Origin of the sequence: Parabacteroides sp. AF19-14, from assembly GCF_003635485.1 — a bacterium.
GTDB lineage: Bacteria > Bacteroidota > Bacteroidia > Bacteroidales > Tannerellaceae > Parabacteroides > Parabacteroides distasonis.
Genome location: NZ_QTMJ01000002.1, coordinates 1 through 57671 on the forward strand (window position 1 = coordinate 1; position 57671 = coordinate 57671).

The window sequence follows — 57671 nt, forward strand, 5'->3', positions numbered from 1 at the left end:
TTGCGAACGTGGCTGCAAAGATAAGGACTTTTATTTTAAACCTCCAAATTATTTCGGAACTTTTTTTTCTAAAAGTTTGTTTCATCATTTTGTACCGGCGTTCTCTCTCGAATGCGGGTGCAAAAGTAGTGCTATAAAACATAACCTCCAAACTTTTTCGTAACTTTTTTGTGATATTTTTTTCATGTCTTAACAAGTTATATAATGTACGTGCAATAAGGCACAAGACATCGTATCCCTTATTTCATAATCCACTCATGTTACCTCCTATTTAAAGTAGCAAACGGTATTAAATAAAAAACTACTAACTAAAAACATTAGAATTAAATCAAAACAGTTTCTAATTCAAAAACATTTTTTTACAAGAACCACAAATTAAATGCGCCCTTTTTAGTTTACTGTATATCACATAATTATAAAGACGCACGTGTTTTCAAAAAAACATGTACGTCTTTTACCAGAAACACGTACGAGAATTTGGAAAAACATGTACGTGTTTTTTGACAAATGCATCAAAAACGGAAGTATTAAGAGAGAAAAATACAATAAGTATGGACTTTATTAATAATTAAAATGTTGGATGCCGATTCCGGTCTTAATATAATCGACGATAGTCACAATCATAGATTCCCCTCCTGCGGCATACAACTCCTCATAGTTCTTGGACGTACTAAGGAACTTTTGGAAATAAAAAACAAGAATAGTATAGAACACATAAATTTATTCCATATCTTTAGCAGAAACAAAATTAGAAACCATGATACACTTATTAATAAACACACTTGCCGAGAAAATGAATGATTTCCTTTCAAGCTATTATGAGCGAGCCGAAATTATAGTAGAAGCAGGAAGCATTGAAGCAACCCCTGCCGAAGATCAATCCGATAAAATCATACTTTCTATCGTAAACATCGAGCGGGAAACAGCCATGGGAATCTCTAGTCCTTACAGAAAGGCACAAGGCAATACATTCCAACGCACATCCCCACCATGGCATTTGAATATATATATTATGGTAGCCGCTATTTTCACCCCCAAAAGATATCTGGAATCCATACAAATACTGTCTGACACCATCTCATTTTTACAGCAAAACCCCAGTCTAAATATACCGGGGCAAGACATAGTAACACTTGAGCCTATTACTACCAGTATACAAGAACTCAGTAATATATGGAGTATTTTAGGTGGACACTATTATCCCTCAGTACTGTGTAAAGCACGAATGATCTCATTCGACGGAAAAGAAATAAAGGATATAAAACAAAGAATATCGAGTCAAGAAATAAATTAGGAAAAATGTTATCAAACATATGACAATGAATGCTTGATGTGTATTTTTTGTCTACTTTTGAAAATATTATTAATTATAAAATGAACCCATAATGAAAATAGAACCTTTAATCAATGTTGCATTTACTCATGAATATAATGACAAAAGCAATTCTTCAAGACTTTTCAACATAGAATCCAAAATAAAATCAAGGGCCGTATTAGGTGGGTCTCTATTTCCCTTCATTCATACAGAAGCAAACCGATACTCAATAGTTGGAGATAAAGAAGAGCTTCTTGATCATCTATCAACAACTCCGGAAGGCCTTAATTTTGAGTTTCGAGCACATTTGGCTGATCCTAATTTCTTATATTATACACGATCCCTTTTGCCTGATGAACAGAATGATCCGGATATACAAATAAGAATTATTGATAACCGGCTCAATCTGATGAGCGTAATCATTCATGTCACCAAGGAATTATTCAAAGCGGGGTGTCCTATAGAGAAAAACATACATTATCAAACAAAAGAAGCTTATTGGGACTTTATTTTGATCCCCCGTAACCCTGATTATATACCCACTGAGATTTTTATGGAGGATAATGGACCGGAAAATATTAGCTTCAAGAATCCCGAGCAAATCCGTTTCATGAATAAGGACATTTTTCGTATCAGCACAGAATATCCGATAAAGATTAAGGAAGAGTCTTATTACCAAAGAAGATCTGATATCACGATTTACGAGAAAAGAGAATATGCTAAAAGAATGCTATTAAGGCATGTTCCTGTTCCCTCTTTGGGACGTTTCCTTATAAAGGAATTACAATCTACCGAGAATTCTATTATACAAATTCTTTATATCTAAATCCTTAAAAAAATAACGTATGGCACAAATGAAAACCCCTGGCGTTTATATCATAGAGAAAAACGCTTTTCCTAATTCAGTCGTAGAAGTCGCTACCGCCATCCCTGCCTTTATCGGGCATACCCAATTCGCACGGGACGGTAACAAGGATTTGACCGATATCCCTTTCCGTATATCTTCTATGGCTGAGTTCCATTCGTTCTTCGGTTTCGCTCCCACCTTGCGATTCGGAATTCGTCCGGAAGATTCCGAGAGTGAGGACACCACCAATGACATAAACGTATTATTCCCCGACGGAAGTTGCCAGCTTACTTTGCCAAAAACGTTCTATGCTTTATATTATAATATGTTGTTGTTCTACGCTAACGGTGGAGGACCGTGCTATATCGTCTCCGTAGGAGATTATGAGCATGACTTTAAAAGCATAGACTTTACAAATGCGCTCTTAGCCTTAAAAAAAGAACAGGAGCCCACGTTGGTCGTCGTTCCGGAAGCCGTATATATGGAGGAAGGCGATTGTTACAAAGTTCAAACTGCCGCTTTGATGCACTGTGGTAACGATATGAAAAATCGCTTTGCCATATTAGATGTTTTCAACGGATACAAAGATGAAAACGGTGCGGTTATCAAAAGTTTCCGGGAAAATATAGGTAGCAATTTCCTTGCGTACTGTGCCTCCTATTATCCATGGATAAATACATCTATCGTCACCGAGAAAGATATCACTTTTTATAATATAGAAAAGGATAGTTTAGAGAAATTGGAGGAACTGATCTTGAACGAATTCTCAAAGAAGTCCGGTGTAACGAATGAGGCTGTCAATGAACTTATGGACAAGTTCAAGCTTTTGCTTACCATGAAAGAGGACGAGGCGGAACGTTTCCATACCTTATTATACCAAGTCAGTTCCGTATACCGCTCCATTTTGAGAGAGATTCGCTTGAGGATCAATTTACTTCCGCCTTCAGCTTCGATGGCCGGTCTTTATACTATGGTAGATAACACCCGGGGAGTATGGAAAGCCCCTGCGAATATTTCCATCAATAACGTAGTCACACCCGCACTCTCGATCACAAATGCCGAGCAAGAAGATCTGAACGTACCGATGAACGGAAAAGCCGTAAACGCAATCCGTAGCTTCCCCGGTGAAGGAATCAAGGTTTGGGGTGCCCGCACGATGGATGGTAACTCGTTAGACTGGCGTTATATTAACGTAAGACGTACGATGATCTTCCTTGAGGAATCAATCAAGAACGCCGCCCGTGCCTATGTATTCGAACCGAATGTGGCAAATACATGGGTAAATATGCGTAGTATGATAGACGGATTCTTACGGGGCGTATGGAAACGAGGTGGATTAGCAGGAACTTCCCCCGAAGACGCATATAGCATTCATATCGGATTGGGAGACACGATGACTCCCGAGGATATTCTGGAAGGTATCCTCAGGATATCTGTATTCGTGGCTATTACCAGACCTGCGGAATTTATCGAGATCACATTCCAACAACAAATGCAAAAAAGCTGATAATTTAAGAATTAAAACCTATTAAAAAAATACGAATATGGCAGGAGAAGCACAAGATAATGTATGGCCGTTACCCAGCTTTTATTTTAAGGTAGAATTAGGTAGCCTCGGGGAAATCGCTTTTAAAGAGGTATCTGGTCTGGATATGGAAGCCCAAGTAATTGAGTACCGACATGGTAATAGCCCGGTTTTCTCAAATATCAAGATGCCGGGACTGAAGAAGACGAGCAATGTCAGTCTAAAGAAAGGGGTTTTCAAAGCGGATAACAAATTATTCGATTGGTTTAACAAGATAAAAATGAACACAATACAGCGAGAAGATGTAACAATCAGCTTACTGGATGAAGCAGGAAGCCCTACGATGGTTTGGAAATTATCGAACGCATGGCCGACTAAGGTTACCGGTGTCAGCTTAAAATCCGATGGAAACGAGGCTGCCATCGAAACCTTAGATTTAGCGCATGAAGGATTGACCATAGAAAACGCTTAATGCTAAGGTTTGATCATATTGTCCCTCCTCCGGTAGCGTTTTATTTCAACGTGACTTTCGAAGGATTGATCGAGACCTCTTTCCAAGAGGTCTCGGGACTACAACTTGAAATGGAGACGGAAACGATTAAAGAAGGGGGAGAAAACAGTTTCAGCTATCAGGTGCCTACCCGACGAAAGCACGGTAACCTTGTGTTGAAACGTTCTTTAATGCCTTTGCCTCATGTGCTAGAGACATATGTGGTTAAAGTATTGGAAAATAATGGAAGTGCCCAGATCGTTCCCGTCAATTTAACTATATCATTGCTGGATGCCGGGCATTTTCCCCTAAATAATTGGTCTGTGCTCAATGCTTACCCTGTAAAATGGGACATTAGCGCATTGAATTCCCAAAAGAATGAGTTGGTGATTGAAACATTGGAGATGGCTTATACTAATTTGATCCGTATGTCGATAAGAGATACAGAAGATACGAAAAAAGAACAATTTAAGCAATGGCTATAACTATAAAAGAAATCCAAGTGTCCGCAAAAGTGACACAACAGAAAAAGGAACCCAACCTCCCTCTCTCCCGTGATTTGATACAACAAATCAAAGAGGAGGTAATTCGTGAGGCCAAGAAAGATTTGTCTAACCTTTTTTCTTGTAGAAAGGAGCGGTAAAACATGAACCAAAAGTTGATCATCGAGGCATATAAATCAATTGAATACAAAGGTGGCGAGAAATTGGGTAATATCACCGTCCAAATCAATCCGGATAGCTATAAGTTAAGCAGATCTACCTCCTATAAGAAAGACAAAAGCATAAAAGAGGATAAGCAACTACCGGAGTATAAACACACCAACCCCTCTACTCTCTCTTTTGATATACACTTCGATGGTACCGGTATTATCCCGACGGGGAAAAAAACCGTGACAGAAAGGATCAAGGATTTGGAGAATATCATTTTTCTACCTAGCGCGGAGATCGATCCACCCAGCCCTTGCTTCCTTAAAGTAATTTGGGGGAGTCTCATTTTCAAGGGGAGATTAACCAGCCTAAATTGGGATTACACCTTATTCTCGCCCAATGGCAATCCTTTACGAGCTAAAGGCTCCTTGTCACTAACAGAGGCGATTAGTAGTAGAGAGACACAAGCAAAAAAGAAAAATCAAAAAGCTGAGGGTAAATTCGTTACTTTTAAACAAGGAGACAGTCTAATCGGGTTATGCGCAAAAGAATATAAAAATTCTGGTTACGCTCCAATGATTGCCTCCATTAATAACCTAATCAGCTTTAGAGATATAAAACCCGGAACTCAATTATGGTTCCCTAAAATATAATGAATATGGATAATTCATTTATAATCAAACTATTCCTAAATGGTAAAGATGTAACGGAGCAATACTCCGTAATCAATGCAAAAATATACAGAGCATGTAATAAGATCGATAAAGCAACGATCTCCATCAGCGCTGATATTATCGACAACAGCCAATTTGAAATACCAGACAACAAAATATTCAATCCGGGTACGGAGCTTAAGTTTCAAGCGGGTCCAACAGATAAGGTCAGCACCTTATTTGAGGGATGCGTTACAACCCATCAGTTAAAAATCAATAGCGAACAACAAACTCTATTTGTTTTAGAATGTAGGGGGTTCGCATATCCTGCAACCTTTGGACGTAAAAATAATGTATATGAAAATAGTAAAGATGATGCCGTTATCAAGAAGATTCTGGGACAATACGGGCTTTCTGCCAAAGTAGATAGCACCGGTATAGAAATTCCACAACTGGTACAATATTATTGTACAGATTGGGATTTTGTACTCACACGAGCACAAAATAACGGATTAGTCGTTATCACTGACGGTAAACAAGTCAAGGTATGTAAACCGAATGTATCTGCCTCCCCGGTCTTAACCATCACCTATGGAGATAATTTAATCGCTTTCGATGGTTCTATATCCGCTTCCGAGCAATACACAGATACAAAAGCCTGCGCTTGGGACGTGAGCCGTCAACAAATTATCAAAGCCACCGCCAGCAAACCTTCTCTCAATGCCCAAGGCGATATCGCCGCAAAGGATCTATCCGGTCTGGCAAATGAAGTGATGCTTTATCAAACCAACGCTCCCATCGGCGACGCTTCTTTACATGCTTGGGCCGATGCGCAAGCTTTATGGAGCGGTCTGGCACGTTTTCAAGGCTCCATCACAATTTACGGGAATGCGTCTATTATTCCGGGCTGTATTATCAAATTAGAAGGATTAAGCAAACATTATAGTGGAAACGCATTTGTTCAATCAGTAGAACATACACTACAAGGAGGCGAATGGAAGACACAAGTCTATATGGGTTTCAGTCCAGTAGTCATTACCGAAGAGCCCGATGTAGTGGCTCCCGCAGCTAGTGGTTTTTTGCCCGGCATACGAGGATTACAAATAGGGATCGTTAAAAAGATCGGAGATAATAAAGATTTCGAGAATTTCATATTAGTCGATATACCCTTGTTACAATGTGAGAAGACGGAGATATGGGCTCGGCCGGTCAGTCCGTACGCAAGCAATGGGGTCGGCATGTTATTTCTACCGGAAGTCGATGATGAGGTAGTCCTGCAATTCATCAATGAGGACCCCTGCCACCCTGTGATTATCGGAAGTTTGTACAGTCGCAAACGAAAAACGCCGGTTTCTTTAGATCCAAAAAATAATTTAAAGACAATTGTTACAAAAAACCAGTTGAAAATTACTTTGGACGATGATAAAAAGATTATCACAATAGGGACTCCCGGAGAGAACACGCTCATATTGGATGATGACAAAAAGCAAATTCTGTTATCCGATGCTAATAAGAACAAGGTCTGTATGGATAAAAACGGAATTATGGTAGAATCCGGCAAAGATCTCATATTTAAGGCAAGAGGGAATGTCAAGACAGAAGGAATGGGTATCGAATCCAAGTCTAAGCAAGATACCAAGATAAATGGCTTGAATATCGAGGTTTCCGCACAAATGGGAGTTAAAGTAAAAGGGTCTGCCACCGCCGAAATATCCGCATCCGGCCAAACCGTTGTAAAAGGAGGCGTTGTAATGATTAATTAAATCGAATGATTTATGCAGAACAAAAATAGTTTTTTAGGTAAAGGATGGGCATTCCCCCCAGAATTCAGCCATAATGATAATCCCACCCGCATGTCTAATTATGAAGAAGACATCCGGCAAAGCTTGATCATCCTTCTCTCCACTCGCACAGGGGAACGAATACATCGTCCGGATTACGGTACGGAACTATATCGTTATCAGTTTGAACAATTAGATCTTACCATGGAGACCATGATTAAAAGCGCTATTGAGAAAGCTGTTCTCTTATACGAGCCTAGAGTCTCGCTTGATCGCATAGAAATTAATAAGGCTTCGATTCAAGATGGCATTCTGATTATCGAACTTTATTATACGATACGTATGAATAATGTCCAACAAGAATTGACCTATCCTATCTATTTTGATTCTAACCGATGAATAAACAATGGAATAAAGATGGATTGACAAGAAAAAAATTGGAGAATGATTTCCGGATACATGAGCCTTTTCAAGTACTCGAGAAAAATCTCTCCAATTTATTGGCTCGTGCCTTTTCGAAATCATCCTTTTTATATCATTACCAATCCTTAGCCATACTCAATGAGATCAAGCAAACAGACACAATCGGGATCGAACAGAGTTTCATTTTGTGGCAAAATGAGAACTCACCGGAAAGTAACAGAGAAATCACCTATCTAAGAAACTCTCTATACCATAAGTTCTCTGATTGGTATCAAAGATTGAATCATCGGATCTTTAGAGATTCCATGTCCGATTTATTTCTGGATATGGAGAAATATAACCAGAGACTTCAGCTAATAACCCTATCCAATCCTAAAACGGTTCGTAGAAGTCTCTACCTATTATTACGTATCCTCCGTAATTTACAAAACAAACGGGAGATTTACATCCAAGAAATCGCTAAAAGCGGAGAGACCGATCCCTCATTAGCTGTTTTAATCGCTTTCTTGAAAAACTATCAATATCTGGTAGATCAGTTCAATAAACGCTGGGAAGCTTATCCGTTATTTTATGTCAACCAAATATTGAAGGAATCTCCCCAAAAAGCGATTATTCCTTCCGCTTGGTTTATCGCCGTGAAGAATAATACCGCACAGCAAGCCCAGTTACCCAAAGGTACAGGTATTATAACACAGGTACCATTTCCTGCGCAAGATATCCAATTTTGTTATCGTACGGACGAAGATTATTCGGTCAATGACATGAAAATAACGAGTATACATTCGTTACTATTGGAAAAAGATCCGAAAAAATATCCAGCGAGCCGATTAGGCTTCGTTACGTCCATCTGGCAAAAACAGTTGAATGACAGGATCGGAAACGTTCCTTCTAAGAAGCCCAATCTGGACTCAGAGCTAATCTTTGAGAACCAATCCTCTATACAAGCTGGACTGATGATCGAATCTCCCATGTTATTACTTCGGGAAGGACATCGGGATATACATATCACATTCGGATTAGAAGAAGACTCCATATCATATTTCAAAGAATTAATCGCTACCACGGAACAATCTTCCCACGAAACCGGGCGTGTATTAAACGACGCTTTCCTATTGGAGTTAAGCACAGAGAAAGGTTGGGCCCCGATATACGCCTACACCTTGACATTCATCAACGAAAACTCCTTTTATCTGAAATTCGTCCTTAATGAGAAATTCGACCCTACAACACCTTGCTCTGAAGCTCATGGTTGCCAAACACGGAACCCAGCGCTCCGTATATTGATGAACACGGATGCTTGGTTATTCCCCTACTCTTGGGTACACCGTATTTTTATTACTAGCTTAAAGATAAAGGTACATGTATCCGGCATGTCATCCTTGAAAATCTATAATCCTCTGGGAGAAGTAGACGCAAGCGTACATTTCCCTTTATTCGGGTTAGAAGCTCAAAAAGGCTCATGGTTCGCATTCGGTAATTATGAGATAGCGATCAAGCCTATCCAATCCATGGGTATTACTTTGCAATGGGCGGATCTACCTTATTCGGAAGGAGGTTTCTATGATTTGTATCAAGCATATAAGACACCTATCGATAATACCACCTTCAAAATTGAATGGGAAAAACTAACAGACCAGAAATGGGTAAAATTACCGGGAAGTACATCTTGTCTTTTCAATACGAAAAACAAGCATACTTCCCCTAGGGGAAAGCTCTCGGAGTACAGCGAGATCGTTTACGACAAACCGTTCAAAAACATTACGGTCTCCACGGAAGAAGAGCAATATCAATATACGAAAACCCAGCAAGGCTTCTTCAGGATTAGACTCACAGATCCGAACGGCGGATTTGGGCAGACGGAGTACCGGATGCTCTTTGCGGATATCATGATAAGAAACAGCCATACCCGTAAACAGACCCCGGTGCCCAAACCTCCTTACAACCCTATGATTGAAAGTATAGGTATCGGTTATAGCGCCGAGGAAGAATACTTTTTCAATGGCGATACCCCAAGAGATAGATGCCGTATCTATCATATCCATCCATTGAGGCAAAAGGAATTACATGAAATCGATCTACGTCATCCGTTCCCAATGGTGGAAGTTCCCACAGAAGATGGGATTATTCTATTCGGTATTGGTAACTCGATCGGTAACGACCAGATCCGTTTATTCTTCGAGATGGCTGCCTTGAAACGGGAAATCGGAAAAGAATATCTTCCTTGCGTACAATGGTCTTTCTTCAACGGCAAGCAATGGGAGTTTATCAAACCGGGTAATTTACTTTCCGATACAACCGGGAATCTGTTGAATACAGGTTTGGTAGACGTCCTGCTTCCCTCACCTATTAGCGAGGAAATGCTAGACATAAATGGAGATTTCTGGCTTTCGGCAAAAGTATCTTGCCACACGCAAAATTGTTCATCCATACGAAATGTCTATCTAAACCCAGTGAAAGCCCGGTTAGAAATCCCCGAAGAAATGGAAGCCCTGATCAGTGAGGAACTCGAAAGCTTCACGGGACTCGTTTCTTTCGAGAAAAGTATGCCGGGACTTACGGATATTTACCAGATCATACCCGCTAAAGGAGGACGTTCGCCGGAAACGCCAGAGGATATGCGGCTCCGGATCACCCAAGAGATGTCCCATCGGAACCGGGCTGTATTGCCTAGGGATTACGAGCAAATAACATTGGCTCAGTTCCCCGAAGTTGAAAAAGTACTTTGCTTGCCCGGAATAGACAGTAAAGCTCAAAACAGGAGCCCGATCGTAACATTGGTCGTGATGCAAAAGGAGAAAGATAAAAAGATCTTGCCTTTATGCGAACATAGGCTACTCATGCGAATCGAAGATTATATAGGTGACAAGACAAGTCCGTTCATTACCGTTGACGCTATCACTCCGGTCTACGAGGAAGTAACCGTTTGCTGTAACCTCCGGATAAAGCCCGGATATCCCGTAGGAGATATACTCCGCCAGACAGAGGCACGCATTAATAATTGTATCGCGCCTTGGCGAGATAAGGAAGAGATCCCGGTATTTGGGCTTTCGTTCTCATCGACAGATCTTTATAACTCCATACGAGAGTGTGAAGCCATCGTGGACATTGATATATTAAGCGTAGCGCATGTCGTATATACGGCAAAAGACCAACAAAAGAGCTATTATCTAAACCGCTACCCGGAAGAGGCAAGGCAAAATTTCAACGTTAGCCCTTCCCAACCTTGGTGCATATTAGTTCCTTCTGATAGGCATTTGCTATATATTGACCAAAAAGACGAACTACTGGAACAACTCGGACTCGGATATTTAGGAGTTGGAAGTAATTTTATTATTAACAAATAAAACAAACCGGATATGCCTCGTACAAACAGAAATACACTAAAAGAATACTTTAAGCGCGGAAGTATGCCCAACCAAAAGCATTTCTACGAATTAATCGATTCCATGGTCAATATTTCCGACGACGGGATCGATAAAAATCCGGATGATGGCTTACGGTTAGCTCCTTCCAAGGAAAACAGTCCCGTCATCAGCTTATTCACGAACATACAAGACAATATTCCAGAGTGGAAAATATACCTAGGTAACAATAGCCAACTCCATATCATACGTCAAGGGCAAGATGAACCGATACTATCGCTTCATCCAAACGGTCGCATCGAGATGAACCAACCCGGTATGGATATACGTATCAACGGCAGTCTTTCCGCAACCCGCTTCGACGGTGCGATACGGGGTAAATTTCCCGCAGATGGCGAATGGCATACCCTGCAAATACCAACGGAAGGATGTCGTGCCTACCGCATCATGGCTGGATGCGGTAAGTTAAAAAGCGGACAATACGCATTAGTGGAAGCCACGGCTATCCATTGTTACGGAAAACATCGAAAAATCCGTACGAATCAATCCTGGTTCGGTTCCTTTTTTAACAAGATCAAATTCCGTTGGTACGGCCCCGGACAAAAATGCAAGTTGCAAATACGTAGCGGACGGGATTATGGAGACAACATCTTTGTTTGTTTCCAGATAACCGATTTATGGAAAGATTACCGGATGGACGCCTCCGACCGGAGAAACACCTTTAATCAAGAATAGCCATGGATGATCTGCCCAACCTGCAAGAGCTAAAAAAGGAGGAATCCATATTCGATAGCCTCCAAAAGAATGCCTTGGAAACAATCCGGGAGCTTTCAGGGCAACTGTGGACAGACCATGCCCCGCACGACCCGGGAATCACGACTCTGGACATCTTAAATTACGCCTTAAGCGAATTGGATTACCAAATGAGTTTCCCATTAGAACAATATCTCACCGGATCGGATAATCGTTTCAATCCGGAGGATTACGGCTTGTTCAGGCCTGAACGGGTTTCCGGGATGGCCCCTGTGACACCCAAAGATTACCGAGACCATTTTTTAGATCAATTAGATAACACTGACTTCTTAGTTAACTTATCGGACATACAAATCCATCCCTATAGATCCAATGATCAGATCTGTCACGGATGGTTCGACATATTTATAGAACTCTCGTCCTTTATCTCAGAAGATCAACACAAACAGGAAGAAAAGAAAATCAAGGAAAAGATTAAGAAACTATATCACGCAAACCGGAATTTAGGTGAACACCTACACGCTATCCATTTCGTAAGAAGGAAACCTTTATTACTCATTGGAAATATCGATATAGACGGTAGCATCTCTCCGGAAAAAACCTTGATCGCCATTTATACGGAGGCGATTCAATTATTCGCACCGGGAAGTCATTATACAGGTAGCGCACTTCCCATATACAAGCTTTTCAAAGGGATCAAGCAGATACAAGGGGTTTTATCGATACACTCTTTGGAATTTCAAGGTTTTGAAGAGGGTGAATACGCCTATACATTGGCATTATCTTCCCCTGAGCAAATCAAGATACGACTTTACCAAAACCAACAAGCGGTAGAGATTAATGCCACAAAAGTATTGAATCGTTTGCATTCGCGGAATAATATCAACCATGCAATACGAGAACAGAAAAAACAAGCCAAATCGATCCTCATGGACAGTCGCCATATCCATCTGAATGATTATAGCGTCACAAATGATTTCCCGATTTGCTACAAGGACTCGTTTACCGATTCATTCAAGGCATATCTTTCTATATTCGACCATCTCTTTTCGGAGGGACATGAAGAAATGAATCATCTAAAAGATTGGATGGCCTTAAATATGGAAACACCCGGTTCCGCTTCTATGGAACAAAACAAAGATCTGCTATTGGATACGTTGGATAAAATCTACGGAGAAAATAGCAACCTGCCTTTTCTCCGCTACTCCCATAAAGAGATAAACCGTCAACGAAGAGTCCGGTTCCTGCGACAACTACCGGAACTTATCCGGGACCGGTATCTGGGCTGTAATCTATTCGACGCAGACTCCCTTTCCGGATTGGAAAGATATCTCTATTCCATACTCGGATGGGAAGATGCGGAAGAGCAAATTTTCATTCTGGAAAACATACTCCTGCATTCACCGGAGGCGACTGATCATCCAGTCCCCTCCCGGGAATTTACCTTAACGGCAATCCTCTCGCAAACAGAACGTACGCGGCAACGGCCGGATTTTCAGCTTCGTCTTGAAGAATTCTTGAGAGAGAAGATACCGGCACATCTACGATTCACGGTTCATTGGCTTCCTCCGAAAGAGCTAGCCCTATTTGTCAAGGACTATAAGGCATGGAGAAAAGCTTGGGCCGATAATGACGACAAAGAGATTGGCCGCACTGGAGAAGTCTTAAAGAATAATCTGATACGAATAAATATCGAACTTTAAATTTACCCTTATGTCAACCAGATATCGAACTACCTACCACGGCATTTTATTGGGCTTATTGCTTCATGTAATCATGGCACAAGCCGTTAACGCCCAAAGAAGTCTCTCGGAGCGATTGGATTATTTCCGGAGTTTAGGAGAGCGGAACGAGTTAGAACTGGAAGAGATTCGTACCCCGATCGTCTCTTACCAGACTCTTATGGACTCGATCACCCAGCGTATCTTAACGGAACAATGCGGTTATATCGTTTATCCCGCTGAATTGGGGAATGCTTTCACTTTCGTAACAAACCCGGACGCAACCCAAGCGATCTCACGTTTGGGTTATTTACAGTCCCCAAGTTCCTTATTACCCGATCATGTAGAGCAATGCGCATATACACCTTGGCTGTTCGGAAACGAGTTATTAACCGCATCCAAGAATAAAGCCAATGCGGATCCTCTCTGCCGCTTCTTCGATGAAAAGCTTGGCCCAGTCAAAGTAACGCAAGCTTTGTGGTATTATTTCAATAAAAGAGAACCGGAAAAGATCTTGCCTCCCCCTACCGTCGAGAATATGTATTTCTTCAAAGGTAAAACCGGAGATCTGGATAATATGCAATCGTTGCTCAACTCCGATAAACAAGGCTATATCATTTGTCCCGTATGGACAGAAGATGTTACAGGTGTTCTGGACAACCCGGACGAGAATCCTTCTATCAGAGGAAGCGGAACGATTGAGTTTTTCATCAAGGAAGCCCCTCTTTCCATCGCTCTCAACATTACGCCCTGGGAAGAAGACACCATCGGATACAGGGAAACCGGCTTCATCCCATTCGTCTACGACACCACTTACACGCAGGCCGTAAAGAACTGGTTGCTATCCGTGCGTGAACTGCGCCCCTACACGGTTCGTACGTTCTTCTGTTATTTCGATAAACGTAGCAAAGAAGAGATCGCCGCACAAAAGAAAAAGGGAAATTGCAGTATTCCCGTATTCAAGGTAGATGGCGCATCATCGGAAACCGAACGCCTATCCGAACGTCTAAGCCAATACAACCAACGAGCTTTTCCCATCGTGCCGTATTGGTTGCAATCCGTATACGAGCAATTACCGGCAGACCTTATCCGGAAATTCAGCCGAATGGAATATCTAGGGTATGTAGTGGATACAGAAAGCGGGCAACCTAGCCAAGTAAGCGACTGGCAACAACAGGAGTGCTTGATAGATATGCCCGTTTATTCGGATACACCCGTCGATTTACTAGTCCTATTCCGAAACTCAAAAGCGACGAATGATTTCTTAAGATCGAAAGAATCCCAGATGGCTCTTTTAAATAACTTATTCACAAAGGGTACCGGTACGATCAACCGAAACCCGTCTCTCCGGAAACTCAACGGATTGACTCTTTACTTCCCTGATTTCGATTTTAAACTGGAGAACCGGAGAGAACTTGTACAATTCGTGAAGTCCACTAGTTTCGTAATCGATTCTTTTTGCGTGGATGGTAATAAAATATATAAAAACTACGATCTAAATGTCATATTCCCTATCAAGGAGAAAAAGCATATCGGTTATCTATCCATTCTATTGAAATACCAATTGGTAGACCGCCTTTGTTTCGTCGATTACGATGAAATGGGCGTTCCCGTAACTACTTGCGAAAATCGAGAGAATAAGCAAGAACCAGTACTCAAGATGGTCATGTATGAGGAAGAATGCGAGGTATCCTTACTAGATAATCTTTTCAACTCTTTATTCTATTTGCTAAATCCTTTTCCGCAAGGCGAGCAACTCACCAGTTGCTCCGATGATCTGGCGCAACTGGCAAATACGGAATTCTCCAACCCGATGCTTATTTATTTCGTATTGGGTGATATATTCCTATTTCTCATACTATTAATCCTAATCACCCTGTATATGACATCCAGTAAGTTCTACATGTTGGCACAACATTATAAGCGATATGTCTTGCCTCTATTACTGGTATTCATATCCGAGATCGTATTGGTATTATACCTAATCACCAATATCGTATCCTCACGGGAAACTTTCGACATATGGACTCAAATGATACTGTTGGCGCTCCCACTCTTCTTTTTTCTCTTAATCATCGTACCGATCGGGCACCGGGAAAGAGAGCCGTTGCCTTAAATCACCACCGGCCCTCTTTATTCAATTCCCGGCGGATCGCCATAGATAAGATATCGGAATCTAGCCGGGGAGTGTCTTGCTTTAGCAACCGAAGGGCACAACGCCTGATCACATTCGAGATGGAGCCACCCGATAACTCATAAGTAGCTGCCATACGGATCATCTTGTCCGCATCCGCAGGTAGCCAAGAAGAGGGAAGCATTCTACGCCATAATTCCTCACGTAAGTCTTGATCCGGCATCGGGAAATAGATAATAGACTGGAAACGACGGGAGAAAGCTTCATCAATATTACTCTTTAAGTTTGTGGCTAAAACAACGGTTCCCGGGAAATCCTCGATCCGTTGCAGCAAATAAGCGATCTCTTGATTCGAATGGCGATCATTAGAAGTGTTCGTCGAGGTTCGTTTACCGAATAAGGCATCCGCCTCATCGAAAAAGAGAATCCAATTTCGGTTTTCCGCTTGGTCGAATACATTCGCAAGGTTCTTTTCAGTCTCGCCGATATATTTGGAGACAATCATGGAAAGATCGATACGATATACATCCATCCCGTTCTTCTTGCCGATCAAGGTTGCGCAAAGCGTCTTACCCGTTCCCGGCGGGCCATAAAACAAAGTGCGGTAACCGGCCTTCAAAAAACGACTCAATCCCCAGTCCGAAAGGATGACCCGATGCCCCGTAATCCAATTATTTATCTCCTCCAACTCCTCACGCACATAATAAGGCAATACGGCATCTTCCCAATTCAAAGCCGTACTAATCCGTTTGGCCGGAAAACCCATATTATAGTCCGGCTTATATTCTCCCTCAAAAGATAAACGGTACAAGAAATCCTCCGATATACGCAGTTGTCCGCTCAAGAACGGTTCACCATTCCCGGCTCCTTCCAAGCCAACGACGTGATACATATGGAACCAATGCTCCTCACGAAATAGACGAACCACTTCCAGACGGCGTTCCACACGATCGCCCGCCAACAGGAAAACGGCCGTCTCGCCCGTTGGCAAGAATCCTCCGTGCGATAGTCCTTTCCAACCGCCAAATTCCGTATAAGGACGGTCAAAATTCTTATTATGCACAAAGAAAATATCCAACATCTGCGGAGAAAGATGAGGCATTAAGGCCAACATCAACACCATCCACTCGTCGAAAGTAGGATCGACCTGTTCCGGCAACAACGCCTTCCAAAGCGGTCCTGCCTTCGGGAGTGGGATATCATAGACGGAAGATAAATCGCACTCCTGCCGGAAATACAAACGAATGGAGACATCCAATACCCGCTGGAACCAATCGATCCACTCGTTCATAAGACAGAAGCAGCTTTAGCGCCCATCACATCCGCCTCGTGTTCCAAGGATAAATCATCGTTAACGGCCATTCCACCTACCTCGGTAGTAGGCTGTACACGTCCCTCGGCTTGCTGGATGACGTGTGTCAACTCATGTCCCAATAGCTGCTGTCCGGCAGACGTATCCGGTTTGAATTGTCCCGGGGCGAAATGGATATCCGTACCTTGCGTATATGCCAAAGCCCCAACCTCCGGCGCTTTCGATGAATCCGGGTGTACACGTACCGAGGAGAAATCCGTCCCGAAGGAAGACTCCATGCCTTGGATTACATGATCCGGAATCCCTGTCTGGTTCTTAGTTTGCCGTTGGGCCACAAATTTTCCTTGAAGAAGCTCATCCTCATCTTCCACATCCCGCTGAACGGCGAACTTACCTTGCAGCAAATCATCCTCATCCATTGCGTCACGTTGCATAGTTTCCACCATTTTAGCCTGCAAGGCAGATTGTACCCGGTTATCTTCCATCAATTGTGTTGATTCACCTTTACGGTTTTGAAAGACCCGCGAAGGTCCTTCTTGAATCTGTATCCGATCCGCATTCATAATGTTATCTTTTAATGTTATTTACCGCCACTTTACTCTAAGTATTTTTTCCATCCATGGAGTTTTAATGAACCTGAAGTTCCAAGCAATCGAATCTAATAAGACGTCAAAAGCTCTCTCCTCGACCGTTAGCGTCCAATTATTCTTCTCCATCTTTAACACTCCCTTTCTCCGGATAAAAGTACTTTGAAGACCTTCCCAGCTCGTATTCCTCATCTTATCCCAATTCATAAGTACCGCTTTCTTCAATTGCTCTATCATCTCTAATTCATTCTCAGTTAAATCACACGAGCGAGGAAGCGGTTCCGGACTATCATAGCCCGTCAAGACTTTGTTTAAGAATAATTCTGGCTCCGGGATTTCCTTCTCATCCGTTACAAAACGTTGAGACGCAAAAATGGCCTTCACTTGGCATTCTCTCGATTTAAAGCCACGTCTGTCATCACTCAAGTAGCCTAACCTATGAAAAAGTATTGGCAGATAGACGGCTATGATCGTCAAGCCCGCATTGTTAATAGACACGCCATGATCTTCTAACTGGCCATTCAAAACATCCATATCCATATTATTTTTAAGTTGATATATAAAAACTGACAATTCAGATAAATTAGTTGTATGTCGACATATAAAAGTCTCTATCTTATGTAATTCCTCCTCTGACACAGACTCCCTCAAATGCTGCCAAAAGAGGAACAACAATCCATCTTTGGAGTAATTCCGGTAAACGTTGCCGGAAAGAGCCTGTAACCACCCCAACCAAACGTTCTCTTCCAACCCGAAGTTATTGAGACGAAACAAGCGGATTACCTCCTCGACAAGCAAACGCAAAGCGGGAGTCGCCCCTGTATATAATTCCTCCAATAATTCCATCTTTTGAGAATTGAACGGATAGATAGCGGGAGAAATCGTACGGATGGGAAGCTCGGGCACTTTCCCCTGTTTCATACCCAGTAAAGCTTCCATAGTACGTGCGAACGCATCCATATCCTCCAACATACACTCATGTAATAATAAGCGCAACCGAGCGGCATCCCCAAAAGTACGGTTCTCTTTTACATTCGTAAGATATTGGATCAAGGATACTTGATTCGGAAAAGCCAGACCGTATTCACGGATGACAAACAGTAATAAGGAAGCGAAGATACGAGCGGCCTCTATCGGCTCTTCCACCCTTATTCCAGATGAAGGAATATCCTTCAATTGCCGTAATTGGTCCAGTAATATTTTCGGGTTCGTCTTCTCCAAACCACTCACGTACTCGAATAGATCGCCCAGCGGTTCATCGGAACGGCCCGTGATTATAAATTGTCCCAACCGATACGCTTTCCTCTCCTCATTCAACCAAACAGAGAATAAAAGCTCGGGAGATTCCTTATCCATATCCTCGTACAGCAGGTCTATTATCTCACGTAACTCTTCCGGAACCCACGGATATTCCCCATGTGTTCCCTCATGAAAATAGGAGATCAACTCCCGCACCGTGATATTATAATGAGCAGAGAACTGTCCCAACACCGAACGTACGAATTGTTTCCGGCTAAAAGCGGTTAATGGCCCGCTAAACAGTACCAGAAAAATAAACTCCCATTTCAACAGCCGGAACTCGCCGCCCACCCTTCCTTCCAAACGCCCTTGCTCTTTCCCCTTATCCAGCGTCTGCGCATACCGGATAATGAAATGGCTTTCCACCGGAACGATTTGCCTAACCACCGAATAGATTTGCTCCTCGCGCAAGGAACGGATAAAGCGACGGCACAAACCGGAATTAGACAACCGATCTTTCAAATCTTCCGGGTAATAAACGGATATATCGGCGGGAGAATCATCGAGAGCATTCAAGTACAAAGCAATGATCAATTCCCGAACGGCTGGATAAGCCGTTAGCAGCCCACTTGCCAAGGTACGGTAAAAATATCCCAATAACTCCATTACCGTCAGATTGTAATGCGCCGCCAATTCCTTTAACACGGAGAAGGCGAACTGATGGCGGGAAAATACGCTTCCCCCCCTACCGAGAATAACCTCGAAGATAAACACCCATTTCAGTATCCTGAAATCATTCCCGGCTTTCCCTTCGAGCATACCCAATTCCTTCTCCTTATCCAACGCTCTCGCATAGTCGATGACAAACGGACTCTCCGCAGGGATCACCTGTTCCACGATCTGGTAAATCTGTTCCTCATTATACCCGGATAAAAAAGTCAAGCTCTTCTCCCGCCGCACGAGCAAAGCCTTCAATTCTTCCAGAGAATAAAGAGAGAGATTTTTAGTGAATTCCTTTTCCGATAATGTCTCTAGCCGGATATCCTTCAAGAGCGACAATAACTCGGGCATGAACAAGCGGGTAGAGGCGAACTTATCTAAATCATACGTCAGCATCCCCAGTAAATCCACAAAAGAAATGGAATAATAGCCGGATAATTCCCGCAGCGTGTACGTCACCATTTGTTTCCGGTTGAAATAGCCTTGATCCTGAGATAATAAATATCCCCATAGGATTATCCAGATGGCGTTTCTGTAATCATTCTTCCCTATCTCCGGACGCTTTATCTCGGGATAAGAGTCTTGCAAGAAACGGGCATAAGCGTTTATAAACGAGCTTTCCGAGGGTGCCACCACATGTACCAAACGTTCTTGATAGATATCATCCAATTGAAAGACCAGACGTTTACGAATGGTAAGCGCCTTTCCCTTCTCACGCAGGAAATGACTTAATTCTATCGGGGATATTCGTACTAATTTATCTAAAAGTTCCGGTAAGGTGAGCCGCTCCTCTTCCAGCCAAGGCCAATATCCGTGCGACATATAATAGGTAAATACTTCCAGCCAAGATTGCCTGATGGGAACAACAGCGATTCGGTCGGGATGCTCTTCCTTACTTCGCAAATAAGAAGCGAAAGTCTCGTCCAGTCTCTCCGCCAGTCTACGGGGGAATTGCTCATAGAATTCATCTTCTTCTAGCTCACCTAGATCCAAGTCTAAACTCTCGATCCGGATCAACTCATCTTCCGTATCATAACGGCTTAAAATCTCATCCACGATCCCTTCTAAAGAGGTTCGGTTAAAGGTATCCCAACGACCATATAAATCATGAACGAAAGGTTCCCGATCCGCAACTAAATCTAGTTTTAAGGTGCCTATTGTTATCATATGGTTTGCAGGGTATTTCAGTCTTTATTAGATGCATGCAATATCTATATTATTCTTCGATTAAACAAGTATTATCCAGATTCTTTTCCACAAAAACATATAAAAGTTGATTGTGCCAGAATAAAACTTATGCGTACCTATAGGTAAGCCTGATCGGTACCTATTCTATTCTTAAATTATCGCCACTGATTTTACAATCAGCGGCGGCATTTGTATATTCAGCGGCTGTGAATATAAATTCAGCGCCGCCAAATTAAGAAATAGAGCTTATTCGACAAAGAATATATAGGCTCTTGGAGAAGTATTTCCTAGGGAGAGAAGCGTTTTTCCTCCAACAGAGAGAGATATCAAAGATATTTACGTAAATTTGCCATTCAGTTACAATTTATCAACCTAAATTCTTTATTTACATGGAATCTGTAATGAAAAAAACAGCCGCCACAAGCTTGTTAGCCTCTTGTGCGGTATCGCTGGCCTTGTTTTCCTCTTGTGCCAGTCAAGAACAAAACACACTTACTCCCGAGGAAATCGCCGACGGATGGGTTCTGCTTTTTGATGGAAAGACATTGGATGGTTGGAAAGATTACAACGGGACTACATTGACACAGCCTTGGCATGTAGTGGATGGTTGTATACAAGCCAAAGGAGATGGCAGCGACGCTAGTGGCTACATCGTAACCGATAAAGAGTATGAGAACTTCGAGCTTTCTTGGGACTGGAAATTGTCCAAGGGTGGCAATAGCGGTATGTTGTACCATGTGGTAGAGCGTCCCCAATTCGCTGTTCCTTACGTAACGGGGCCGGAGTATCAATTGATCGACGAGCCGAACTTCCCGGACCCATTGGAAGAGTGGCAGAAATTAGGTGTGGATTACGCGATGCATTTGCCGGATAAATCCAAGATGAAGGTGAATCCGCAAGGCGAATGGAACAACTCCAAGATCGTATTCGATAATGGACATGTGGAACATTGGTTGAACGGACAAAAGATCCTAGAGTTCGAGGCATGGACAGACGATTGGCACGCTAAGAAAAATAGCGGCAAATGGGCCAACGCACCGGAATACGGATTGGCGAAAAAAGGTGTGCTTTGCTTGCAAGATCATGGTTATCCCGCATCTTTCCGTAACTTGAAGATCAAGGAACTTCCTCGTAAGGCCGGTAAGGAAGTGAACTTGTTCAACGGCGTGGATTTGACGGGATGGGAACCATACGGTACGGAGAAATGGTACGTAAAAGACGGTTTATTGGTTTGCGAAAGTGGTCCCGATAAGCAATACGGTTATCTCGCTACCCGTGATTATTATGATGATTTTGATCTGACCGTAGAGTTTAAGCAAGAGGCTGACGGAAACTCCGGCGTATTCATCCGCTCTTTCGTTGAGGAAGGCGTGAAAGTAAACGGCTGGCAGGTAGAAGTAGCTCCGAAGGGTCACGATACAGGTGGTATCTATGAGTCGTACGGACGTGGCTGGTTGGTTCAGATTCCGGATGAGAAAGAGAATATCTTGAAAGAAAGCGATTGGAACACGATGCGTATCAAAGTACAAGGCGATAACGTACAGACTTGGCTGAACGGACAGGAAATGGTAAACTTGAATGATGAGAAGATCGGAGCGGGTAAAGGCCGCATCGCCCTTCAGATTCACGACGGTGGAGGCATCAAGGTTCTTTGGCGAAATTTAAAACTTACGACATTATAATAGAACGAAGCTAGATTATAAACCAAATAAGGTGTTTCAAAAGAAGTCTTTTTGAAGCACCTTATTTTTATCATTGATAACACCCTCTTTTATCACTGGATTTTATGAATAAACTTATCTTTACAGCTATCCTTTCGGGATTTGCCGGCCTCTACGCCATGGGCCAGAACGAGATCCGGCTTATGGACATGGACCTAAATAAATCCTACCAAACTTACGGTGGCGCCGTCAAAGGGAAATCAGTTACCAACGAGCCCGCCTCTATACAAGGAAAAACGTATGATGACGTGATCGGGGTACAAGCCAAAAGTCATATCAAGATCGATTTACACAAGAATGCGTCACGCTTTCAAGCGCAGGTCGGGATCGCCGACTCACATATCGATTATACGGATAAAAGCCTCACGGTTATCCCTTTTGTTGACGGAACGAAAATGTATTTCGATACCCGAAAAAACGCCAAGACATTTGTTGGTCTAGAAGGTAAAGACGGAAAAGTACATCCGGGCTCGGCCTTATTTATCTTGAAAGGAGATGACAAGGAGCTTTATAACAGCGGTATCGTCAAACTTGGCGATGCCCCGAAAACAATCGATATCCCCCTAAATGGCATAAAGATATTGGATCTTATTGTAGAGCCTACCGACGATGGACCTAGCGGAGATCATGCCTTATGGATCACGCCCCAAATAGAGTATATGGAGATCATCCCCTCGATCGTCTCCACGAGCTATCAAGGGAAAGGACCGGAAGTATCATCCGGTACGGAGAAGAAATTACTTGATAAAATCAAGCAATTACCCCAACAAGGGCTTCCTTTGGAAAACACCTCTTTCGACTGGCTTTTACAACCCTCACGATCAAAAGCCGGCATATATGCGACTCCAGATGGCAAAAGCATCTTATTGTCAAACGGAATGGTAGCACGTATGTTCCGTGTCTTGCCCAATCTTTCCACTCTCGATATCTTTAACCGGATGACCGGAGAAAGTATGCTTCGTGCCGTAAGTAGCGAAGGTAGTTTGACGATTGACGGGAAACGTTGGGAACTTGGCGGGCTGACCGGCCAGCCCGAGCGCGGATACTTCCAGATGGAATGGGTCGAGCAGATGACTACCCGCCCCGGTTCTTTTCTCATTGAGGATTTCCGCATAGAGGAGCTGCAGGAAGATATCAAATGGGCCAGAAGCCGCTGGGCACTGAATAAGGAGGTGCCCACAGGGAAAAGACTGACTTTCGTATTAAAAGGAGAGAAAGAAACAGAAGGTGTCACCGTAGAACTCCATTACGACTTATACGATCATATCCCGGTTATCCGGAAAAGTATGGAGGTTACCAACAATACCCCGCAGTCCATAAATATCGATGCCTTTCAATTGGAATATCTGGCATTCGCCGAACCGGAGTCGCCCGGCGGTGGAGATCCCTCCAAATTCAGGCTCCCGAACATACATATAGAAAGCGATTATGCTTGTGGCGGAGAGTTTACCGAGCGGGAAACCGATATCACGGAGAAATGGGTAGCCGATCCGGAATATACCTCCCAACGCAATTATCCTTTGCTCACGCCTTGCATATTAGACGTATCGCCTAAGCTAGGTCCCGATTATACCCTAGCGGCGGGCCAGGAGTTCAAGTCCTTCAGCGTATACGAGATGCCGTTCGACAGCGATGACCGGGAACGGAAGGGCTTGTTCAAACGACGCTTACATTATACGGTAGCTCCATGGGCTACGGAGAATCCGATCTTCATGCACCTTACCTCTTCCGATCCGGATGTTATTCGTACCGCTATCGATCAATGCGCTACCGTTGGATACGAGATGGTTATCATCAGCTTTGGATCCGGATTGAACGCCGAGGATATCTCAGAAGAAAATATCGCCAAATATAAATCTTTGGTGGATTACGCCCGCAACAAAGGTGTAGAGTTAGGGTGTTACTCCCTCTTATCAAGCCGTTGGATCAGCGACGAGGTAGATGTTATCAATCCCAAGACAGGTAAACGAGGGGGGATGCGCTTCGGTAGCGCTCCCTGCCTTTGCAGCGATTGGGGATATGAGTATTTCCATCATATACGAACCTTCTTCGAGCGTACGGGCATGCGTTGCTTCGAGCACGACGGCTCCTATCCCGGCGACGTATGTGCATCTACCCACCATACCTATCATAAAGGGCTGGAAGATTCCCAATGGAATCAGTTCCATAAGATAACCGATCTCTATCGTTGGATGTGCGAGAATGGCATTTATATCAATGTTCCCGATTTCTATTTCTTGAACGGGTCTACCAAGACAGGCATTGGTTACCGTGAAGCCAACTGGTCGCTTCCCCGGGATCGGCAGATCATCCATGCCCGCCAATTGAATTATGATGGTACATGGGATCGGATGGCTTCGGCATGCTGGAGCTTTGTTCCTCTCGTGGAGTATCAAGGAGGAGGAGAGGCCGCTACCTTGGAGCCCCTCCACGAACACTTGTTCGAATACAAAACACATATGATGCAAAATTACGGAGCTGGTGTCCAAGCTTGCTATCGAGGCCCACGTCTGTATGATACCCCAGAGACCCAAGCGGCCGTAACCGAGGTCATTCAATGGTATAAGAAATACCGCAATATACTCAACAGCGATATGATCCATTTACGCCGACCGGACGCACGAGACTGGGACGGGTTCATACACGTCAATCCCCACAAGAAGGAGAAAGGTCTAGCCATGTTCTTCAATCCGACCCATCAAGAGATCACCCGTACGATCCATATCCCACTCTATTATACCGGCCTGACACAAACAGCCCGCATCCGGGAAAAAGAGCAAAAGCCTGTCACCTACAAACTGAACCGGGACTATACGGTGGAGCTTACGGTTAAAATCCCTGCCAACGGATATACTTGGTATGTGGTTGAAGCAGCCGATTAGAACTAAAATGGCCGGGATAATCGCTACCCCGGCCATTTTATCTATCTATAGACTTCTTTATCTACGTCCGTTACCTAGATGTTTTCTGCCATGTTTATTCCCTTTAGGCTGCTGTTTCTCCAGATATTGTTTGTATTGTTCCTCTGTCAATATCTTTTTCATCTGGGCGTTCTTATCCTCACGCATGGCCAACATCTTTTCCCGTTGCTTCTCACGCTCAGCCTTCATCGCCTCACGTTCTTTCTGAGCCTTTTCCATATACTCTTTTTGAAGTTTACGGAACTCCACCGCTTGTTTCTCATCTAACTTCAAGTCGGCGATCATCTTCTCGCAACGTGCGGACGGATCCATCTTACGCTTGTCCATACGCCTGTTCTCACGAGCGAACACAGAAGTAGAACTCAACAATACAACCAAACACAATCCTATTACCTTTTTCATAAACTACTACTTATTACTTTTATTATAAATTACCTGTTTATGAAGCGCTTCGAAAGAATAGACATCGATAAAAAGGAAAGGTTTAATCGGAAATAACATTTAACATTTTACCACAGGCCATTTACCATCTCGGAATCTCCAAATCATCCTTACTGGGCAATGCCGGGAATTTAGCGTGTGGTTCCACCTGATACCAGAAAGTAGTCGATGAGATATCCGACTTTTGATTATTATACCTACCGTCGTGCCGCCAACCCAAATCTTGAATCGTAACCTTCAGATCCTTTTCAAAACGAACCGGGTCCAAGATATGCCAGCGATACAAGCCGAACGCCGTAACAGCCCGATATAGGCCATCCGGACGGATCACTTGGTGCATTCCCGCATAAGGAGTGGTGAATTCTTGGTATTGATGTGTTTTCTGATTCTCGAAGTTATACGAACCGCAGAAATAATCCTCCGTACCTGTTCCACAGATTGTCGGGTATTCCTTGTCGCCATCCATATAGAACTTGATCTCTCCTTCACCCCACCAACAGTTATCATTGACACGCCAAGCTAAATAAGTTCCGACATATTGTCCCTTTCCCTTGATTCCATCCACCAACGTATGGATAGAGCCTTGTGTCGGGTTGGAACGACGGAACTGCGCATGGAAATATCCCTCATCCTCCGGCACTTCCGTCAAGGTATAATTAATCTGGTAATACAAACGCATCTCTTCCGCATTATTAATATTCTCCAACGTTATACGTGCTTTCTTACGGAACGGCATCTTCCAGTAGCAATTGAAAGCGCTCCCGGGATTTACACAGACCGCCAACGAGGAAAGTTGGGCATACTCATTAAAAGCACTGGCGAAGAAATCCCCGACCGGACATTCAACCGAAGGCTCTTTCTCGTCGTCCCAATACATACGGAGTATCGAGAATCGCCAGTTGCCAGTGGGAGTCATCCATATCTGCTGGATAGCCCCCGGGCCATCAATCTCCGCGATAGTAACTGTCTCCCCCGGTTTCACGATAATAAAAGGATTTACTTTCCAGCCTTTCCCCAAATCTTTCGCTGGGCCAGCCGCATTCGCCTTATTCCGGACATCCTTATCTCTCACGGGATCAGCCATCGCTCCTTTCCCTTTCTCCCCCGTAAAATTCTCCGGACTGATCGAACGACTCTGCGCATTCGACAAACGAGAAAGGTTTCCCATATTCATATCCAACCCGTTAAAAGGATACCGCTGGGCATTCGCCCAAAAACTTAACAGCAAAAAGGCTAACAGCAAAACATTGATCTTCTTCATAATGACTTTTATTATTTAAAATTTATACATCGTCTACCTATCATCTGCCTCCAAAATTAAGATCCAATCATTTCCCCTCTCCCCCGCTTCTCCGGGCGCATTGAATGTACGAATTCCCTTATTCTCGACCGCTCCGATCAAAGTTCTCGCCCCATTCCTCGGATTGAACCAATAAGCTTTACCAAAAGATCGCAATTTACTCATTTGTATTCTTACATCCTGCCCTTGACTCAAATAAACTAAAATAAACACATAGCGAAAAAGTAAATTTGGGTAAAACGTAGCGAATTAGCTGATACAGCGTTCGTTACGCTTTGTTTTTCTATGGGACAGAGCCAACGAAATACCACCTCGAAGCCAAACAGCGCAGAAGTTCAGTTACCACCTCATTACCCCCGTAACGGGTGTGAATTTCTTGCTAAATGGTTCTGTTTCTGCGATTTGCGTAATTTTGCATAGCAGTCGGTAACTCACTAATAACTAATTTTGTAACCAAAAAAAGGAGTGAGTTATGCGTAGTACATTCAAGGTATTATTTTACGTGAAGAAAGGCAGCGAGAAGCCGAACGGCAACCTGCCTTTAATGTGCCGTATCACGGTGGACGGCGAGATTAAACAGTTCAGTTGCAAGATGGACGTTCCCCCACGGCTGTGGGACGTGAAGAACAACCGTGCTTCGGGCAAGAGCGTCGAAGCGCAGAGAATCAACCTTGCGGTAGATAAAATCCGTGTGGAAGTAAACCGCCGCTATCAAGAGTTAATGCAGACGGACGGTTATGTTACCGCCGCCAAACTCAAAGACGCCTATCTCGGTATCGGCGTCAAGCAGGAAACTTTGCTGAAGCTGTTCGAGCAGCACAACGCCGAGTTCGAGAAGAAAGTCGGGCACAGCAGGGCGCAGGGTACATTTACCCGTTATCGGACGGTCTGCAACCATATTCGGGAGTTCCTGCCCCATACCTACAAGCGTGAGGATATTCCATTAAAGGAACTCAACCTCACGTTCATCAACGACTTCGAGTATTTTCTGCGCACGGAGAAGAAATGCCGCACCAATACCGTGTGGGGCTACATGATTGTGTTGAAACACATCGTTTCCATAGCGAGGAACGACGGGCGTTTGCCCTTTAATCCCTTTGCGGGATATATCAACTCTCCCGAAAGCGTGGACAGGGGCTACCTCACCCAAACGGAGATACAGACGCTCATGAACGCACCGATGAAGAACGCCACCCACGAGCTTGTACGGGACTTGTTCGTCTTTTCTGTTTTCACGGGTTTGGCGTATTCGGACGTGAAGAACCTCACCGCCGACCGCCTGCAAACATTCTTCGACGGCAACCTGTGGATAATCACCCGAAGAAAGAAGACCAACACCGAATCGAACATCCGCCTTTTGGACGTTCCCAAGCGTATCATCGAGAAGTACAAGGGGCTGGCAAGGGACGGTCATGTTTTCCCCGTTCCGAACAACGGCAGTTGTAACAAGATACTCAAAGATATAGGCAGACAATGCGGCTTCAAGGTACGCTTGACCTACCATGTCGCACGCCACACGAACGCCACGACCGTACTTCTGTCGCACGGCGTACCCATCGAAACGGTGAGCCGCCTTTTGGGGCACACGAACATAAAGACCACCCAAATTTACGCCAAAATCACCGCCCAGAAGATAAGCCAAGACATGGAAACCTTGTCGCACAAGTTGGAAGATATGGAGAAGAATATCTGCCGAGCCATCTAATTAAGAACAGAATACCGATGAAAGAAGAAAGGAACATTATCACGATGGACGGGCAGGGCAATATCTCCCTGCCGAGCGATATAGGCGCAACCGCCATGACCGAGCGGGAAATCTGCGAACTGTTCGGGGTTATCGCCCCGACGGTTAGGGCAGGGATAAAGGCACTCTGCAAAAGCGGAGTTTTATCTATATATGACATAAAGCACATTATCCGCCTATCGGACAAATACAGCGCGGAGGTTTACAACCTCGAAACGATAGCCGCCCTCGCTTTCCGTGTCGAATCGTTCGGGGCGGCGAAAGTCCGCAGGGCATTATTAGAGAGGATTATACACGGGCGAAAAGAGAAAACGACGGTATTCGTGTCGGTTGTTTCGGACGGCAAGCCCAACAGCCGTTGGAAAGCATGATGATATACCAACATACCAACATGCAAACGTACCAGCATACCAGCATGCAAACATGCAAACCTATCACTATGGTGATATATATTGCAGGGTCTATTTCTCTTTTCAGAGGAAAGCGGAGCAATCGTTTTCGTTTACAAAGGCAAAGCAAGCACGGGGCTTTACGTCGGCTAAAAGGTCAGGCGGCTGCGCCGTTTCCCAATAAATCTTCCTCTCGCTTCGCTGCGAGCGTATTTATCGGGAAAACCTTGTATCCGACCGCCCCGTGCAAAAGAGCCTTTGAAAACGGAAACGACCGCCCCGCCACCCACCGACCGAAAGGAAAAAAATAAGGTGGGGTTACGGGCAAGCAGGCGGCAGGGACAGCCATAGCCGAAAGGCAGACGGGCAGGCAGACGGCACGCCGCAGGGTATTTACGGAGAAAATACCGTAGCTTATTAGGGAATTTTCCGAGCCGCAATACTACGTATCGCTGAAAATTCCCCAATAAGGCAAGGGGTAAGCCCCTCTGCACACCCCATCGGGGACGGCATTTGCCGCCCCGAAGATACGAAAAATCATTGTTTCACAAGTCAAGGAAGAAAGGAAAAATATATGGGTTTCGTAGTTTTACACATGGAAAAGGCGCACGGCAGCGACAGCGGAACGACCGCACATATCGAGCGTTTCATCATACCGAAGAACGCCGACCCCACACGCACGCACCTAAACCGCAGGCTTATCGAATACCCCGACGGGATAAAAGACCGTTCGGCGGCTATACAGCAGAGATTAGAAGAAGCGGGGCTGACACGCAAAATCGGAAGCAACCAAGTACGGGCAATCCGCATCAACGTATCGGGAACGCACGAGGACATGAAGCGGATAGAGGAAGAGGGGCGTTTGGACGAGTGGTGCGCCGACAATCTGAAATACTTCGCCGACACGTTCGGAAAGGAGAACATCGTGGCGGCTCACCTGCACAGGGACGAGGAAACGCCGCACATACACGTTACACTCGTCCCCATCGTCAAGGGAGAGCGCAAGCGCAGGAAAAGGGAGGAACAGACGAAGAAGCGATACCGCAAGAAGCCGACCGACACCGTGAGGCTGTGCGCAGACGATATTATGACACGGCTGAAATTGAAGTCCTACCAAGATACCTATGCCGTGGCGATGGCGAAATACGGGCTGCAAAGGGGCATAGACGGCTCGAAAGCTCGCCACAAGTCCACGCAGCAGTATTATCGGGATATACAGAAACTCTCCGACGACCTCAAAGCGGAAGTGGTGGATTTGCAGCAGCAGAAAGAAACGGCACAGGAGGAACTAAGACGGGCGAAAAAAGAAATACAGACCGAGAAGCTGAAAGGGGCGGCAACCACCGCAGCCGCCAACATCGCCGAGAGCGTCGGTTCTCTTTTCGGCAGTAACAAGGTCAAGACGCTGGAAAGGGAGAACACCGCCCTGCATAAGGAGGTAGCCGACCACGAGGAAACCATCGAAGCCCTGCAAGATAGGATACAGACCATGCAGGCAGACCACAGCAGGGAGATACGGGAAATGCAGCAAAAGCACGGCAGGGAGATAGCCGACAAGGACACAAGGCACAAGCAGGAAATATCGTTTCTGAAAACGGTAATCGCAAGGGCGGCAGCATGGTTTCCCTATTTCCGTGAAATGCTCCGTATCGAAAACCTCTGCCGCCTTGTCGGGTTCGATGAAAGGCAGACCGCAACGCTCGTCAAGGGAAAGCCGTTGGAGTATGCAGGGGAACTCTACTCGGAGGAACACGGACGGAAATTCACGACCGAAAGGGCAGGTTTCCAAGTGCTGAAAGACCCCACGGACGGGACTAAATTGGTTCTTGCCATCGACCGAAAGCCCATTGCCGAGTGGTTCAAGGAACAGTTCGAGAAGTTAAGGCAGAACATACGCCGACCTATACAACCGCAAAGGAAAGGCAAGGGATTCAAGCTATAAATGTTAAATCCTGCCCGATTTGCCGAAAAAAGTGCGGTACGCTGTTCGTGGTGTACTGCACTTTTTTTATATTTGTTCGCAAGGTGATATACTTGAAGAAAATAACAGCCGATTTCGCTGTTAGCACAATGTTATGCGGCAGCTTAAAAGACGACACCAAACCAGAAAAATCATCTTGACAACCACCCGACTTTGAACTACGAAGGATGAAATTTTTCAGGGACAACTTCCAGCATTTCCAAAAAACAGTTTACCCATTGACTTGGAGACAAACAAACAATTTGAGCATTAAGGTTTAAACCGAATTTTTCCGAAATTGACCTGACCTGACTTTTCCTGAAAATCGACTTTAAAGCTGTTTTTACAGATAAATCAGGTTTCTCTAACAGACAGGAAATAAATGCTAAGTATTTGGCTTTAAACTTAAAATCAAAAAATAACTGTTTTCTTTTAATGTTTAACAGGGCTGATTTGACAGTTGGCGGTGGAAAGAAACTTTCAGGACCTACCTCATAGACAAGTTTCAAATCAAAAAAAGTATGATAGAAAACGGTATATGGATTGTAAAGCTTCCTCGAAAATAACTTTTGTGTAGGTTCTAACTGAAGGACAATGGAACCTCCCAGAAAATTTCCAAGACTCTCAAACATCAGGATTTTGAAAATATCGGAAGTAATGCCATAAGGAATATTTGACACCACTTTGAAAGGAAATTTCGGAACTGCAAAATTCCTAAAATCACAACCGACAACTTGAACATTTCGGGCATCAGAAAATAATTTTCGTAAATGTTCAACCAAAGCTGTGTCGTTTTCAATAGCAACAACATTGTTGGCGATTTTTAATAAATGAACAGTAAGAAACCCCTTGCCTGCCCCAATATCTAAAACCGTATCCTGATTACTTATATTTGCTTGTCTTATTGCATCTTTTATTAGCACTTTATCAATAGTAAAGTGCTGACCCGTAAAACGAACGGGCAATTTCTTTTTTGTCATTAGTAACTTCTTACAGGTGAATACTTGACTGCAAATTTAGTAACTTTGCAGCAGAAATTAACGAGAAAGAAGAGAAAATGAAAACCGACCGCATAACATCACCTATACGCAAGCAGGGGTTTCGTGCTTCGTAGGACAGTTAAGTGGTAAATTTAAAGTTCAGTTCTTCGTAGGAAGTTCAGTGGTTAAAATCCCTGCCTGCGTATAGCTGAGAACCGTTATCAACCTCGAAAAGCAAAAATACAATGAATAGAATATTAACACTATACCTCTTTTTGCTATTGTGTGGCACGGCTTCCGCACAACAAATAGTAAAATGGGACGATTTACAGACTATAACGGATAACGCACGGCGCACGGTCTATTATGAAAAAGGCAGTAAACAGCCGTTGCAGGGAGAATATCGCATTATACGAGGGCTTGACGAGGAGCGTGTTAAACTTTCCGACGGCATAATAAACGGTGATTATCTCCGCTATCGTGATGGGGTACTGCGTGAATCGGGCATATATGCCAAAGGAAAGCGCAACGGCATATTCACGGAGTATTACCAAGATGGCGTTACTCCCCGAAAAGAAACACCCATGCAGCAAGGCAAGATAGACGGAACTGTAAAGACCTATTTTCGTAACGGCAAAATAGAAATCGAAAAGGAGTATAGGCAGAGTGTGGAGAGCGGACGGGAACGCCGCTTTGACAGCAAGACGGGTGAGCAGATTTTTGAATCTCATTATATAGACGGCAAAAAAGAGGGTGAGGAATGGGAAATATTCGAGGATGGGCGCACGCTTCGCAGCAGGACTACACGACACTACCGTAACGGAAAACTTGACGGCTTTTATCGTGTGGAATCGACACGGGACGGAAAACCCTATATAACCATCGAGGGGCAATACACCGACGGCGAGAAATCGGGACGTTGGAAACAGTACAACGCCACCGATGACACAACCCATGAATGGGATGAATGATTTTCTTTTTTCGCAAGTTGATTTTATAAAATTGCCACCGAAAGTTCGTACTTTCGGAAAAAGATGTTATATTTGCAAATGAAAGAGTTATTTGACAGCATAGCAACGCAAAACGCTGAAATTCGCACAGTTGCTAAATCGTTACTTCTATTTCTCAAATAATTCGCTAAAAGTTTATTTCTCAATCGGTTAAGTCAAACCGAGAAAAATCTAAAATAAAAAAATAAGAAGAGGTTATTTCCTCTTGAAAAGCAGGGTAACCGCATCATTTTTTACAGGAGACCGTTTGACTTTTACTACCTACTTCCCTATAAGATATATACTGATGAAGTAAATTAAGTAATACTTCATCGGTAAAGGAGATCTAGTACGTGGATCGGAATCAGAAGGTAATCAACGAAATTCCAAACTAACCGAATAAAGTCCTGTGTCAGACAAACAGAACAAATCGGAAACTTTTTCAAGCTGCCGATTCATTTTTTCAGGCTATAGCTTATTCCCAACTCGCATTAATAAGCTTGATATTTCCCATTAACAAACACATCCTTCACCGCATTCAAATAGCCGAAACCATACTTCACATCCGGTAAGAGGTAAGCTCCTTCCACCCATTCATTCCAAGCATAAACCGTGATTAGTTTAGGCTGTTCCGGATGCCTGTCACAATACTCTTTCGCCTTTTGCAAGAAAGCGGTGAAAGCCTCTGGGGATTGATTAAAATGCACCACGTCCTTCTGTGTTTTACGCGGGAAACGTGGCGTATCGTCCCAACCTATAGATGCGTTGGGGAAATAAGGGATAGAAACGGCTTCGCTCCATTTCTCCAAACGCTCGAAAGCCTCTTTTCCCCATTGAATGTAATCTTCCGGATGTGGGCCTCCCCAATTATACAAAGTTAAGCTATTAATACCTAACATCTCTATTTGCTTCAAGAAATCAGCATTCAGTACACCACCCGTCATTAATTGAACATGCAATCCGGGGGAACCAGCTTTCTTAACTTCCTCCCTGAAATAGTCCAAACCTTTGCGAGTTTCCTCCAATGAACCGAATGTTTTGATCAAATTGTCCGTACTAAAAACAGAGAAGACAGGTTCCCCATTTATCTTATAATAATTGGGGCGTTTGAAATATTGATCAATAATGCGCTTCACGATGATCTTGAAATTGGGCCAATCAATCGCCCCATTCCACAGACGAGAGTTATCCTCCTTATAACGATGTACATTCCAGTAATTACGAGCCACATCGTGATCGGCCCACATAATATAGAAATTCATCTTTTGGTTGTTCTTGGCTTTCAGGAAACCATCATTCTAACATCCCTCCAAGAACGGTCCATTGTTGAACCAATACCAATCAAAAATAAACGTATTCACCCCATGATCCGTGGCGGCCTCGATCCAACGCTCCATCACCTTGGGATCGTTATCCAACTCATAACCCCATAAGGGAATCTTAGGCTGGTAATGCCCCGGAAACCGGGGATTACCTTTCTTGATGATCTCCCACTCACCCGTCTTCTCTGGCCATAATACTTCCCGTCCCATCGGGTCATCATGACAGGAAGGCCAAATATAAGCCGCAACTGTATATTCGGATGTCTTTCCCGAATGTCTCACGTTTTCATTTCCATTGTTATCAGCCTTTACACCAAGGCTCACCAATACTAACGCTAACAAAGTACCATAAAATACACTACATTTTCTCATAATGATTTTTAAGGAAAATCCTATTCAAGAATAGTATTTAATTAAGAATAATCCACTTATGATATGTTTTACAAATATGAGGTAATGACTTGGCAATGGTCATAACTTCTGCGATATGCAGTGCTTTTCTGTCAAATAACTCTGTATGTGTGCAAAGATACTATTTTCTGTTGAACATATGGTCTGTTATCAAGTAAAATTTGGAGGTTTTGCACTCGTTAAGTGATGTGCGTGATTCTGATGAAAGAAAAACAGAATGTCCGAGTAATAAAAACATCGGCAGACCTACAAAGAGGTTGCCGATGTTGCTAATGGAGCGTGTGATTGGTAGATTGAGTAGAACAAGAAAATGTATGCTGAGGTAACTTCTTCTTTATTGGTCATCAGCAATGACCCTTAATGTGAAGATAAAAATCATAGAATTTCATCTTGATATTATCTCGTACTCTACGGAACTCGTTTTTAATAAAATCGGGTGTTCCTGTTACATCGGAAGGGTCGTCAAAGCCGATGTGCAAGCGATGTTTGACATGTCCTGCAAATACCGGGCAGGTTTCATTGGCATTTCCGCATACCGTTATTACATAATCCCATTCTTGGGTAAGGTATTGCCTTACATCTGTGGGAGTATGTTCGGATATGTCTATGCCTATTTCACGCATTACCGCTATGGCATTAGGGTTTACTTGTTCAACAGGATGTGTGCCTGCCGAACAGACCTCAATCGTATCATCCAATGATTGCAAAATGCCATGAGCCATCTGACTGCGGCAACTATTTCCTGTACAAAGTATCAATACTCTCATAATTTCTAAAATAGATTTCCATATATAAAGCCTGAAACCGTTGCCATTACGATTACAAGAGTAACATATACAATGGTCTTCTTTGTACCCATTACACCACGGATGACCAACATATTCGGAAGAGACAATGACGGACCAGCCAACAGCAATGCCAGTGCCGGACCTTTACCCATGCCGGAAGCTAACAGACCTTGAATGATTGGAACTTCGGTCAATGTGGCGAAATACATAAATGCACCTGTAAACGATGCAAAGAAGTTAGACAAAAGCGAATTACCCCCGACTGCCCATTCTATCCAACTGTTCGGAATGACACCTGCAATGGCTGTATTGTCGTGCGTTGAGCCAAGCAGGAAACCTGCTGTCACTACACCTATAGCCAGCAACGGCAATATCTGTTTGGCGAAGCCCCACGAGGATATTGCCCATTCCCTGTTTTCTTCATCCTGTTTGTCAAAGAGCAGGATGACGGCGAGAGCGGTAATCGCAACAATCATCGGCACAAGTGGAATCAGTTTTGTATCATCAATAAACAGATTGGCAAGGATGACGGAAACGGCAGTAGCCATCGCGCCAAGTACCACCCCAAGCACTCGCAGTTTCAGTATTCGGACAAGCGACCAGCAAAGCAACAGCGACAATGCACCGACAATATACCACTTGTAAGTGAATATATAATACCAGAGTCCAGTATCTGACGAAGCAGGTGCGCCCCAGTTTGCAAATACAAGGATAAGAACCAGCGTAAAGAAATGGAACGAAGTCTGCCACATCGGACGTTTTTCTGGGGGCGGAACGATATTCATCTGTTCCTCTTTCTTGGCTTTCTCTTCCTTGCGGAAAATGAATGACATTGCCAATCCGATGATAACGGAGAATAGTACAGCACCGATTATTCGTGCCACCCCCATTTCAAAGCCCAAAATACGAGCCGTCAGTATAATCGACAGAATGCTTATTGCCGGACCGGAATACAGGAATGCCACTGCCGGACCCAATCCTGCACCACGTTTGTAGATGCTTGTGAACAATGGCAGTATAGTACACGAACATACTGCAAGGATTCCACCAGAAATGGCTGCTACCGTATAGGAGAGCCATTTCTTGGCATTAGCCCCGAAGTATTTGAGTACCGAACCCTGACTTACGAATACGGCAATTACTCCGGCAATGAAGAAGGCTGGCAGCAAGCACAAAACCACGTGCTCCCTTGCATACCACTTCGCAAGGTCAAGCGTTGCAGTGACGGCTGTCATGAACCGTTCGCTGTCAAGTGGCAGAAAGAATACTGCCACAAAAACAGCGACAATCCATAACAGAATTTTCAACTCCTTTTTTAACTCCATACAAGACAGATTAAATTCCCAACAGTTGTTTTACTTCACTTTCAGACGGAACATGTCCCTTTATTTTGACAGTACCGTCCACTACAACCGCAGGAGTTGCCATAATGTTGTAGCTCATTATTTCGGCAATGTCCTCTATTTTCGTAAGCTTCACATCAAGTTTGTTTTCGCTGACCACTCTCTCAATAACTTGATAGGTTGATTTGCATTTGGCGCACCCCGGTCCCAATATCTTGATTTCCGTTACCCCTGAATTATTTGCAGATGACTTATCTCCGCAGCAACAAGACGTTTCTGGTTTTTCGGGCTCTTCTATTATCAGATTACTGCCACATGAACACGAGCAAGGCTTCGGAGAGAATAATGAAGCCCAGAATCCTTTTTTGTTTTCTTTTTTTGTTTCCATATTCTTTTGATATTTAATTGTCTTACAATAATATGTTAAATAAATAACCTGTAATTACAGCCGTAAGGAATATTACAACGACAATCGTTGCGACCAATTTCTTACGGAAAATGCTTGCAAGCATTGTCATTTCCGGAATTGCCATACCTGCACCGCCAATAACCAACGCTATCACAGTGCCGATGCTCATACCCTTAGCCATCAGTGCGACCCCGATAGGGATTGCCGTTTCAGCACGGATATACAACGGTATGCCCAATACGGCTGCGATAGGAATGGCAAACAGATTGTCTGGTCCGGCTATCTTCAGCACAAAATCTTGTGGCATATAGCCGTATATCCCTGCTCCGAGTGCGACTCCAATTAACAAGTAACCTAAAATAGGGCGCAGACTGTCCCAAGCCGAAACGAATGCTTCTCTCAGTTTACGCTTTATAGTCCATTGTCTTTTGTCCTCACTGCCTACGTTATGTTCGTTACGGAGACGTACGTTTTTCACATACTTCTGCATCCCCATTTTTTCCAATACCACACCGAACAGGACCGAGGCGGCGAAAGCAATAATGAAATATGCAAGCATCGCCTTTACACCGACCATTGCCCCCAACATTCCTATTATTATAGGATTGAGCAGCGGAGAAGCTATAAGGAATGACATGGTACTTCCAAAAGGAACTCCGGCATTGAGGAAACCGACTGTCATCGGAATGGTGGAACAGGCGCAAAATGGGGTGAGTGCCCCGAATCCTGCTGCCATGACATTGCCTAAGATTCCACGTCCAGAAAGCCATTGCTTGATTTTGTCTTGCGGAATATACATCAGTATTATTTCGACAACCGCACTGATCAGCAGGAACAGTGCTATCAATTCTGCCGTGATAAACACGAAGTATTTTAATGTTTCTATCAAAGTGTTCATTGCATCCTTGGTTAATTAAAACATTACGATACAATAATATACTCCTATTCCTACGAACAGGCAACCAACAATTCCATTCAGCCATTTCTGTACGGTCTGCATCTTGCCGTAGAAACTGCCGATGTGCTGGACACTGAACGCCAATATCCAAGCGACCACCAAAACAGGCAATGCCGTAGCAATGGCAAACAATATCGGCAACAGATAACCCATCGTTGCTGTGGCAGACATCGGTATCAGCATACCGAAATAGAACACACCGCTTGTAGGGCAGAATGCCATAGCGAACAGCATTCCAAGAGCCAATGCTCCCCAACCGCCCTTTCGTGCCAGGCTTTCACCATTACCTTTGAATCCGAAAGAGGGCAATTTGAGTTTGTTACCGAACAGAATGAACATCCCGGTCAGAAGTAATGCCGGACCGAGAATCAATTCTCCATATTTGCCTATGAATTTCTGGATACCGAACAGACTTGCCCCTTCTTTCAGTATAAGAATCAAGATGACACCTAATACGGTATAGGCGATGACGCGACCCAAGGTGTATAAAAGACCGTTACGAAAGATGCGTTGCCTGTTCTTGATGTCTTTGCTTATAAAACCGATTGCCGCTATATTTGTAGCCAACGGACAAGGCGATACCGCTGTAAGTAATCCTAACAGGAATGCCGTCAGTGTCGGTGTTGTGCTGCTATCCAATAAAGTCTGTAGCCAGTCCATATATGATTATTTCAAGGCGGTTCGGATTTTACTATTTATCTCGCTTTTGAATGCATCTGGGTTCTTACGAGCATTGGCAAAGGCATATTCGGTAAGGTTCTCATAGGTTTCTTTCCCGTCTATCCACTTGCTGATGAACAAGGAAGACCATGTAACCTCGTATTTCTCGGCAATCTTTTCATTCTCCGGTTTGGAAATGTCAATTGCCTTGAAAACCACAGTACCGTTCTTAATTTCTTCTGCGAATTGTGCTTCAATGACTTCTTTGGCGTTTTTCTCTATCGCCATACAGGTGGCACATCTCTGTTTACCGTGAAAATACAGAATTTCCACACGGTTGTTCACTTCTTGTGATTGTGTCTGTTCCACTTTCACAGTGTCGTTCTTTTTTGCATCGTTGTTTCCGCAAGCGGTCAGTCCGAAGCAAACGACAAAAGCCAAAATCAGTTTGTTCATACTTCTTCTTTTATTTGATTAAACTTATGTTTGTATTTCGTAAAACAACGAACATTTGGGATAAAAAAGAATTGCGATTACTTGCAACATCTTTCTTTTTCGCATAGGCATTGCCCAAAAAATTCGGTGAAGAGCATAGAGGCAATCTTCCAATTTTCACGGTTGATGCAGTATTTTACTTTGGGAGTTTCTATTTCTCCCTGTATCAATCCTGCATCTTTCAGCTCTTTCAGATGCTGAGAAACAGTTGCTTTAGAAATCGGCAGTACCTCATGTATATCTCCGAAAAAACACGTATTTTGCTTTATCAGAAATTCAAGAATTGCCATTCTCGCTGGATGTCCCATTGCTTTGGCGAACCGGGCAAGTTGCTCTTGAGTTGTAGTATATTCTTTATTATCCATTTTCACGGTGTTGTTTGTTGTTCGCAAAATTACGAACATATTTCGGAATGCGCAAGTGTTTCCGATTATTTTTATTTGTGCAGTATCATTTTAACTTATCTTTAGTCGAAAAGAGATAAGAGCGAATACAATCCAATAATTCACCCTTATCTCTTTGTTTTGTTTTTATCCCGTTCGGATGGATTTCATCTTTCGCACATAATCCCGAACGTCCGATTATAATATAGTCGCCGATGAAATTTTCCACCGGACTATGTTCTATGGTTGTTACAATCTCATTCCTCGTTTGCGTTTCTTCTTTCTACGAAGTATCTCTGCCATTTCCTGATTGGCTTCTACATCAGCAGCGTTGCAAGAAGAATCACTACCGTTCAGCAATCCCAATGAACCGTTGAAGAACTCACTTTGTGCTATGCTGGATGGTGTACTTGGTGTAGCAACTTCATATTCGTTGGTCATCATTCCTTTCCGTTCCCTGCATCTGTTACTCTGCAAAGCTGCGTCAATCTTGGAATAGCTGAAACGCCTATCCACCTTGGACCCGTTGAAGTGGTAGCCGTTCTTGGTGAACACTACGCCTTGTATCTCGTCCGTCTGTCCTCTGTGGCTGAAATGCACTTCCACTCCTTGCCGTTTTAGATTTGCGACAAGCACGCCCCAGTTTCCACATATGCCGACTTCCGTTTTAAGGATGTCGTAAAGCTCGTACTTTGTCTTATCCGGCTCTTTCAATCGGTTGCGTTTGACATTCTCCTTCCCGTTTGCCATGTGCAAGCCATATATCAAGGTTAGTTCCTTGCAGATACGGGTACTGCGCAGACGCTCGTGCCTGTCGGATATGGTATTGCCGTTGTTGTCTATGCGGTTGAAGGCGATATGCACGTGCGGATGCTCCTTGTCGAAATGACGGGCGATGAAGAACTGCGTGTCCTTGATTCCCATCCGTTCCATATATTCAAGTGCGATACCTCCCATGACACAGTTCGTCAGACGTGGCTCATCCTCTTTGGAAAAACTCAATGCGATATGCCCGACAGGTTTCGCCACATTGCCGTTCATCAGCGACTGGGCATTGAAACTCATGGCAATGGTTTCCTTGTTCTCCATAAACAAGCCATCATATGCGACAACTTGGGCATTCTTTCCTTTATCAAGGATATAATCCACCACACCCTTGAAGTCGCTTCCCTTTACGATTTTCGCCATCATATCCCTATCTTGGTTAAGAGTTCGTGAATCCTTGCCACTGCCACCTTGCAGTCCCACCGTTCATCGTGGAAGCCTCCGGCGTTAGCCTTGTGCGCAAGCTGGTTGAGATTGTTCGCCATGCCACAGAGTTGGCGGATGTATCCGGCGTGTTCCTCAGACAGTCGTTCTTTCACATGACCGTTCCGGAAACACCCCCTCATATATTCACTCGGTGATACACCAGCCTCATGCGCCCGTGTCAGCAGACGGTAGTAGTCGGCTGTCGCCATCTTCACCGCGACACGGTATTTCAGTTTCTCGGTCGCTTCCTTCTTGGGGCGACCACCCTTGTTACGTTCCTTGTTCTGTTCCATATTTCGTTTCTTCTAATTCTGTTACTGATTATACTGTATAGACCAACGGGATGCCATCTTCCGAAACTTGGGAAGTGGGTAGCAAGCGGTTTCGGTACGCCCGAAACACAAACTTGCTACCTCCCAATCCTTATGGAATGAGTTTTGAGCATCTCACGTTTTTCTTGTTCAAGGTGCTATAATCCAAGTCCTTTCTTTTTGGGTTTTACGATGGTTCGTGGAGGTGGATTAACGGTTACATTCTGCCACTTACCGCATAGGTAATCGTTCAGGTCTTTATGTCCGTTGTAGTTGTCGGAGAAGTCCCTGATACGACCGCTGAACTCTCTTGCCAATTCCAAGTAGGCATTTCTTCCAGCCTCGTCATTGTCAAGCAGGCAGTGGATGCGCTCGTACCCATGCAGCACATCCATTGCTTTGGAAACATTGGCAACCGAATTGAGAACGACATAATCCTGCCCATCAAGATTGGGCATGGTCGGGCAGTTCTTCATCCGCAACGTGAGGAAGGACAGATAGTCCATCATACCCTCGAACACGAGACACTTCTCTTGCTGTTCTCCTTGCTGGCGTATATAACTGATGTCTTTGGGTGCGATGCAACCCTTGAAAAAACGGTTACGCACTTCATATCCTCCGGCAACATTGGGAAAGCCGATGGCGAAATAGGGCTTGCCGTTATGGATGAAGTGCAGCTCCTTACATTCCAGCCTTGCCAAGTTGATGTTTATTCCCCTTTCCTGCAAATAACGGAGCAATGCAGGATGGGTAAGTTCTCCCACCTCCAAATGCTGGAAACTCGGTTCGGATGCTTGCTGGCGAAAAGAGAAAGATACGGAACGGATGTGCGGTACTCGCTCCGCTATCTTGTTGAGCAAGTAGGGCACATAGTCGGATGCGTATAGTTCCTCTGCCAAAGCGATGATGTTACCGCCTTTGCCAAGCCCGTAATCGAACCACAGGTTACGGTCGGTGTTCACTTTGAACGAGGCTTCCGTTTCCTCCCGGAATGGTGATTTGTACCAAAGGCTGTTGCCTTGCTGTTTGACGGGCGTGTAGCCCAAACTTTGCAGATAGTCTGCAATTCTGATTTGTTTTGCTTCTTGGATGTTCATGGTTTATTCTTTCTACGGATTTGATGATGAGTGTAATAATGTTGATTTGATGAATGACACATATATTATGCTGTATGTTAAGGCTTTATTTCCTCAACATCTTCTCAACAAACCACTCACAAAAAGAGAATCCAACAAAGGATGCTGTTGTTTTCTCAACATTTCTTTTCGATTGTTGAGCATTTGTTGAGAGTGTATGTTGTTTGTTTTCAGCATGGTTATATACTTATTCAACAATTCAACAAAAAAAGAATGATGTTACAGGGAGTCAAGTTGCTTCCTTGTGACTGTATAGAACCGTCCAACTCTCTTAATCGGCTCATAACGGCACTCCCGATTGTAATTAAATTGGTAGGTCGTATAGGTAAGTCCGTTGGATGCCGGAGTAAGTTTCCAACACTCTTGCAGCACTTTCCGTACTTGGTACTTCTCCACCTTTACCTGTGAGTGTACCAGCAAAAGAAGAAGGTCGTTGTAACAGAACGAGAATGTGTCCGTACCGACACTGTCCATGATGTCAAGGATAAGTTCGTGTATCTCTATCTCCAATCGGTTGCGGTTGCTGCGGATAATCTTCCGCAAGGCTTCGGTATGCAACAACGAGGGTGCAAACCACATACGGCTTTCTTTTTCGGTGGATAGCTGTCTGTGTTGCAGGAAATGGAGAAAGGCAGGTATCTCCGCTTTCAGCTTTTGCAGGAAGTCGGTATCATCGGACTGCAAGCGGTCTATCTTGCGTACCCAATAGCGTGTTTCTCCTGCATCTATGATTACGGGCAGATACTCGTTGTTGGAGCACAGCACAAACTTGGCAAAGAACGCTATCTCGTCACGGTCTTTGCCTTTGGCTTCCACTTTATAGGATAGAGTTGTACTGAGGTTCTTCAACCGCTCGCTGTCCTCCCTGCGGTTGAGCAGCACTTCATCCACCACGATAAGGAGTTTTCCTGCCCAATCGGAATTGAACTGGCTGCGGAAGTCCTCGTTGGTGTTGAACGTGACATTGTTCTGAAAGAGGGCTTTCAGAAAGTTCAGGAACGTGCTCTTGCCCGTATTGCGTTCTTCCGATATCAACAGCAGGATGGGCAGTTTTTGTACGGGTTGCAGGTAGAGCAGTTGCAGATAGTCCATTCCTAACTCGTATTGCTCCCCGAAAATGTGGCGAACCAATGATTGGATGCAGGGAAACTCGCCTTGCTGTGGACAATGCTCTATCGGCTCATAGAGGTTGAGAAACTTGTCCACCACGGGACGATAATCCACATGGTTTGGGACTGTACAGAAACCGTCATACTTCGGCACGGTGGCGAGATAGTCCTTGCCATAGTCCTGCCGTAGTGTCTCGTTGTTCCACACAATGCGTTTCCTCACATAGCCACCGTTCAGACGGGGCTGGTTCACTAACTTGTAGAGGGTTGTACCCACTCGGATAAACTCCTCCTTTTCGTTCTTTGTTTTTGTCATTTACATTTCGCTTAAATCGTTAATAGTTAATCAAGTGCAAAGCTACGGCAAGTCACGCGAAAGCCTGATAAGCAAATCACAGCAGAACGGCGCAAAATTTACACGGAATGAAAAACTTGCTGCGAATTGCACAGGAAGCAGGTAAAGAGCATATAAAGCAAACCCGAAAAAGCATCCGTTACAGGTCTGCTTCTTCGGGCTTTTGTTGGTAATACGTATTATTGGTAAAACAGCAATACGTTAGTTCAACTGAATACTAATACGTTTTACCAACTGAGTGTTTTATCAGCAATCAATTGACAGATAAAGATTTGTCGGTTTCATGATTTCATGTCGTCACATTATTGGATTTTATGCCTGATAATTAGAAGCCTTTGTCCCGTTACTGCCCAGCGAAAAGAAGAAGGTTGTTTTCTCTTTTCGCAAGTACATCCTTTTAAGAATGGCATTGCGCATTTGTTCCGCACCGAAACTATTGATACGGAAAGCAAGCGCAACTATCATCGTGAGACTGAATACATTTGCATGATAGCCGTTTTCCAATCTGATATACTTCTGAACCTCGTATTCTTTCAATGCTCCACTTTTATATATGGCTCTGATGGAAGCTCGGAATGTGGGGGCAATTACTCCGAATAAATCGCCAAGTTCCTGTTCGCTCATCCAAATGTCTGTGACATTGTCCGGCATTATGATATTGCCGGATTCACTCATTGTTATAATACTTCTTTTCATAAGCCATTCTTTATATGGTGAAATGTCCGCTAACCTTATCTTCAAAAGCAGAAATGTCGTTTTCAAGTTTCGTGTTGGTCACTTTTGCATAAATCTGCGTAGTAGTGATATTTGTATGTCCGAGTATTTTGCTGACACTTTCTATTGGCATACCATAATTAAGGGCTAAAACAGCGAAGGAATGCCGGCTCAGGTGAAATGAAATGTTCTTTTCTATTCCACACATTTTTGCCACAGTCTTGATGCGCCTATTTACCATGTCGTAAGAATTTATGTTGAACAAATTCTTACCATTTCTGAATGGCTTATTTCGCTCAATTATTTGAGCGGGAATGTCCATCAGCTTGATTTGAAACGGCACACCTGTTTTCTGCCTTTTGGATACAATCCAACGTGAGCCATTCAGTTCCACGATATTGTCTGTGGTGAGATTTTTGATGTCCACGAATGATATACCCGTCCAGCATCCGAAAATAAAAATGTCCCTTGCAATAGCGAAATTGGCATTTTCCAATTCGATTGTACTCATGGCTTTGATTTCGTTCTCTGTCAAGAAGCCACGTTCCTTATGGTCAGGATTCACATGATATTGTGCAAATGGATTTCTCGGTATCTTCCCGTGGTAATGAGCGGAAGTTACGATATGCTTCAATGGTATGGAATATATCCATACGGAAGATTGGGCAAGTCCGACCTCGTTACGTAGATACAGACAATAATCATGGATAAACTCTTCCGTCAGTTCATTCATCCCCATATCCGAACGCTTATAATGGTTTTTCATAAATTCGGCGACATATTTCCTTACGGTAAGATATTTACGGTATGTACGCTCCGAACGGTCTTTCCCAACACGTTTGGCAAAATCCGCATTCATCTTATCAAAGGCACGTAACACCGTTTCATACTCTGTGCCGATACCTTGATAGGCATTGCGTACCATTTCGGCAGTTACAAATGCCTCCCGGTCAGAAAGCCGCTGGTAATGCTTTGCTATCTGCGCCTTGATATTATCAAGCGCATGATTAACATCCATAGACTTACGGCTCTTACCTTTAGCCCGATTAGCTTTGGCATCCCATAACTCCTTGGATATACTCTGTTTACAACTGAACTGAGCAATCGTCCCATTGATGGTAACCCGTCCCATGATAGGGACAATTCCACTCTTCTCTTTGCTTCCATTTACATAGAAGACAGTCTTAAATGTACTTCTCATAATCCTTGCTTTTTGTTTGGTGCAAAATTAAATCATGAGAGTCATAAGGGCAGAACGCAAACCTACGCAGAACGCAGAAAAATAGGAAGTTAGTGTTAAAAGTGCATTTGATACGAGGTAATGGTTTGGAAGCATAACAACTTCTATATTCTGCTCAGACCATGTCTTCACTACTTATGCCACTTGAAGCCACTTTATGCCAAACACCATTGATGGTCAGTACATTCTCTATGTTTTGCTCATATTTTCATTTTTAAGTGACATTTTTTATTAAAATTCACCAACATGAATTTTGTTTCAAAGATACACTAGAATGGCAAACTCTTCCTATCAACTTTATATTCGCTGACAAGAAGAGCTTGTCGTTTTATGAATTTACAATGTATACCTTATCGGATGCTTACCATAATAATCCCTCATAAAAAGGAGTATGCTTTTCGGCATACCCCTTTCTATTAAAACAGACAAAGCTCTCTTTCACACAACCCATTCAAAGGTATTAATCAGCCCAAAACGTCTCAGATCTAGGAAATATAGGGAATCCTGTCATCCTGTCATTCTGATCTGGTCTACGCCGCTTCCACCAAGGATGATCCTTTGTCTCTTTCTGCCATTCCACAAGTAGTTTCGCCAACTTCTTACAGTCTACCGCATAAGGGAGACGATCGGCCACATTCTCCAACTCATTGGGATCTTTCTTTAAATCATAGATCTCGACCATAGCCCTTGGAGCTACGAATATCTGAGACTGTTCAGGTTTCAAAGTCCCATTTCGCTGATTTTGTTTCAACTCAAACCAGCTTAAACTAGAGCTTAAATCCATTGCCGTACCATGCGGAATATCGTAATACGCATTATAAATCAGTTTGATATTCTCCGTGCGGATACAACGAATATACTCGTCCGTGTCATGCCAATTCCGCTCCGAGAAGATATAATCACGTCCCCTCAATGACGGATCAAACAACAGCTTGCGAAAGCTCTTACTATAAACGCACTCATCCATCCGTACTCCAGCAAAATCCAACAACGTAGCCGCCAAATCCACCGTGCTGACCAACCCATTAGAATGCACCTTATTCTCAGGGATCATACCCCTCCACATAAACACCAGAGGAGTCTGTATGCCTGAATCATATAAAGAACCCTTACAACGGGGGAATGGCATTCCGTTATCACTCAAAAAGACAATAATGGTATTCTCCATCAGCTTTTTCTTCTCCAAGACGGAGATCATCCGACCTATATGCCCGTCCATACGAGTAATCTCATCATAATAATCCGCCAGATCCCGCCGTGTATCCGCTCCATCCACCAAATAAGGAGGAACCTTCACTCTTGAAGGATCATTCTCCTGAGGGCAGACATCACGGAAATAAGGACGGTGGCAATCATGGAATCCTACCCAAAGAAAAAACGGATGATCAGCACTATCATCAATAAATCGCTCGTAATTCCGAAAGGTCTCTTCGGACAAATCCCCACCATTGGGAAGATACGTTCCCGAGATCATCCGATCAAACTGCTTATCCCCATTGGAACCCCAATGAGTTTTCAACATAGAGCCCGTAAAATATCCTGCCTCCTTAAAATAGGAGGGCATCATACGAGTCGATTCATCGATCGGCATATGCAAATCCTCTGTCCCAATCGTATGGGCAAACATACCTGTCATCATACTGGTTCTAGATGGACTGGACTGCGGTGATGTCAAAAACGCATTTTGAAAACGGACTCCCTGCTTTGCAATTCTGTCTATATTCGGAGCTTTAATTGCCAAATTACCATAACAACCAAAGTCCATGCCTGCATCATCCGCTATGAACACCACGATATTGGGTTTCTCTTGAGCAAATAACAAGTTTCCAGAGCCCAAAACTCCACTAAATATCAAAAGTGAATTAAAACATGTATTTCTCATAATATTCTTATATTATTAATAACCTGGATTCTGAGTTAATTCTGGATTAATATCCTTTTCAACCAAAGGTATAGGAAATAACAGACTATTTTCAGATAAACTGATTCCCTTTGCATTAAATACCTCTAACGCCCGGTTAGTCCTTACCAAATCAAAAAAACGATGGAACTCAAAAGCCAATTCAACTCGTCTCTCATGCTCTACAGCCAACGCCAAATTATTATACTTTTTTGGATACGAATCACTTCCATATAAAGGAAGTCCTGCTCTAGCACGAACTTGATTCAAATAAGTTGCATCTCCTGTCAACTCCGAATACAATAATAAAATATCAGCATAACGAATAATCTCAAAGTTTTGTCCAGGGTTTTGCCAATCAGGATCATAGAACTTGCAAGTATAAGGATGATCAACCCAAATATTAGCACCTTCATCTTGATAACCTGGGACAATAGAGAGATTCATACGAGGATCATTTTCTTCATATTCTGCCAAAAGATCTTTACTTGGAGTATTTTTACCTCCTCCTCTAAAAGTGTCAGAAGAACCAGGTAAATGAAAAGACCAAAGAAAAGGAGTATATTGATTTTGATGTTCCGCATTTACATTGTCTACGCCCGACAAAAATTGAGCCTCCAGAATAGACTCTTTACAATTTTTTGTAGATGGGGCAAACAAATACGCATAATCTTCAACATCAACTTTTCCATCATTATTAGCATCCAAACTATATCTTTCAGAATCAATAATTCGTTTTAATTCTATTTTAGCAGAATCTTTATCCCCACGAATCAAATAAATTTTAGCCAAAATAGAAGATGCTGCATAAGTTGTTATTCTGCCAACATCCTTACCTTCATATGACTTAGGTAAATATTCCTTACAAAACAGTAAATCTGCTATAATCTGAGAATATATTTGATTTTTATCTTCACGCAAATAAGAATAACTCTCAGAAACAGTAACAGGTTTTAATAAGAAAGGTACATCACCAAACGCTTGAATCAAATTAAAATATATCAATGACCTAACAAAAATAAGTTCTGCTTTAATTCTATTCAAAAACTCATCAGACGTAAAAGAGACAGATGTATTTTCCAACCGATATAATACATCGTTAATTATTGAGATGCCATTATAAGCAGTTCGCCACGCTGATAGTATTGTTCCATTATCTGATTTAATTTTATGAAGCACTATATCTTCCGTATACGTATTTCCTCCATCTGTAAAAATCACACATACATTATCAGAGAATCGTTCTCCAAACAAATCAGGTAGCCCATTCGCATTATAGATCCGACATAATTGCCTATAAGCATCATTAGCCGCCAACGACAATTCTTCTTCGGTATTATAATAATTACCTTCTGTTAAATTTGTCTCGGGATAAAGCTCTAACTGATCACTACAAGAGACCATGACAGCCATTACGATTAACAAAATATACTTTTTCATCACATTATGAATTAAAATCCAACATTAACACCAAAAGAAAAAACTTTAGAAGATGGATATATATTTCCCATCACACCTCTTGCAGAAGCATCTGAGGCATCCCCTCTAAACGACTCAGGATCCCAAACATCAGTACCAGTTATCGTAAATAAGTTCAAGGCATTAAAATAAAATCTCACAAATTGCAAACTTGCTATTTTCGAAATATTTTTTGGAAGTGTATAACCAAAAGTTAAACTCTTCAACCTAATATAAGATGTCCGGTCAATCCACAAACTTGATCCTCTCTTTTCATATTCTCCTAAGTCTACAGACAATCTGTAATGCTCACCATCACCAGGATTTTCCTCCGAACGCCATCTATTTGTAACTTCTTTCAAAAAATTTCGACCTTCATGATACATCAACGAACGATGAGCATTATCATCATATATCGCAAAATCATGAGCACCCTGGAACAAAAAACTCAAATCAAAATCTTTATACTTAAAGTTATTTGTAAATCCCCAAATAAATTTCGGATTAGGATCTCCAATAAGAGTTCTATCACCTGCATCTAATACACCATCCTTATTTACATCTACGTATCGACCATCTCCAGGTCTTGCAGTTTTATAATGCGCTGGATCAGCATCGATCTCTTTTTGGCTCATATAAACACCATCATATTGGTATCCATAAAAATTGAACACAGAGTGACCAACCTCATTAATTTTTTGCATTCCACCAAAACTACTTGGAGTAAAGATCATAGAAGCATCACTTGGCCCTAATTCAAGAATCTTATTTTTATTTTTTGATATATTGAAATTCGTACTCCATGAAAAATCTTTATTGTCAATATTTTGAGTAGTTATATTAAATTCAACACCTTTATTCTCCAATTTACCGATATTTGTAAATATAGAAGAATAACCTGTTATAGCAGGAACTGGAACATTCAACAACAGTCCATCTGATGTCGAATAATAATAATCTAATCCTACTTGTATACGACTCTTCAACACTCCCCAGTCTAATCCCACATTTAACTGTTGTGTACGTTCCCATTTCAAATCAGGATTAGTTATATTGGATGGATAATATGAAGTTGTTAAATTATTTCCAAAAGCAATTTTAGATTGATTTAATTTCGCCACCCAAACATAATCTTGAAAATGGTCATTTCCTGTCAATCCATAACTAACTCGCAATTTTAACATATTAATCCAATCCATTTTTTTCATAAAATCCTCTTCCGTCACTAACCATCCTAAAGAAATAGAGGGAAAATTTCCCCATTTATTATTCGGAGCAAAACGAGAGGAGCCGTCACGACGGAAAGCTGCAGAAAGCATATATCGACCTTTATAGTTATAGTTTACTCTTGCAAAATAAGACATCAATGTATTCTTTGTGATTACATCACTTGAAGACAAAACGGTCTTTCCCGCACTTAACGCATGCAATAAATCATTATCATAGTCCCTTCTTGACTGACTAGTCTTATAATAGTCATTTTTATTAAATTCAAATCCTAACAAGAATGAAAATTCATGATTACCCCAAGATTTATCATACGTCAATAGATCCTGAAATGTATAATTCCACTTTCTAGCTTGATCAACTGTCATTTGTCCTTGAGTATAATAAGCCTCTCCTAAGTCATGATCTTTTGCCTCATAATTATTATAATCATTCCTTTTTAAATAATAATTAAAAGAAGATTTAAACTTCAGTCCAGGTAATAAATTTAATGACACATAAGCACTTCCTATCGTATTTAGAATTTGCCGATTTGCATCATTATTTTTCATATAAAGAGGATGGCCCATATTCGGTCTAAAAAGGATTGTATTATATTTTTCGAAACCAGGGAGATATGAATTACAACCAAGAAGACCATTCTCCGCATATACAGGGAAAACAGAAGGATATTGGACTGCCCACTCTGCTGTTCTCCAATAGACCTCTTTTTGATCTCCATAATTAAGACTCATATTGCCACCCACATCCAAATATTTATTTATATGAGTATTCAATTTAAGACTTAATGAGTACTTTTTATAATCAGAGTCTAATAAAATTCCTGCTTGATTGACATATCCAGCCGATATCAAGTAATCTGACTTTTCCGATTTACCCGAAATATTAGCATCTAATTTATGCATTGGTGCCGCATCAAATACGACATCTTGCCAATCAATATCATATAAACTTTCAGGATGCTCAAATGCTTCAGGCCATGTATATTTATATGCACCACGCACCTCTATTGTATTAGGTGCGTTAGGATCACCACCACTATCAACCCAACCATTTTGTGCGGCATCCATATAAGCCTCTGCGTACTCCCGACTATTCATGACATCAATTTTCTTTAACAATTTTTGAACACCAAACAAGTAATTAATATTTACTCGTGGTTTTTCTGTTTTTCCACTCTTGGTTGTAATCAAAACAACACCATTCGCACCACGAGATCCATAAATAGCCGCAGAAGAAGCATCTTTTAAAATTTCGATAGACTCAACATCAGCATTATTGATCAAATTCATATCATAATCAGGAACAGCAACTCCATCTATAACTACGAGAGGAGCACTACTTGCAGAAATAGAATTAACACCTCTAATCTGTATTGAAGATGAACTACCTGGTTCACCAGAGCCTCCTATCACCTGCACACCTGCAACTTTTCCATACAAAGACTGCCCCACTTCAACAGCAGGACGACCAACAACATCTTCATCCATCTTAACAGAACCAACAGAACCTGTTAAATGAGATTTCTTACTAACCCCATACCCCACTACTACGACCTCTTCCAAAGCCAAAGTATCTTCTTTTAAAGCAATAGTCAGAGTTGATTTACCCTCAACTGGGACATCTTGCACATTAAAACCGATAAAGGAAACAACCAATACTGCATTTTTCCCAACACTAATAGAGAACCTTCCATCTATATCCGTAATCGTCCCATTCGCAGTTCCTTTTTCCACGATATTCGCACCAATAACAGGTAAACCGTTTTCATCGACAACCGTACCAGTCACGATCTTTCCATCTTGTCCTTGACTAAGATTTTTCAAGGATAAGATCACATCCTTACCTACTACCTTATACCCGATACTCGAATCCTTAAACACATTCTCCAACACAGAAATGAGATCTTCATCCTCTATATCAACTGATATCACTCGACTGACATCAACCAGCTTACTATTATAAAAAAAGTGGAAATCAGTTTGACTTTCAATCAGTTCCAAAACTTCTTTTATAGATTGATCTGTCGCTTTAAAAGAAAGTGAGGTGCTTTGAGCATTTGTTGTCATAGCAAATGACATACTAATTGATAAACATACAAGAAATAAGGTCAACTTCATAATTCTTGATATTTTAGATACCAACCTGACAAACGCTGATTTATCTCCATCAAGTTGGAAATATAAATTATTCATCATATTTTTGTAATTGATTTAAGATTAAAAAATAAATTTCTTAGTCGGTTTAAAGACCTTCTATCAAATTGTTTCATATGGGAAGATGCTGGTAACATTTTCCCGTATGTTTTTTAGATAGACCAAGTCTACTTTCTTGTTCTTTATTCCATAGGCCCATATTATTTAATTGTTATACATTTTTCTTTATTTTCCTTTCCAAAGTATAACTCGAGTACGGTTAGTACCTTTGCTGTCATCTGTCTTCATATCTTCTATACGATAATCAATATTTGAAGATATTCTCAAATAGTCTAGTGTCTGAGATAGCAACCTATTATCTAAAATACCGGTTAAACAATAGCTTTTAATCTCCGCATCCTGAATCACAAATTCAACATTATAGTAATATGACAATTTTTTCAAAGCCTCAGGTAAAGGCGTATCCTTGAACATCAGTTTGCCATCCATCCATGCGGTTTCATACATCGTGTTTATTTTCATCACAGAAATTTCTTCTTTATCCAAGTTGCAAATCGCTTTTTCGGATGGTAGTAACGTCCTATGACTCACATTCCCTGATTTATTCTTCACCTCGAGATTTACGGAGCCCGTCACTAAAGTAGTCGAAATTATATTCTCATCCCCATAAGCTTGTATATTAAACTCCGTGCCTAAAACTCTAACCCTATGCTGATCTCCTGAAGTACTGACAATAAAAGGTTGTTTTTCGTTGTGAGTGACTTTAAAATAGGCTTCTCCTGATAAATATACTTTTCTTTCTTTTTGGTCATAAGACATCGGATAGGATAAAACACTACCCGAATTTAGATAAACAACAGTACCATCCGGTAAATTAAAGCGTGTACGGACTCCCGCATTTGCCTGAAGTGTTATAATTTGAGGATCTCCAAATTCAGAATCAGCCTTTCTATGGGAAAATAAGGTTGATAGTCCAATGATAGCAATTATACAAGCCGCAGCGACAGAGAACCTCTTCAGCCAATATGAACGAGTCCGTTTTGCTAATCGTTGTTCCAGCTTTTCGTAGGCAATCAATGGATTTCGGCTAGCGATCCGTTCCATCGCATTGTTCGCATAATATATACGGGCGGTCTGTAATAAGATCCTCTTATTATTTTCATCCGCTTCCAGCCAAGCTTCAATATAAGATTTTTCCTCATTGGAAGCTGTGTCCTTTATATACCGTAAAAGCATCATACCTTCCGGCTCTTGGAAATTAATATGTCTATTTTCAGTTTTCATTCTTATCTGTTTCTATAACTAAGACAATCCTGAAAGAACACACCCTTAACTAAAAAGCAATTTTTTTCAACTTTCTCATTTTTAGTCCAAGGTAACCGCATCAATTTTTTTTACGGAAGACCGTTAGACTTTTACTACTTACTTTCCCATTGGATATATACTTCATCAGTAAAGTAAGTAGTACTTCATCGGTAAAGTAAGTATATCTTGCGATAAGGATGTCCTAAAAGTGATATTTCGATGCGGTTACCCTAATTTTAACCTTGAATATCCAAGATAAAATATATCTTTGCTTACAGAAAAGAAAGGATGAAGAAGGTGCTATGGATGATTCTACTTTAATTGAACAAATACAATTAGGAAGTAAAGACGCTTTTAAACAGATGTTTATCAAATTTTATTCGCCGCTATGCGAATATGCTTCCCAATATGTTTCTGATGAGGATGCCGAAGAACTTATTCAGGAGCTAATGTTATTTATATGGGAAAACCGAAATTCCTTATTTGTAGAGATATCCTTGAAATCCTATCTTTTTATGGCTGTTAAGCATCGTTGCCTCAATGCGATCAAAAGGCAATTGTATCATGAGCGAGTACATAGCCTGATTTATGATAAGATTAAAGATCAATTTGAGAATCCTGATACCTATTTCGTAAACGAGCTTACAGAGAATATCACGAAAGCGATCGAAGAATTGCCTGAGAATTACCGGGAGACATTTAAACTTAGCCGATTCGGAGAGCAATCTAATCCCCAAATCGCAGAGGCCTTGGGGGTTTCTATCAAAACCGTGGAATACCGGATTACACAATCCTTGAAAATATTGCGGGTTAAATTGAAGGACTATTTACCTTTTATAATGTTCTTGTTCTAAGAATACTCTCCATAAATCCAAAGGCCTGCACGATTGTTAATAATATCAAATCCATAAAAGTTATATTAAACTATTTTGAGTGAACCTTGTCTATCTTTTCGTAATTGTAAACAATGTAATCCATATAGTTATGAAATCGGGAAAGTGCCTTTTGATGTTGTTGATGATCCTTTTTTCACCGATGGCTTTCGCACAGCAAAGCGGTGTTAATGTTACCGGATCTGTCGTTGAGCAAGGTAGTGATACCCCCATCGAGCAAGCAACGGTACGATTGCTGAACGTAAAAGACAGTGCCATGGTACGAGGTGTGGTGAGCGCCCGTAATGGTAGTTTTACCTTGAAAAACGTAAAGAAAGGAAGTTATTTACTACACATCACATTCATCGGATACGATCCATTGTACCAACCCTTGCAAATCACCGGAAAGAAAAATCCCGTAAACGTAGGTAAACTCGAATTAAGCGACGGAGCGATCGAGTTGGGAGAAGCCGTAGTTATAGGTAAGGCACCCGAGGTTATCGTTCGCAACGACACTGTGGAATACAACGCGGATTCTTATAAAGTAACCGAAGGCTCCGTTTTGGAGGATTTATTGAAAAAGATGCCCGGTGTGGAGGTAGATAGCGAAGGCAAGATCACCGTCAATGGAAAAGAGGTGAAAAAGGTAATGGTGGACGGAAAGGAGTTCTTCTCCGATGACCCGAAAGTGGCCTCCAAGAATCTTCCAGCCAAGATGATCGATAAATTACAGGTACTTGATAAAAAAAGCGATATGGCCCAAATGACTGGCTTCGACGATGGAGAGGAAGAGACCGTCATCAACCTAACCGTGAAACCCGGCATGAAGCAAGGTTGGTTTGGCAACGCATATGGCGGATACGGAAGTAAAGATCGGTATGAAGGCAACGCCATGGTCAATCGTTTCGTGAATAATGACCAGATCACGTTCATGGGGGGAGCGAATAACACGAATAATATGGGCTTTTCCGATCTAGCCTCAACAATGTTCTCCGGTATGGGAGGCGGTGGAGGCCGACGAGGAGGTTTCGGAGCGGGTAGCGGTATCACCTCTTCCGGAAACGCAGGTTTGAATTTCAGCAAGGAATTCAAGCCGGATAAACTAACTCTTGGGGGAAATACTCGTTATTCCCATTCCGACAATGACGCTCGTAGCAAGAGCGACCGGCAGAATATTCTTCCCGGAGATAGTTCCTCCTACGATAATAGCGAGGCGATGAGCCGTACGAAGAGCGATAACTTTGGCGTAGACTTTCGCTTGGAATGGAAACCGGACACGATGACTCAACTTATCTTCCGCCCGAGTTTCAGCCTCAGCCATAGCATGAATGACAATTTCAGTGATGCTACCACCTTGGATAACGAACGGGATACGGTCAATACCAACAAATCCAACAATTACTCGGAAAGTAACGGGTACAACCTAAATGCCAGCATCGATTTCAGCCGTAAGCTGAATAACAAAGGGCGTGTGTTCAGCGCCACCCTTTCCGGAGGCAATAGCGATTCGTACAGTGACGGCATGAACCGTTCCGACATCGTTTATTTCAACCAGACTGATGCCTTGAAGAATAGCATTATCGACCAGCGCTCACGTTACGACAACAAAGGTTTCAATTACCGGGCCTACGTATCGTGGGTAGAACCGATCGGGCATAATAATTTCATCCAAGCCACTTATAGCATCAGCCAACGGAAACAAGAAGCCTTGAAGAATGTTTACAACCAAGACGCTGATGGTATATATAATGTATTAGATTCCGCCTACAGCCAAAGCTATCGCAATAACTTTATCAGCCAGCGGGCCAGCTTGAGCTTCAAGTCTCAACGGGCAAAGTTCAACTACACGATCGGCTTGAATCTGGACCCATCCTATTCCAGCAGCGAGAATTTCGTTGGCGACACGACCTTATCCAAGATAACCCGTAAGGTGGTCAACCTCTCCCCGATGGCTCAATTCAACTATATGTTCGATAAGCGTACGAATCTTCGTATCATGTATAATGGCCGTACCAGCCAACCGAGCATGACTCAATTACAACCGGTAGCGGATATCTCGGACCCGACGAATATCACGATCGGTAACCCGGATTTGAATCCCCGCTATACGAACAACGTATTTATTCGTTTCCAACAGTTCACGCCGGAGAAACAACGGGCCTTCATGATCATGGCAAACGGTAGTTATATCATCAACGATATCGTAAGTTATACCTCTTATAACCAAGAGACAGGTGTAAAGACCACCACTTACAAAAACGTAAATGGCAACTATAGTGGCAACGTCCGTATGATGTTGAACACCCCCTTGAAGAATAAGAAATTCTCCATCAACTCCATGACAATGGCCTCGTTCGCTAATAGCAACGGATATATCAACGAGGAGAAGAATACGAACCTGAATCTCATATTGTCCGAACGTGGTGGTATCGACTTCCGCTCCTCTTATCTGGATCTAGGCGTAAACGGGAATATTCGTTACAATGCCACCAGCAACTCCCTGCAAAAGGAAAATAACCAAAACACCTTCAATTACGGAGCCGGCGGTTACACGACAATCTATCTGCCCCTCAATTTCAAGATAGAGAGTGACGTGAACTGGTCTACCAACTCTGGCTACGGGGACGGATTCAAACAGAACGAAGTCCTATGGAATGCCTCAGCCTCCAAGTCTTTCTTAAAGAATAACCAAGGGACGCTCCGTTTCAAGATCTACGACATCC

General features: G+C 42.8%; 45 protein-coding genes and 1 pseudogene (1 of these 46 running past the window's edge). 21 read left to right on the top strand and 25 right to left on the bottom strand.

All coding sequences use genetic code 11. The features are described from left to right. Positions 1-757: 757 nt before the first annotated feature. The 13 genes from DWX33_RS01855 (at position 758) to DWX33_RS01910 (ending at position 15636) form a co-directional block, all read left to right on the top strand. Positions 758-1294, top strand: coding sequence for a DUF4255 domain-containing protein (locus DWX33_RS01855; RefSeq protein ID WP_122368977.1), 537 nt, complete (start codon positions 758-760; stop codon positions 1292-1294). 91 nt (positions 1295-1385) lie between these two features. After that, positions 1386-2141: a hypothetical protein gene (locus DWX33_RS01860; protein WP_122368976.1), complete on the top strand. Its 756-nt coding sequence runs from the start codon at positions 1386-1388 to the stop codon at positions 2139-2141. A gap of 19 nt (positions 2142-2160) precedes the next feature. Further along, on the top strand, positions 2161-3669 hold the full coding sequence (locus DWX33_RS01865; RefSeq protein ID WP_122368975.1) for a phage tail sheath subtilisin-like domain-containing protein: 1509 nt from the start codon (positions 2161-2163) through the stop codon (positions 3667-3669). 37 nt (positions 3670-3706) lie between these two features. Next, positions 3707-4159, top strand: a complete 453-nt coding sequence (locus DWX33_RS01870) for a phage tail protein (RefSeq protein WP_005861441.1) — start codon at positions 3707-3709, stop codon at positions 4157-4159. Then, on the top strand, positions 4159-4662 hold the full coding sequence (locus tag DWX33_RS01875; protein ID WP_005861439.1) for a phage tail protein: 504 nt from the start codon (positions 4159-4161) through the stop codon (positions 4660-4662). The genes DWX33_RS01870 and DWX33_RS01875 overlap by 1 nt, the downstream gene beginning before the upstream one ends. Continuing rightward, the gene (locus tag DWX33_RS22465) at positions 4653-4820 is read left to right on the top strand and encodes a hypothetical protein (RefSeq protein WP_199705192.1); all 168 of its coding nucleotides are present in this window, start codon (positions 4653-4655) and stop codon (positions 4818-4820) included. Before DWX33_RS01875 ends, DWX33_RS22465 begins: the two co-directional genes overlap by 10 nt. A 3-nt stretch (positions 4821-4823) precedes the next feature. Then, positions 4824-5480: a hypothetical protein gene (locus tag DWX33_RS01880; protein ID WP_122368974.1), complete on the top strand. Its 657-nt coding sequence runs from the start codon at positions 4824-4826 to the stop codon at positions 5478-5480. Between the two features lie 5 nt (positions 5481-5485). Continuing rightward, positions 5486-7243 carry a type VI secretion system tip protein VgrG gene (gene vgrG, locus DWX33_RS01885; RefSeq protein ID WP_122368981.1) on the top strand — a complete coding sequence of 586 codons (1758 nt, stop codon included), beginning with the start codon at positions 5486-5488 and terminating at the stop codon, positions 7241-7243. A 12-nt stretch (positions 7244-7255) separates the two neighbouring features. Further along, entirely contained in the window at positions 7256-7660 is a 405-nt protein-coding gene (locus DWX33_RS01890) for a GPW/gp25 family protein (protein WP_005867028.1), read from the top strand. Beyond that, entirely contained in the window at positions 7657-11028 is a 3372-nt protein-coding gene (locus DWX33_RS01895) for a hypothetical protein (RefSeq protein ID WP_122368973.1), read from the top strand. The genes DWX33_RS01890 and DWX33_RS01895 overlap by 4 nt, the downstream gene beginning before the upstream one ends. A gap of 12 nt (positions 11029-11040) precedes the next feature. Then, positions 11041-11781: a hypothetical protein gene (locus DWX33_RS01900; protein ID WP_005861427.1), complete on the top strand. Its 741-nt coding sequence runs from the start codon at positions 11041-11043 to the stop codon at positions 11779-11781. Between the two features lie 2 nt (positions 11782-11783). Continuing rightward, entirely contained in the window at positions 11784-13502 is a 1719-nt protein-coding gene (locus DWX33_RS01905) for a hypothetical protein (RefSeq protein ID WP_005867023.1), read from the top strand. Positions 13503-13512: 10 nt separating this feature from the next. Then, positions 13513-15636 (top strand): hypothetical protein, encoded by a 2124-nt coding sequence (locus tag DWX33_RS01910; RefSeq protein ID WP_122379748.1) that lies wholly within the window; start codon positions 13513-13515, stop codon positions 15634-15636. 1 nt (position 15637) lies between these two features. On the opposite strand, the gene DWX33_RS01915 is transcribed toward DWX33_RS01910, so the two are convergent. From DWX33_RS01915 to DWX33_RS01925, 3 genes are read right to left on the bottom strand one after another with little or no spacing between them, the layout of a single operon-like run. Beyond that, positions 15638-16945 (bottom strand): ATP-binding protein, encoded by a 1308-nt coding sequence (locus DWX33_RS01915; RefSeq protein ID WP_048927984.1) that lies wholly within the window; start codon positions 16943-16945, stop codon positions 15638-15640. Continuing rightward, positions 16942-17529, bottom strand: a complete 588-nt coding sequence (locus DWX33_RS01920) for a DUF4157 domain-containing protein (protein ID WP_005867018.1) — start codon at positions 17527-17529, stop codon at positions 16942-16944. The genes DWX33_RS01915 and DWX33_RS01920 overlap by 4 nt, the downstream gene beginning before the upstream one ends. A 21-nt stretch (positions 17530-17550) precedes the next feature. Next, complete coding sequence (locus DWX33_RS01925) at positions 17551-20679, bottom strand: contractile injection system tape measure protein (protein WP_122379749.1); 3129 nt, start codon at positions 20677-20679, stop codon at positions 17551-17553. A 410-nt stretch (positions 20680-21089) separates the two neighbouring features. Between DWX33_RS01925 and DWX33_RS01930 the strand changes: the two genes are divergently transcribed. Continuing rightward, positions 21090-22382 (top strand): DUF1080 domain-containing protein, encoded by a 1293-nt coding sequence (locus DWX33_RS01930; protein ID WP_122379750.1) that lies wholly within the window; start codon positions 21090-21092, stop codon positions 22380-22382. A 104-nt stretch (positions 22383-22486) separates the two neighbouring features. Continuing rightward, positions 22487-25303 carry an NPCBM/NEW2 domain-containing protein gene (locus DWX33_RS01935; protein ID WP_122379751.1) on the top strand — a complete coding sequence of 939 codons (2817 nt, stop codon included), beginning with the start codon at positions 22487-22489 and terminating at the stop codon, positions 25301-25303. A 57-nt stretch (positions 25304-25360) separates the two neighbouring features. Here the strand turns inward: DWX33_RS01935 and DWX33_RS01940 are convergent, their stop codons facing one another. The 3 genes from DWX33_RS01940 to DWX33_RS01950 all read right to left on the bottom strand — a co-directional run bounded on the left by DWX33_RS01940 (position 25361) and on the right by DWX33_RS01950 (position 27296). Next, complete coding sequence (locus DWX33_RS01940) at positions 25361-25744, bottom strand: hypothetical protein (RefSeq protein ID WP_005861419.1); 384 nt, start codon at positions 25742-25744, stop codon at positions 25361-25363. 121 nt (positions 25745-25865) lie between these two features. Then, positions 25866-27044: a glycoside hydrolase family 172 protein gene (locus tag DWX33_RS01945; RefSeq protein WP_057328096.1), complete on the bottom strand. Its 1179-nt coding sequence runs from the start codon at positions 27042-27044 to the stop codon at positions 25866-25868. A gap of 33 nt (positions 27045-27077) precedes the next feature. Then, entirely contained in the window at positions 27078-27296 is a 219-nt protein-coding gene (locus tag DWX33_RS01950) for a putative collagen-binding domain-containing protein (protein ID WP_255419320.1), read from the bottom strand. Between the two features lie 259 nt (positions 27297-27555). Between DWX33_RS01950 and DWX33_RS01955 the strand changes: the two genes are divergently transcribed. The 3 genes from DWX33_RS01955 (at position 27556) to mobV (ending at position 31158) form a co-directional block, all read left to right on the top strand. Continuing rightward, positions 27556-28788: a site-specific integrase gene (locus tag DWX33_RS01955; protein WP_004293706.1), complete on the top strand. Its 1233-nt coding sequence runs from the start codon at positions 27556-27558 to the stop codon at positions 28786-28788. A gap of 17 nt (positions 28789-28805) precedes the next feature. Then, a complete protein-coding gene (locus DWX33_RS01960) occupies positions 28806-29198 on the top strand; it encodes a hypothetical protein (RefSeq protein WP_004293707.1) in 393 nt (130 codons plus the stop codon). A gap of 592 nt (positions 29199-29790) precedes the next feature. Beyond that, a complete protein-coding gene (gene mobV / locus DWX33_RS01970; protein WP_008999098.1) occupies positions 29791-31158 on the top strand; it encodes a MobV family relaxase in 1368 nt (455 codons plus the stop codon). Between the two features lie 197 nt (positions 31159-31355). Here the strand turns inward: mobV and erm(F) are convergent, their stop codons facing one another. Further along, on the bottom strand, positions 31356-32156 hold the full coding sequence (gene erm(F) / locus DWX33_RS01975) for a 23S rRNA (adenine(2058)-N(6))-methyltransferase Erm(F) (RefSeq protein WP_004295323.1): 801 nt from the start codon (positions 32154-32156) through the stop codon (positions 31356-31358). Between the two features lie 245 nt (positions 32157-32401). Between erm(F) and DWX33_RS01980 the strand changes: the two genes are divergently transcribed. Then, positions 32402-33127, top strand: a complete 726-nt coding sequence (locus DWX33_RS01980) for a toxin-antitoxin system YwqK family antitoxin (RefSeq protein WP_004293712.1) — start codon at positions 32402-32404, stop codon at positions 33125-33127. A gap of 509 nt (positions 33128-33636) precedes the next feature. Here DWX33_RS01980 and DWX33_RS01990 read toward each other — a convergent pair. The 18 genes and pseudogenes from DWX33_RS01990 to DWX33_RS02075 form a co-directional block, all read right to left on the bottom strand. Continuing rightward, positions 33637-34839, bottom strand: a pseudogene (locus DWX33_RS01990) (glycoside hydrolase family 99-like domain-containing protein). 383 nt (positions 34840-35222) lie between these two features. After that, positions 35223-35645, bottom strand: coding sequence for an arsenate reductase ArsC (locus DWX33_RS01995; RefSeq protein WP_011967356.1), 423 nt, complete (start codon positions 35643-35645; stop codon positions 35223-35225). A gap of 5 nt (positions 35646-35650) precedes the next feature. Next, the gene (locus tag DWX33_RS02000) at positions 35651-36991 is read right to left on the bottom strand and encodes a permease (protein ID WP_011967355.1); all 1341 of its coding nucleotides are present in this window, start codon (positions 36989-36991) and stop codon (positions 35651-35653) included. Positions 36992-37001: 10 nt separating this feature from the next. After that, positions 37002-37229, bottom strand: a complete 228-nt coding sequence (locus DWX33_RS22690) for a thioredoxin family protein (RefSeq protein ID WP_041525701.1) — start codon at positions 37227-37229, stop codon at positions 37002-37004. Positions 37230-37419: 190 nt separating this feature from the next. Continuing rightward, positions 37420-38316: a permease gene (locus DWX33_RS02010; protein ID WP_011967353.1), complete on the bottom strand. Its 897-nt coding sequence runs from the start codon at positions 38314-38316 to the stop codon at positions 37420-37422. A 15-nt stretch (positions 38317-38331) separates the two neighbouring features. Continuing rightward, positions 38332-39036: an aromatic aminobenezylarsenical efflux permease ArsG family transporter gene (locus DWX33_RS02015; protein WP_011967352.1), complete on the bottom strand. Its 705-nt coding sequence runs from the start codon at positions 39034-39036 to the stop codon at positions 38332-38334. Positions 39037-39042: 6 nt separating this feature from the next. Next, positions 39043-39492: a nitrophenyl compound nitroreductase subunit ArsF family protein gene (locus tag DWX33_RS02020; RefSeq protein ID WP_011967351.1), complete on the bottom strand. Its 450-nt coding sequence runs from the start codon at positions 39490-39492 to the stop codon at positions 39043-39045. A gap of 77 nt (positions 39493-39569) precedes the next feature. Beyond that, entirely contained in the window at positions 39570-39896 is a 327-nt protein-coding gene (locus DWX33_RS02025; RefSeq protein ID WP_041525699.1) for a helix-turn-helix transcriptional regulator, read from the bottom strand. A 267-nt stretch (positions 39897-40163) separates the two neighbouring features. Continuing rightward, positions 40164-41105, bottom strand: a complete 942-nt coding sequence (locus tag DWX33_RS02030) for a relaxase/mobilization nuclease domain-containing protein (protein ID WP_011967349.1) — start codon at positions 41103-41105, stop codon at positions 40164-40166. Beyond that, positions 41102-41458: a MobC family plasmid mobilization relaxosome protein gene (locus tag DWX33_RS02035; protein WP_011967348.1), complete on the bottom strand. Its 357-nt coding sequence runs from the start codon at positions 41456-41458 to the stop codon at positions 41102-41104. Before DWX33_RS02035 ends, DWX33_RS02030 begins: the two co-directional genes overlap by 4 nt. A gap of 176 nt (positions 41459-41634) precedes the next feature. After that, positions 41635-42573: a toprim domain-containing protein gene (locus DWX33_RS02040; protein ID WP_011967347.1), complete on the bottom strand. Its 939-nt coding sequence runs from the start codon at positions 42571-42573 to the stop codon at positions 41635-41637. Between the two features lie 258 nt (positions 42574-42831). Further along, positions 42832-44037: a primase-helicase family protein gene (locus DWX33_RS02045; protein WP_122379752.1), complete on the bottom strand. Its 1206-nt coding sequence runs from the start codon at positions 44035-44037 to the stop codon at positions 42832-42834. A gap of 351 nt (positions 44038-44388) precedes the next feature. Further along, positions 44389-44772, bottom strand: coding sequence for a hypothetical protein (locus DWX33_RS02050; protein ID WP_011967345.1), 384 nt, complete (start codon positions 44770-44772; stop codon positions 44389-44391). Between the two features lie 10 nt (positions 44773-44782). Further along, the gene (locus tag DWX33_RS02055; protein WP_041525618.1) at positions 44783-45994 is read right to left on the bottom strand and encodes a site-specific integrase; all 1212 of its coding nucleotides are present in this window, start codon (positions 45992-45994) and stop codon (positions 44783-44785) included. Positions 45995-46490: 496 nt separating this feature from the next. Further along, positions 46491-47912, bottom strand: coding sequence for a sulfatase (locus tag DWX33_RS02060; protein ID WP_070103461.1), 1422 nt, complete (start codon positions 47910-47912; stop codon positions 46491-46493). Between the two features lie 15 nt (positions 47913-47927). Then, complete coding sequence (locus tag DWX33_RS02065; protein ID WP_057328095.1) at positions 47928-49370, bottom strand: RagB/SusD family nutrient uptake outer membrane protein; 1443 nt, start codon at positions 49368-49370, stop codon at positions 47928-47930. An 11-nt stretch (positions 49371-49381) separates the two neighbouring features. After that, positions 49382-52813, bottom strand: coding sequence for a TonB-dependent receptor (locus tag DWX33_RS02070; RefSeq protein ID WP_057328094.1), 3432 nt, complete (start codon positions 52811-52813; stop codon positions 49382-49384). 183 nt (positions 52814-52996) lie between these two features. Further along, the gene (locus DWX33_RS02075) at positions 52997-54055 is read right to left on the bottom strand and encodes a FecR family protein (RefSeq protein ID WP_036613589.1); all 1059 of its coding nucleotides are present in this window, start codon (positions 54053-54055) and stop codon (positions 52997-52999) included. Between the two features lie 323 nt (positions 54056-54378). Here DWX33_RS02075 and DWX33_RS02080 point away from each other — a divergent pair, with 323 nt between their 5' ends. Then, on the top strand, positions 54379-54930 hold the full coding sequence (locus DWX33_RS02080) for an RNA polymerase sigma-70 factor (RefSeq protein WP_008773829.1): 552 nt from the start codon (positions 54379-54381) through the stop codon (positions 54928-54930). A gap of 130 nt (positions 54931-55060) precedes the next feature. After that, positions 55061-57671 carry the 5' portion of a TonB-dependent receptor gene (locus DWX33_RS02085; RefSeq protein ID WP_122379753.1) on the top strand. 209 nt of this gene lie beyond the right edge of the window, so 2611 of the gene's 2820 nt are visible here — the first part of the coding sequence; it begins with the start codon at positions 55061-55063; its stop codon lies off the right edge, out of view.

Excerpts from the sequence above, each read along its gene's own strand:
- DWX33_RS02050 (WP_011967345.1), bottom strand. The coding sequence starts at position 44,772 with ATGAAAAGAAGTATTATAACAATGAGTGAATCCGGCAATATCATAATG.
- DWX33_RS02065 (WP_057328095.1), bottom strand. The coding sequence starts at position 49,370 with ATGAAAAAGTATATTTTGTTAATCGTAATGGCTGTCATGGTCTCTTGT.
- DWX33_RS01865 (WP_122368975.1), top strand. The coding sequence starts at position 2,161 with ATGGCACAAATGAAAACCCCTGGCGTTTATATCATAGAGAAAAACGCT.
- DWX33_RS01940 (WP_005861419.1), bottom strand. The coding sequence starts at position 25,744 with ATGAAAAAGGTAATAGGATTGTGTTTGGTTGTATTGTTGAGTTCTACT.
- DWX33_RS01960 (WP_004293707.1), top strand. The coding sequence starts at position 28,806 with ATGAAAGAAGAAAGGAACATTATCACGATGGACGGGCAGGGCAATATC.
- DWX33_RS02010 (WP_011967353.1), bottom strand. The coding sequence starts at position 38,316 with ATGAACACTTTGATAGAAACATTAAAATACTTCGTGTTTATCACGGCA.
- DWX33_RS02070 (WP_057328094.1), bottom strand. The coding sequence starts at position 52,813 with ATGATGAATAATTTATATTTCCAACTTGATGGAGATAAATCAGCGTTT.
- DWX33_RS01920 (WP_005867018.1), bottom strand. The coding sequence starts at position 17,529 with ATGAATGCGGATCGGATACAGATTCAAGAAGGACCTTCGCGGGTCTTT.
- DWX33_RS02015 (WP_011967352.1), bottom strand. The coding sequence starts at position 39,036 with ATGGACTGGCTACAGACTTTATTGGATAGCAGCACAACACCGACACTG.
- mobV (WP_008999098.1), top strand. The coding sequence starts at position 29,791 with ATGGGTTTCGTAGTTTTACACATGGAAAAGGCGCACGGCAGCGACAGC.
- DWX33_RS01930 (WP_122379750.1), top strand. The coding sequence starts at position 21,090 with ATGGAATCTGTAATGAAAAAAACAGCCGCCACAAGCTTGTTAGCCTCT.
- DWX33_RS01870 (WP_005861441.1), top strand. The coding sequence starts at position 3,707 with ATGGCAGGAGAAGCACAAGATAATGTATGGCCGTTACCCAGCTTTTAT.
- DWX33_RS01925 (WP_122379749.1), bottom strand. The coding sequence starts at position 20,679 with ATGATAACAATAGGCACCTTAAAACTAGATTTAGTTGCGGATCGGGAA.
- DWX33_RS01915 (WP_048927984.1), bottom strand. The coding sequence starts at position 16,945 with ATGAACGAGTGGATCGATTGGTTCCAGCGGGTATTGGATGTCTCCATT.
- DWX33_RS01995 (WP_011967356.1), bottom strand. The coding sequence starts at position 35,645 with ATGAGAGTATTGATACTTTGTACAGGAAATAGTTGCCGCAGTCAGATG.
- DWX33_RS01980 (WP_004293712.1), top strand. The coding sequence starts at position 32,402 with ATGAATAGAATATTAACACTATACCTCTTTTTGCTATTGTGTGGCACG.
- DWX33_RS01910 (WP_122379748.1), top strand. The coding sequence starts at position 13,513 with ATGTCAACCAGATATCGAACTACCTACCACGGCATTTTATTGGGCTTA.
- DWX33_RS01955 (WP_004293706.1), top strand. The coding sequence starts at position 27,556 with ATGCGTAGTACATTCAAGGTATTATTTTACGTGAAGAAAGGCAGCGAG.
- DWX33_RS01875 (WP_005861439.1), top strand. The coding sequence starts at position 4,159 with ATGCTAAGGTTTGATCATATTGTCCCTCCTCCGGTAGCGTTTTATTTC.
- DWX33_RS02020 (WP_011967351.1), bottom strand. The coding sequence starts at position 39,492 with ATGAACAAACTGATTTTGGCTTTTGTCGTTTGCTTCGGACTGACCGCT.
- DWX33_RS01860 (WP_122368976.1), top strand. The coding sequence starts at position 1,386 with ATGAAAATAGAACCTTTAATCAATGTTGCATTTACTCATGAATATAAT.
- vgrG (WP_122368981.1), top strand. The coding sequence starts at position 5,486 with ATGGATAATTCATTTATAATCAAACTATTCCTAAATGGTAAAGATGTA.
- DWX33_RS01895 (WP_122368973.1), top strand. The coding sequence starts at position 7,657 with ATGAATAAACAATGGAATAAAGATGGATTGACAAGAAAAAAATTGGAG.
- DWX33_RS02045 (WP_122379752.1), bottom strand. The coding sequence starts at position 44,037 with ATGACAAAAACAAAGAACGAAAAGGAGGAGTTTATCCGAGTGGGTACA.
- DWX33_RS01880 (WP_122368974.1), top strand. The coding sequence starts at position 4,824 with ATGAACCAAAAGTTGATCATCGAGGCATATAAATCAATTGAATACAAA.
- DWX33_RS01855 (WP_122368977.1), top strand. The coding sequence starts at position 758 with ATGATACACTTATTAATAAACACACTTGCCGAGAAAATGAATGATTTC.
- DWX33_RS02030 (WP_011967349.1), bottom strand. The coding sequence starts at position 41,105 with ATGATGGCGAAAATCGTAAAGGGAAGCGACTTCAAGGGTGTGGTGGAT.
- DWX33_RS02025 (WP_041525699.1), bottom strand. The coding sequence starts at position 39,896 with ATGGATAATAAAGAATATACTACAACTCAAGAGCAACTTGCCCGGTTC.
- DWX33_RS02060 (WP_070103461.1), bottom strand. The coding sequence starts at position 47,912 with ATGAGAAATACATGTTTTAATTCACTTTTGATATTTAGTGGAGTTTTG.
- DWX33_RS01900 (WP_005861427.1), top strand. The coding sequence starts at position 11,041 with ATGCCTCGTACAAACAGAAATACACTAAAAGAATACTTTAAGCGCGGA.
- DWX33_RS01890 (WP_005867028.1), top strand. The coding sequence starts at position 7,256 with ATGCAGAACAAAAATAGTTTTTTAGGTAAAGGATGGGCATTCCCCCCA.
- DWX33_RS01945 (WP_057328096.1), bottom strand. The coding sequence starts at position 27,044 with ATGAAGAAGATCAATGTTTTGCTGTTAGCCTTTTTGCTGTTAAGTTTT.
- DWX33_RS01905 (WP_005867023.1), top strand. The coding sequence starts at position 11,784 with ATGGATGATCTGCCCAACCTGCAAGAGCTAAAAAAGGAGGAATCCATA.
- DWX33_RS01935 (WP_122379751.1), top strand. The coding sequence starts at position 22,487 with ATGAATAAACTTATCTTTACAGCTATCCTTTCGGGATTTGCCGGCCTC.
- DWX33_RS02040 (WP_011967347.1), bottom strand. The coding sequence starts at position 42,573 with ATGAACATCCAAGAAGCAAAACAAATCAGAATTGCAGACTATCTGCAA.
- DWX33_RS22465 (WP_199705192.1), top strand. The coding sequence starts at position 4,653 with ATGGCTATAACTATAAAAGAAATCCAAGTGTCCGCAAAAGTGACACAA.
- DWX33_RS02000 (WP_011967355.1), bottom strand. The coding sequence starts at position 36,991 with ATGGAGTTAAAAAAGGAGTTGAAAATTCTGTTATGGATTGTCGCTGTT.
- DWX33_RS02080 (WP_008773829.1), top strand. The coding sequence starts at position 54,379 with ATGGATGATTCTACTTTAATTGAACAAATACAATTAGGAAGTAAAGAC.
- DWX33_RS02035 (WP_011967348.1), bottom strand. The coding sequence starts at position 41,458 with ATGGAACAGAACAAGGAACGTAACAAGGGTGGTCGCCCCAAGAAGGAA.
- DWX33_RS02075 (WP_036613589.1), bottom strand. The coding sequence starts at position 54,055 with ATGAAAACTGAAAATAGACATATTAATTTCCAAGAGCCGGAAGGTATG.